Below are 57,671 nucleotides of genomic sequence, written 5' to 3'. Positions count from 1 at the left end.
CGAAGGACGAGATCCGTGCCGAGGCCGAGCGCCGCGGTCTCGCCGTGGCCAAGAAGCCCGACAGCCACGACATCTGCTTCATCGCCGACGGCGACACCCAGGGCTTCCTGGCGGACCGCCTCGGCGGCAAGGCGGAGGGCGACATCCTCGACGAGTCCGGTACGAAGCTCGGCACCCACGAGGGCGCCTTCGGCTTCACCATCGGCCAGCGCAAGGGCCTGCGCATCGGCCACCCGGCCGCCGACGGCAAGCCGCGCTACGTCCTGGACATCTCCCCGGTGAACAACACGGTGACCGTCGGCCCCGTCGAGGCCCTCGACGTGACCGCCCTCACCGCGATCAGGCCCCGCTGGTGCGGCACCCCGCCGTCCGGCCCCGGCACGTACACCGCCCAGCTGCGCGCCCACGGCGGCGAGACCGGGGTGAGCGCCGAGCTCCTCGACGACACGCTCCACGTCACGTTCACCGAGCCGGTACGGGGCGTGGCCCCCGGCCAGGCGATCGTGCTCTACGACGGGACCCGGGTGGTCGGCTCGGCGACGATCGCGACGACGGTGCGGCGGGAGACGGCGGCGGCGGCTTCCGACTGAGGGTCAATCTGAGGGTCAATACACCTAGCGCCGCGCGAGCCTGTGCCCGGCGAAGTCGGCGACATGGATGTACCCGATGCGCTGGTAGAGGGCGTTGCTGGTGGGGTTGTCCGGGTCCGTGAACAGGACGACGTCCGTCGCGCCCGCGGCCAGGGCCGCCCTGCTTGCCTCGGCCGTCACGGCTCCCGCGTAGCCGTGGCCGCGGAGGCGGGCCGGGGTGTAGACGGGGTCCACGCGGACCATGCCGCCGACGAGCGAGGTCGCGGCCGCCATCGAGACGGTAGTGCCGTCCGGGGTCTCCCAGAACGTGAAGTGCCGGTCGCCGAACCGCGAGTCGTCCCAGTTCCCGGCGTCGATCAGGTCGATGGAGGGCTGCTCCCCGACATCGACGCAGAACTCGCGGCACCAGCGCACGACCTGATCGCGCTCCCTGACGCCCACGACCCGCCCCCGGCCCTCCGGCCGCGGCAGCGGGGGAGTGAGCGTGCCGAGACGGTAGAGATGCGTGCGCCAGAAGGGCAGGGACACCGCCCCCGTGTGCCGCTGCCACGACTCGGTGAAGGCGCCGGCGGTGTCGTGGTCCGCGATGACGTGGGCGGGGGAGAGGCCGAGGCCGCCCAGGTGAGCTGCGAGGGCGTCGGTCTGCTCGGGGGACAGGGGAGTGAGACCCAGGCGGCCGTGCGGGGTGAGGTAGAGGATCGCGCGGACCCTGCCTCCTGACTCCAGTCGGCCGAACACGGCGGCTTCGGCGTCGTGACCGGCGACCTCTCGTGTCCGCAGCTTCTCGATGTCCGTCAGGGGCGTGTTGTGCAGGGCGGGGCGCGAGCGCAGGAAGTCTCCGGCCCTGGCGAGGAAGTCGTCAACGTCTTGGGTGAGGTGCCAGCCGTCCGGGAGCATGCCCCATGATCTCGGACGGCCCGCACCAGATGCACGCCTGGGCGCCCCGCGCGGCAACGCCCGACCCCTGGGGGGCGTGACCGCGCAGGGTGCTCGGCCCCCGGCAGGGCGTCCGCCGGCAGCCGGGTCGACGCCCTCGTGGTGGCCGGGGGCGCCGTGTTGTACGTCGACGGCGGCACGGACGCCGCGATGCGCCCGACGGCCCAGCCTTCCGCGCTGCGCCGCTGACCAATGGCGTTCCAACACGGCGGCGGCGGGCTGAGAGGGCCGGGGCTGGCACGCCCGGAGCCCGCGTCATAGGCTGCACGTGCGGATCGTCCGCATGCGGTGTACGTACGACGGGGTCAGCCTCCCCGTCCTGTCGGGAGGCCGAGGGTGCTACTGCGTTTCCGGGTGGCCAATCACCGCTCGATCCGCGATGAGTGCGAGCTGTCGCTCATCGGACCGGATCACGGTGACGGCAATGCCCGAGTGACCGGGCTCCGTCACGACGGGCAGGACGTGTCCGCTCTGCCGGTGCTGGGCATCTTCGGCTCCAACGCGGCGGGCAAGAGCAACATGCTCAGTGCGCTGTCCGACATGCGCCATGCGGTCCGCACGTCGTTCGCCGACTGGACGAAGTCGCCCGGCGTGCCGCGCGAGCCCTTCAAGCTCGACCCCGCATGCGCGGAGGAGACCAGTCTGTTCGAGGTCGATCTCTCCCTCGGCCGGAGCGCTACCCGCTTCACGTACGGCTTCGAGCTCTCGGACGAGCGCGTCGAGGCCGAATGGCTGCACGCCTACCCCGGGGGTAAGCGGGAGACCTGGTTCGACCGCGAAGCGGGTCGTCCCGAGGAGGAAGGCGGGGAGTTCGTCTTCGAGGGCGAGGGCTTCACCGGGAATCGCGAACTCCTGGAGTCCGTCACGCGGCCCGATTCCTTGTTCCTGTCCACCGCCGCCACCCTGAACGACCGCCAACTCTCCGCGTTGCACCGCTGGTTCCTGGACAACCTGTGGCTGGTGACACCCGGCGAGGATGTCGGACACCGCACCAAGTGGACGCTGGACCTCATCGAGCAGAACGCGAAGGACGGATACCGCGAGCGGGTCCTGCATCTGCTGGCCGCCGCCGATCTCGGCGTCACCGGCATGGAGGTCGACCCGGAGACCGGAGCGGTCAGGCTGCGGCACCGCACCGGCGACGGCACCGACACCCCGCTGGACTTTCTCACGGAGGAGTCCTTCGGCACCCACGCATGGTTCGCCTTCCTCGGGCCGATGTTCACCGTGCTCGACAAGGGCGCGGTGCTGCTCGTGGACGAGCTGGACTCCTCCCTGCACCCGACGCTGGCGGCGGAGGTCGTGCGGATCTTCCACGATCCGAAGGCCAACCCGCGTAACGCGCAGCTGATCTTCACCACGCACGACGCCACCCTCCTGGGCAGTGAGGTGCTGGACCGGCCGCTGGGCCGTGACCAGGTCTGGATCGCGGCCAAGGACCGGTCGGGGGCGACGGAGATCTATCCGCTCACCGCCGCCCACCCGAAGGACGGCGAGAACCTGGAGCGCGGCTATCTGCGTGGGCGCTATGGCGGGGTGCCCCGCGTCAGCGCGGGCGAGATCGCCCGCGAACTGTCCTGGCAGGAGGAGAAGGCAACAGCGTGAGTACGCGGGGCGGGCAGCAGGGACAGCACGGTGCCGAGGAGCAGGCGGACGAGCCGCCCCGGCGGAAGCGTAAGAGCCGCAAGGGCGAAGAGAAGCCCCTCGTGGCTCCCGCGCCACCGCCTCCGGCCGATACGCGGGCGCAACGGGTGCTGTACGTCGGCTGCGAGGGCGAGTCCACCGAGCCGGACTATCTCAACTACCTCAACGAACGCTTTGGGGACGGCAGTCTCACCGGCGGACGGCGGTTCCGCATCCAGCCGGTGTTCGCCAAGAACGGGCTGACGCCGGCCAGGGCGGTCGCCAAGGTCCAGGAGAAGGCGGAGGAGGACGAGGCATGGGCCCTCTTTGACAGGGACCAGCACCACGACATTCCCGAGGCGCTGGAACTGGCGGCTGAGACGGGCACCGAGGTCTGCTTCTCGCATCCTTCGTTCGACCTGTGGCTGCTGCTCCACTTCCAGGCGTTCGGCGGCAAGCGCAGTGGCAGCAGCAAGGACGTGGTGGACGCGTTGCGGCAGGCGGACCCGGCCTTCAAGAACTTCGACAAGCGGAATGACAAGAGCGTCAAGGACGGGCGTCGTGAGGCACTGAAAAAGAAGGAGTCCGCCGCCGTCAGCCACGCGCGGAGCCTCGTCAAGCAGTGCGAGCACGGCAGATGCAAGGCGGAGTCCACCCGGAAGGACCGCTACCGGTGGGAAAGGGCGCCCGAGCGCCCCGATCCGCTGATCCCGCACCCGGGCCACGCCACCGACTGCCCGGTCCTCGACCGCGACCCGTCCACCGATGTCTGGCGGCTGCTGGTGAGCCTCGAAATCGTGGACGCCTGATCGCTCGGGAGGCAGCCCGATCCGGCCATCGGTCCGCACCGGATCCGAGGGACGTCTACGCTTCCCTGAGCATCCCGATCCGCTCACCGTACGTACGAAGGAATGGCGCGTGGCCAGAATCACCCTGCCCGAGCTCGAACGGCACCTGTATTCGGCCGCCGACATCCTGCGGGGCCGGATGGACGCCTCCGAGTACCGGGACTACATCTTCGGGATGCTCTTCCTGAAGCGCGCCTCGGACGAGTTCCAGCCGGAGTGGGAGCGGGTGCACCGCGAGCACCTGGAGCGGACGAAGGACGAGACGAAGGCGCTGACGAGGGCCAACGACCCGGATTCGTACACCAGCGTCTTCTACGTCCCGCCCCGGGCGCGCTGGTGGAACGGCCCCCACGTCGACCCTGCGGCCCCGGACAGTCCCGCGCCCGGCATCCAGACCCTCACCGACAAGGTCGGCGAGCGGCTCGACCAGGCAATGGTCGCGCTGAGCGAGGGTAACGAGCGTCTCGCCGGTGTGACCACCCACATCAGCTTCAACGAGGTCGTCGGCACCAAGCCCCGCTTCACCGATGCCGAACTGTCCCAGCTGATCCGCCACTTCACGCTCTACCGGCTGCGCAACGAGGACTTCGAGTTCCCCGACATGCTGGGCGCTGCCTACGAGTATTTGCTGGGAGAGTTCGCCGACTCGGCCGGGCAGAAGGGCGGGGAGTTCTACACCCCGCGTGCTGTCGTACGCATGATGGTCCGACTCGTCGACCCGAAGGCCCAGGAGTCCGTCTACGACCCGTGCGCCGGCTCCGGCGGCATGTTGATCGCGGCCCGCGAGCATGTGGAGGAGCACGGCGAGGACCCGACGCACCTCTCGGTCAACGGCCAGGACAAGAACGGCCCCTCCTGGTCCATGGCCAGCATGAACATGGTGCTGCACGGCATCAGGGAGTTCGACCTCAAGCACGGTGACACCCTCACCGAACCGCTGCACTTCCAGCCGGGTACCACGCAGCTGCGCCGGTTCACGAAGGTCCTCTCCAACCCGCCGTTCTCCCTGAACTACGACGCCTCTCTGGTCAGGAAGGCTGATGAAGACCACGGGAAGCGGATGAAGCACTGGGCGCCGGAGGGCGGCAAGAAGGCCGACCTCATGTTCGTCCAGCACATGGTGGCGGTGCTGGAGGAACGGGGCGTCGCGGCGATCGTCATGCCGCACGGGGTGCTGTTCCGGGGCGGCAAGGAACGCGACATCCGCGAGCAGCTCCTCAGGGACGACTGCATCGAGGCGGTCATCGGCCTCGGCCCGAACCTGTTCTACGGGACGGGCATCCCGGCCTGCGTGCTGGTGCTCCGCCGCCCGCACCGCAAGCGCACGGGCCGGGCGGACAAGGTTCTGTTCATCAACGCCGACCGGGACTTCACGGTGGGCCGGAACCAGAACGAGCTCCGTCCGGAACACGTGGAGAAGATCGTCACCACGTACGAGCAGTGGCGCCAGATCCCCCGGTACTCGCGCGAGGTCGAGGTGGAGGACCTGCTGGCGGCGGAGGCCAATCTCAACATCCGCCGCTGGGTGGACAACTCGCCGCCCGCCGAGCCGCAGGACGTACGGGCGCACCTCTACGGCGGGGTCCCGGTGACCGAGGTCGCGGACCGGGCGGAACTGTTCAGCTCGTTCGGTGTGGACGCGACGGAGCTGTTCGCGGTACGGGACGGCGACCCGGACTACTACGACTTCCTGCCGGAGGGACCGGACGCGACGGCGGCCCGCATCCCGTGGCTGGCGGAGAAGAAGAAGTCCGAGCTGGACGAGGTGTACGCCACGTGGTGGGAGGCCCACGCGCCGCTGTTCGCGGGGCTTGCGGCGGACCGTGAGCTGATGAAGCTGCGGAGCGGGCTGCTGGACTCGTTCAAGCGGGACATCGGCGCCGTCGGCGTGATCGACGAGTTCACCACGGCCGGCATCATCGCCGACTGGTGGGCCACCAACCGCTACGACATGAAGGCGCTGGCCGCGGGCGGGTTCGAGCGGGTGCTGACGGGGTGGGTCGACTCGGTCGAGGCGATCGTCGAGCCGGTGATCTCGGACGACGACAGCACGACCCGTAGGACGACGGTCACGGCACTCGACCGCCGTCGCGCCATGGACCAGCCCGTCGTGCGCGTGTTGATCCCGGAGTTCCTGGATGCGGTGACGGCGGCGGACAAGACGGTCGCCGAGGCGGATGTGGCGTACAAGACGGCGCTGGAGGCGTTGGCCGAGGCGAAGGGGCCGGTGCCGGCGGACGGGGACGAGGACGCGGCTGCGGAGGACGCGGACGGAGTCGAGCCGGAGGAGGACGCCGCTCCGGTGGCCTCGGCGGAGAAGCTTGCTGAGCTGGCCGACGATGTCGCCGCGTGCAAGAAGGCGCTGGCGGCGGTCAGGAAGAAGCGGAAGGCCCTGGATGAGGTGTTCCTGCGCCAGCTGCGGGCCGCGCGGGACGTGGTGAGGAACGCGGAGAAGGGTGGCCCGGAGCGGGTGGTCCTGGAGGTCCTGGACACTGACCTCTCCGGGCGCCTGGACTCGGCTGCGGCGGGGCGTCGGCGCGAGTTGGTGGCGGCGTTCCGTGGGTGGGCGGACAAGTACGCGGTGTCGCTTGCCGACCTGGAGGCGGAGAGCGATGGGGCTGCGGGCGAGTTGGGAAAGTGGCTGGAGGAGCTGGGCTATGCGCGTTGAGACTGAGCGCAAGCGCGCTTCTCTGCCGGCTGGCTGGCGGCGGCTGCGACTCGCAGATGCGGGACAGTGGCGGTCGGGCGGGACTCCCAGCACGTCGAACGGTGCCTACTGGGGCGGTGATATCCCGTGGATCAGTGGCGCAAGCATGAAGGACTTCCACGTCACGGACTCCGCACGCCGCCTTACCCTGCTAGGCGCGAAGAACGGGTCGAGACTGGCTGAACCGGGTACGACACTCTTCGTAGTGCGGGGCATGAGCCTCAAGTCGGAGTTCAGAATCGGTGTTGCTGAGCGGCAGGTGGCATTCGGACAAGACGTCAAGGCCTTGATCCCCGCCGACGGTATTGATCCCCATTTCCTTGCTTACGCGATCCGGGTTCGTACGCCGGAGATCCTGAGCATGGTCGAAGAGACCAGCCATGGCACGGGCCGTTTGGACACTGCACGCCTCAAGGAACTGGAAATCGGCGTCCCGTCGATGGACGAGCAGCGCCGGATCGTCGCCGTGAACGTCGCCTTCGAGCGGCGGATCGGCGGGCTGGAACGACTGCTGGCCAAACTCAGAGACGTCAGTGACTCGTTTGCCACCCAGGCGATGGCTGCGGCTCCAGGTGTAGTGCCGTTCGGCACGTGGCTTCAGCGTATCGAAGCAGGCAAGAGCCCGATGGCTGAGGACACTCCCGCTGGCGACGAGCAGTGGGGAGTTCTCAAAGTAAGCGCAGTGCAACCTGGCCAGTTCAGGGCGACAGAGAACAAGGTTGTTCACGACTCCGGCTTGATCAATCCGCAGTATGAGGTCAGAGCAGGCGACCTACTCATGACACGAGCCAACACTGAGCAACTGGTTGGCTTGGCGTGTATCGCTAGGAACCCGCCTCCACACCTCATGTTGAGCGACAAGACCTTGAGGCTTGTCCCGGATGAGACGGTCGCTGAACCGCAGTTCATGGAGCTGACACTGCTGAGTCCTTCGGTTCGCAGACAGATTAGAGCGATGGCGACTGGCACGAGCGGCAGCATGAAGAACATTGGGCAAGATGCAGTGCGACGGCTACTAGTCCCGGACGTGCCCGCGAAGGAGCAGAAGCGGGTCGTTGCGGTTGTCGCAGCCAGTCGGCGGCGCGCCGAGGCGGTGATGAATCAGATCGCGAAGACGCGCGTTGCCCAGCGCGCAGTGTCCGAAGAATTGCTCAGAGGCGCTGTGTGAACGTCAGGGCGTAAGTGAGTCTGGCTCGTGATGTTGCCTGGACGGAGTCGCGAGTCGGCCCGCCTTGAGCTCTCGTGTGAGTGCCCCTAGCGCGGACGGACTCGCCACCAGGAAGTTGGCGGGCCTGTCGCTTTCGCGGAGCGCGACCTGCTCGCTGTCTACTGCGGCGACCTCGACACAGTTGTTCCCACCTGCATCGGAGAACGACGACTTCACCCAGTGCAGGTCGGACACGTGAGGCACCTCTTACAACTCCTTGACGACGGAGCGGATGAAGCTCCTGGACTCGGAAGGAGTCAACGCCACCTTCTCGACCAAGTCCAGTTTGGTGCGGAAGTTGGCCAGCTGTGTAGGCGAGTCGATGAACACCGCTCCGGTCGGCGAGTCCATCTGCACTGTGTCCAAGTGGTGGTTGGGAGCCTCCACGTAAAGAACGGAAGCGTCACCGAGGAGCGGGTAACCGCCCGCTGCGAACGGGATGACCTGGAGCGTTACGTTGGCGCGCTCGCCGGCGTCCAGCAGGTGCAGCAGTTGGGCGCGTGCGGCGCTCCGACCCCCGAGCTGCATCCTGATTGCAGCCTCGTGGATCACGCCGGAGTACGGGACTCCGCGGTCCTTCGTGATCACGGACTGGCGGGCCATGCGGTGTGCCACTCGTAGTTCAACTTCCAGGCGGGGGAGTGCCGGGACGAAGAGTTCGAAGATGGCGCGTGCGTGGTCTTCCGTGTGGAACAGGCCAGGCAGGTGCGCTGTCTGGACCGTGCGTAGGCGAACGGCGTAATTCTCCAGGGCCGAGACGTCCAGAAAGCCCGGCGGGATCTTGCCGCGGTACTCCTCCCACCAGCCCGTCCTGCGTCCACCGGTCAGTCCTGCCAGTGCGTCGATCAGATCAGGTTCGTCACATTCGTAGATGCTGCCCAGACGCCTCAGGCGCTCCTCGCTGATGCCGAACCTTCCAGCCTCCACGTTGGAGATGACCGTCCGATCGGTTCCCAGTAGGCCTGCAGCCTCCGGCGCTGTCATGCCGGCAGCTTCGCGAAGCCGCCTCAACTCGATGCCGAACCGGCGCTGAAGGATGGTGGGGGCGTGTCGTGGTGCCATGTGTCGTCCTCGTTCTCTGCTGGACCCGCGCACAGTGTTTCGGGCGGAAACGGCGCGGTCCACCGAAACCGGCAAGTTAACCCTTCGGAGTGACTTGGTAGCACTGTTATGAGTTCGACCTCTACTCTCTGATGAGCGCCACTTGCTCACCGTTATCGACGGAAGTGCACCGATCCACCCTGCCCGCCCGGGAAGCAGGCCAGGACCGGCATTGCCACCGCAACTCGCGGCTCACCAACCGCAACCACCCCTGGCGCAAGCCCACTTCACCCACCACTCGCACCCCAGGAGGTGCCCGTGAGGACCAATCCCACCCCCACCGCCCCGCACGCCCCGTACGACGACGCCCCGTACGCGCTCCACCCCGCCCCCATCCCCTTCGCCGACCCCTGGAGCTACGAACTTGTCTTCCCTCATGACCCGCGCGGCCCCCGCATCGCCCGCACCATCCTCCGAGCTGTCCTCGGGGCGCACGAGCTGACCGAACTCAGCTACCGTGCCGAGCTGTTGACCTCCGAGCTGACCACTAACTCCGTGCGGCACTCCCAGGGGCACGCCGGGGTGCGGCTCCAGTGGCAGCATCCGGTGCTCAGGGTCAGCGTCTGGGATCTGAGCCCGGACCTTCCCAAGCCCTACAGGCCGGCCGTCGGTGCCGAGGCCGAAGCGGGGCGGGGCATGGCCATCCTCGAACTTGTCGCCGACCGCTGGGGCGGATGTGCCATAGGGGAAGGGGAGTTGGGTTCGGGCGGCAAGACCATCTGGTTCGAGCTGGCCCTCGCGACCTGACCGCCGCCCCTCCCTGCCCGCTGGACCCATGGCGCCCTTCGCCCCTGGCTCGTCCGGTGTTGCGCCGCCGGTACCGGCATGGTTCGGTGCGGGGCCCCGGCGGCGACTGGCGTCATGCGAGCCGACAGCCCCCGCCCGAGTCCGGGCAAGCGGCATGGTTTATTCCGTCACGGGAGGGCGGAATATCGCATACATGTCAAAACCGTTGGGTTGGGTGGTCATCCTTGCCTTAGTGATCTGGAGCGTGTTCGCGTTTCAGTGGATGGATAAGGGGTGCGACGTCGTGCAGGCGTACAAGGCCGTCTTCACGTACGGGACACCGGAGGGGCTGGAGTTCCTGCCGGCGTGCAACACCTGAGCGGCCTCATGGTCTGAGGCGAACCACTCGCCAGGCATCGGCGGACCGCCACTTCCCTCCCCGCCGCCCTGCCTCGCCCCCCCGCTCTCCGCCCCTGGCTGATCCGGCCCCCGCCGGTAGAGTTCCGCGTACACCCATACGGGTGCGGGTGGGACGTACGGTGACGGGCGCGCGGGGAGACCAGGCATGGGGCAGCCGGAGTACGACAAGACCGAGAAGCCGCTGACCAGGCAGCTGACCGCCATGGGGTGGACGCACCTCGAAGGCGGCACGCCGCGCGGCACGGTCACCGAGCCGGGCTCTTCCGGGCGGACGGGCTTCGATCAGGTCGTCTACGCGCAGCGGTTCCGGGACGCCGTGGCCCGGATCAACCCGGGCCCGCACGGCAAGACCTGGCTGTCCGACGCCCAACTGGATCACCTCCTCGCCCGGGTGCTGGGCAAGGCGCCGGGATTCGGAAGCCCGGGGAGGGGTGTTGCGGGCAACCTCGATGCGACCGAGCTCCTGCGCAAGGGGATCCCCTCCCGGACCGTCCCCGGCTGGACCAAGGGCAAGCCGGAGCACATCAAGCTCGTCGACTGGGACGGCGAGTTCGAGCACGGCAACGACTTCCTCGCCGTCTCGCAGTTCCGGGTGGAGCGTAAGGACGCCGAATCCGTCATCCCAGACATCGTCCTGTTCGTCAACGGTCTGCCCTGGGTCGTCATCGAGTGCAAGGCCCCCCTGGTGTCCGCCCGGCGGGAACAGCGCGCGGCGCTGGACGCCGCCGTCGAGCAGGTCATCGGCTACGCCGGTGTGGACGCGCCCCAGCCCGTCGCGGAGTTCGTACGCTTCGCCCAGATGCTGATCGGAACGGACCGGGACCACGCCGAGCTCGGCACCGTCACCGCCGACTCGCTGCACTTCGCCCCCTGGCGCACCACTCTGCCCGCCACCGAGGAACAGGTACGCGAGGAGGCCGGCAGGAGCCGCGGCACCGCGCTCAGTGACCAGGACGTCCTGGTGGCCGGTGTGCTGAGACCGGCCCACCTGCTCTCCCTGGTTCGGGACTTCACCACGCAGGCTGGCAGCGGTCCTCGTACAGTCAAGATCATCGGGCGCTACCCGCAGTTCAAGGCCGTGCACAAACTGGCCCAGCGCCTGCTGGAACGGCGCAGGAAGATCGATGCCGGTGAGCCGGTCGACCAGCGGGGCGGAGTCGTCTGGCACACCCAGGGCTCGGGCAAGAGCCTCACCATGGCCTTCCTCGTCCGGCATCTCCGCAGCACAGCCGGGCTCAAGAACCACAAGGTCGTCGTCGTGACGGACCGGCTCGACCTGGAGAAGCAGATCCGGGGGAGTCTCGCGTCGAGCAACCAGAAGATCTACCGGGCGTCCAGCGTGGCGCAGGCGCGCAGCTACCTCGCTGTGCCCGTGCCCGACCTCGTACTCGTCACCCTGCAGAAGGCGCGCAGAGACGACACGGAGTACGACGGCCGGGAAGAGAAGCTTCCCGAGGTGGACGACGACGGCCACCTTTACAACAAGGCGGAGAACACGAGCTCCGAGATCGTCGTCCTGATCGACGAGGCCCACCGGGGGCAGGCCCAGTGGCAGCACGCGCGACTGCGTGCCATGCTGCCGAACGCCATGATGGTCGGCTTCACCGGAACCCCGATTCTCAGCGAGGACCGGAAGACCACCGAAGACATCTTCGGCCCGTTCGCCGACCTCTACACCCTGCGCGACGCCGAGCGGGACGGTGCAGTGGTTCCTGTGCGCTACGAGGCGTACAGCGTCCCGCTGGAAGTGATCGAGAAGGCGGCGCTGGACGCCGAGTTCGACGAGAAGGTGCCCGAGGACCCCAAGCAGCGCGAGCGCGTCCTGGAAAAGTTCGCGCGGCGCAAGGAGATCCTCGAAGCGCCCTCCGTGATCGAGGCGAAGGCCGACTACATGCTGCGGCACTGGGCGAGGAACGCGCTGCCCGACCGCTTCGGCGCCCAGCTCGCAGCCGTCTCACGACTCGCGGCCGTCCGCTACCGGGACGCCCTTCTTGCGGCACGCGACCGTCTGGTGGAGCGGATCGACGCCCTCGATCCAGCAGACGTCCACGATCCGATGGCGGCCTTCCAGGCCGAGGCGGAGAAGCGTGAGCTGCTGGATCTGGTCGCTCACCGGGACCTGCTCCGGTCCATCGATGCCGCCGTGGTGATCTCCGAAGCTCAGCCGAACAGCGGGCGTAAGGACCCCAGGACATGGAAGTGCTGGACCTCGAAGTCACAGCAGGACGGCTACATCGAGCGCTTCCAGAAGGGCCTCGGTGACCCGTTCGCCGCTGCCGATGACCCCGCGTGGAAAGTGTCCGCCCACGGGACCTCGGCTTCCGGTCTTGGCACGCCCGGCGGGGCGAGGGAGGAGTGGCACCCGGATGGGCAGCAGCCGGCCCCGCCGGTGAACGAGAGCGAGGAACCGGGTGAGGCTCCCATGGCTTTCCTGGTCGTGCAGTCGATGCTGCTCACCGGCTTCGACGCCCCCGTCGAGCAGGTGCTCTACCTCGACCGCGCGCTGTCCGGCGCGGGGCTGCTCCAAGCGGTCGCCCGCACCAACCGCCCGTACCGGAACAAGCGTTGGGGGCAGGTGGTCGACTTCGTCGGAATCGGCCCGGAGCTGGCCCGTTCGCTCGGGGAGTACGAAAAGGCGCACCTTCGCGAGCTGTACGGCTACGACACGTCCGTCGACCACCTCGACAAGAAGACGTTCACGGGCGGCCAGCCGGTCCGGGACCGTCTGCTGCTCCAGGCCGACGCGGCTGCCGACGCCCTGCTCGCGGATCTGCATACCCATGTCTCCGGCTTCCTGGACCGGCTGGGCATCACCTCCCTCAAGGTGGAGGAGCAGCGGGAGGATCTGCTGGCCGCGCTTGAGGACCCGTTGCTGCGCGCCGATTTCGACGAGCTCGCACGTGACTTCCTCAGCGCCCTCAACGCCGTACTGCCGCGACCCGAGGCCCTGAAGTACGAAGCGTTCGCAGGGCTCCTCGGCGAGGTCCAGTACCTGGCCCGCCGCCGCTACCTCGACGGCCGTGACGACTTCAGTCCGCGCCGCTACGGTGCCAAGATCCGGCAGCTGATGGCACGGCACCTGAAGGTGACGAACATCGAGCAGCGAGTTCCTCCCATCGAGCTCACCGCCCCCGACTTCATGGAGCGGGTCAACGCCAACAGCGATGCCCGTACCCGGGTCTCGTACATGTCCAGCTCGGTGAAGGTGCGCATCGCAGCCGAGATCGGCTCCGACCGAGCCCGTTACACCCGCTTCAGCCGACGCCTCGACGAGATCCTTGAGCAGATGCGGGACGACTTCGAGAAGGCCGCCTCAGAGCTCACGCGGCTGGTCGGCGACATGAACGAGAACGAGGCCGTGGAGGCAAGCGAGGGAAGCGGTCTCGACCCGTGGACCGAGCGGCCGGTCCACGGACTGCTCGTGCAGGAACTGGAGGAGGGTGCACTGACTCCGCCGGGTGCCGACCTGACGGCAGCTGCGCGTGCCCTCACCGTGGAGATCGCGGGGCATGTGCGCTCACCGGACATCGTGCACCTGGCGGATACGAGGGACCGTGTCCGCAAGCACCTTCGGGACAGTCTGGAGAGGCATGTCTCCCTGGACTGGGAGGACACCGGCCCGCTGGCCGGACTCCTGGTGGAACTGGCCGTCGAGCGCCGTGACGACTTCCTGCGGTACGGGGAGCGTCATGAGCGCTGAGTGAGGGGCGTCGCAGGGAATCCGTGTTGTCGGATGGTAGGAATGCTTCGTGAGTACTCCCGTCCACCAGGCGATCGCGGCACTCCCCGTGCCCGGGGAGTGGACGTGGCAGGTCGTCGTAAGGCCCCGACGGCGCACTCTGGGCATTGAGGTCGACGAGAGCGGCGACGTCCTGTTCGCCGTACCGCCGAACGCGGACCCGGCCGCCGTCGCACGGGCCGTGCGGACGAGGCTGCCACGCCTGGCGCGCGAGGTACGGGACAGGCGCACGAGACCGGACGAGCCGGCCAAGGAACTCGTCGGCGGCACGGGTTTCAGTTACCTGGGACGACGCCACCGTTTGAAGCTTTTGCCCCCGGGAGAGGGTGGCCGGGTGAGGCTGTACCGGGGATGGCTGGAGATGCCCAGGCCCCGTACGGCAGACGAAGGCGCACGTCGGCTCGCCCAGTGGTACGAGGTGTGCGGCACCCGGTGGCTTTCCGGGCGGCTGCCCTCGTACGCATCACGCGTCGGACTGCCGACTCCCCGCGTCGAGGCCCGCGACCTCGGCCCCAGGTGGGGGGCGCTGGGACAGGACGGTGCCATCACGGTGCACTGGGCGGTGCTGCAATTGCCGCCCTCGTTGGTGGACCTCGTCCTGGTCCACGAACTCTGCCACCTGCGCGCACCCGGTCATGGAGTCGCGTTCCGTCGGCAGCTGAGACTTGTGTTCCCGGACGTCGACGCCCGGGAGACACTGTTCGGTGATGCCGAACCAGCCCTGTGGCGTGGGGCGATTCGGTGACCTCGTATCGCTGAGGAGCATCGTCCGGCCCCGCGCGGCAACGCCCGACCCCTGTACGGGCGTGGCCGCGCGGGGTGCTCTCGGCCCCCCGGCCCCGCCCGTGTGTTCTCGAGGCGCCTGGCCCCCGTACCCGCCCCGGTTCAGGACGCCTGGCGTACGTGCACGTCCCGGCTGAAGAACTCCGTCAGCACCGGAGCGATCGCCTGTGGTGCCAACTCCCGTGTCTGACCCGTCAGGGTGCGGTGCCGGCCCCGCGGGAGGGCGTCCGCGAGCAGACGGGTCGACGTCCTCGCGGTGGCGGAGCTGGAGCCGCCGCAGACCACCAGGGTCCGCGCCGTCACCGAGGCCAACCGCTCGGCCGGAACCGCGCCGTTGCCCAGCACCGCGTCGTCGTAGGCCAATGTGTGCGCCACGGATTCCAGGGTCCGCCACAGCGGCGCCCTCCGCATCCTGGCGATCACGTCGGCCGCGACCCCCGTCACGGACAGGAACAGTTCCACCGCCCCGCCCCGGTCCCCGGCGGACAGCAGCCGGTGCAGCCGGGCCGTGCAGCCGGCCTTGAACAGCAGGCCCGCGGCGCCCGGGGTGTAGGGCGGCTCGTACACCGCGAGCCGGGCGGCAGGGAGGCCGGCCGCCCGGGCCTCCAGGGCCAGCGCGCCGCCGGCCCCGACACCGAACACCGAGGGCCGGCCGCCCACCGTCTCCGCGACCGCCGCCAGATCCTCGATCTCGCGCTCCACCGCGTACGGCGACCCGTCCCCGCTGGAGCCCCGGCCGCGCCGGTCGTACGTGACGACCTCGAAGTGCGGCGCGAGCAGACGGGCCAGCGGTTCCTCGGTCGCCGCGGTGCACAACGCTCCGCCCACCAGGATCAACGGCGGTCCTTCGCCCCGGCGCCGGTGGGCGATCAGAGTGCCGTCGCGGGAGAGGGTCTTGTCCATGTGGAGGTGGACTGCGCGCCCTCGGGAAACTCATCGCTTTCGGCGAGAAGTTTTTGTATTTTCCCTTCTTCGCAGTCCGCAGGGGTTGTTGACGGTGTGCCGACCGTCAGTCCGTCAGTGTCTCGGTGTCGTAGAAGCAGAAGTGGCCCTTGATCGCGGCCACTTCGTCCTTCGGCTCCGGGTACGCCCAGACGAGGTCGGCCGCCTCCGGCCGCGACCAGTAGGAGGCGTCCCCCTTGAAAGGGCAGTGCGTGCGGGTGTCCGACGCCGTCAGCAGTTCCGTACGGACATCCTCGGGCGGCAGGTAGTAGCGGACCGGACAGCCCGTCTCGCGCAGGACGAGCGGGCGCCGGCTCTCGGCGAGCAGTACGCCGTCGCGGACCACGCGCACATGCTCGGTGCCGGGCTCGACGGTGATGCGGTGTCCTCGGGTGGCAGTCATGTACTTCTCAGCCCCGGGGGCCGCCGGATTCTTCCCCGGGTTTCGGCGCCGGCGGTTCCGGGCTCTAACGTGGCAGCCATGAAGATCTGCGTTTTCCTCTCCGCCGCCGACCTCGACGACCGCTACACCGTGCCCGCCCGTGAGTTTGCCGAGCTGATCGGCCGCGGCGGCCACACCCTGGTCTGGGGCGGCTCGGAGAGCGGGCTGATGAAGGTCGTCGCGGACGGCGTGCAGGGCGCCGGGGGCAAGCTGGTCGGGGTGTCGGTGGACTTCCTGGCCGCGAAGGCGCGGACCAACGCGGACGAGATGGTGATCGCCCGGGACCTCGCCGAGCGCAAGGCGCTGCTCCTGGAGAAGTCCGACGCGATCGTGATCATGGTGGGCGGCACCGGCACGCTCGACGAGGCCACCGAGATCCTCGAGCTCAAGAAGCACGGCAAGCACACCAAGCCGGTCGTGCTGCTCAACACGGCGGGCTTCTACGACGGTCTGCGCCAGCAGTTCCAGCGTATGGAGGACGAGGGCTTCCTGCCGGTCCCGCTGACCGACCTGGTGTTCTTCGCGAAGGACGGGGTCGGCGCCCTGGCCTACCTGGAGGAGTGGGCCGGCCTGCAGTGATGTGCCGGCGGTGAGGTGACGGGTGCGACGATGGGGGGCATGTCCACTCACCTCATCACCGGTGCCGGTTCCGGCATCGGCGCAGCCGTCGCCCGCCGTCTCGCGGAGCGCGGGGACGAGCTCGTCCTCCTGGCCCGTGACGCGGGCCGCGCCAAGGAACTCGCCGCGCTCCACCCTGGCGCGCGTACGCTCGTCGGCGACCTGTCGAACCCCGACCGGCTCTCCTGGGCCTTCGGCCAGCAGCCGATGCCGGAGCGGCTGGACTCCCTGCTGCACATCGCGGGCGTCGTCGAGCTCGGCCGTATCGGCGAGCTCACCCCCAAGGCCTGGCACTTCCAGCTCAACGCCAACCTCGTCGCCCCGGCCGAGCTGACCCGCCTCCTCCTGCCGCAGCTGCGCGTCGCCGCGGGCCACGTCCTCTTCGTCAACTCCGGCGCCGGGCTCGCCGCGCACGCCGAGTGGGGTGCCTACGCGGCGAGCAAGCACGGACTGAAGGCGCTGGCGGACTCGCTGCGCCACGAGGAGCACGAGAACGGGGTACGGGTGACGTCCGTGTACCCCGGGCGCACCGCCAGCCCCATGCAGGCCAAGGTCCACCAGCAGGAGGGCAAGGAGTACGACGCCTCCCGCTGGATCGACCCGGAGTCCGTCGCCACCACGATCCTGATGGCTCTCGACCTGCCGCGCGACGCCGAGGTCAACGACCTCACGGTGCGTCCCGGCCGCTGAGGGGGCGGGGCACGGCTGTCCCCCGGCCCGGGCGGGGGAGCCGTGGCCCCACGTCGCCCCGGCCGCTGACGGCCCGGGCGCCGGACCGCCGTAGGCTTCCCGCGTGAGCGAGAAGAGCAAGTTCAGCGGGTGCCCGGCCACCGGAATCGGTTCGATGCCCGGAGGGGACGCGCGCGAGGCGGCGAAGACCGTCACCGGCTCCTTCGGGGACGGCCAGGGCGTGCCGTATCTGGCGGAGCTGCCGGCGCGCGGCCCCGGCGCGGACATGATCGGGCGGACCATCGGGCTGCTCGTCGAGATGTACGGACACGTCGAACCGAGCGGCTGGCGGATCAGCGACCGGCCGGGGCGCGACACCCGCCGTGCCCGGTCCTGGCTGGGCGAGGACCTCGACGCCCTGGAGGAGTTCACCCAGGGGTACGAGGGCCCGCTCAAGGTCCAGGCCGTCGGGCCGTGGACGCTGGCCGCCGCTCTGGAGCGCCGCAGCGGGGAGGCCGTTCTCGGCGACCCCGGAGCCTGCCGTGACCTGGCGGGCTCGCTCGCGGAGGGGCTGCGCGACCACCTTGCCGAGGTGCGGCGCCGGATGCCCGGTGCGCGCGTGATCCTCCAGCTCGACGAACCGTCGCTGACCGGCGTCCTGCTCGGCCGGATCCGGACGGCGAGCGGCTACCGGACCTACCGGGCCGTGGACCGTCAGCTCGTGGAGGACACGCTGCGCGAGGTGCTGGGCGTAGCGGGCCCGGCCGCCACGGTCGTGCACACCTGCGCCCCCGACGTGCCGTTCGCCCTGCTGCGCCGCGCGGGCACCGACGGGATCTCGTTCGATTTCTCTCTGCTCACCGAGCGTGAGGAGGAGGCGATCGGGGAAGCCGTCGAGGGCGGCACCCAGCTCTTCCTCGGGGTGGTGCCGGGCACCGACCCGGCCTCAGGCGGATTGTCGGACCCGGGCGGTAGCGTCATGGGTGTCAGGACGCTGTGGCGCAGGCTGGGACTGAATCCGGGGACTCTGACCGAGTCCGTGGCGATCACCCCCTCGTGCGGTCTCGCGGGTGCCTCACCCGCGTACGCACGTGCCGCGCTCGCCCACTGCGCCCGGGCCGCGAAATCGCTCGCAGACAACCCTGAGTAACGGGGTACTGGGTAACGGGAGGACGGGACGATGGCCGGCGAACAGCAGACGTCACTGCCAGGCGAACAGGAGACGGCGGTGCCGGCGGAGGCACGGGAGCGGCACGCGCTCCTCGCCGAGCAGGTCGAGGAGCACCGCTTCCGCTACTACGTGAGAGACCAGCCGGTCGTCAGCGACGCGGAGTTCGACCGGCTGATGCGTGAGCTGGAGGCCCTGGAGGACGAGCACCCGCCGCTGCGCACGCCCGACTCGCCGACCCAGAAGGTCGCGGGGCCCTACCGGACGGAATTCACCTCCGTCGCGCACCGCGAGCGGATGCTGTCCCTGGACAACGCCTTCGACGACGAGGAGCTGACCGCCTGGGGCGAGCGGATCGCCCGGGACGTGGGCGCCACCGGCTACCACTTCCTGTGCGAGCTCAAGATCGACGGCCTCGCGGTCAACCTCACCTACGAGCACGGCCTGCTGACCCGCGCCGCGACCCGCGGCGACGGCCGCACCGGCGAGGACATCACGCCCAACGTCCGTACGATCGCGGAGATCCCGCACCGGCTGAAGGGCGACCGGATCCCGGAGCTCGTCGAGATCCGCGGCGAGGTCTTCTTCCCCATGGAGGGATTCGAGGAGCTGAACGCCCGGCTGGTGGAAGCGGACGACAAGCCCTTCGCCAACCCGCGCAACGCGGCGGCCGGTTCCCTGCGCCAGAAGGACCCCAAGGTCACCGCCACCCGGCCGCTGCACATGGTGGTCCACGGCATCGGCGCCCGCGAGGGCTTCGACATCGACCGCCTCTCGCACGCCTACGAGCTGCTCCACGAGTGGGGTCTGCCCACCGCCAAGTACAACAAGGTGGTGGATTCCCTTTCCGGTGTGCGGGAGTTCATCGCCCACTTCGGCGAGCACCGGCACTCCGTGGAGCACGAGATCGACGGAGTCGTCGTCAAGCTCGACGAGATCCCGCTCCAGGGCCGGCTCGGCTCCACCTCCCGCGCACCGCGCTGGGCGATCGCCTGGAAGTACGCGCCGGAGGAGGTGAACACCAAGCTGGTCAACATCCGTGTCGGTGTCGGCCGCACCGGCCGCATCACTCCGTACGCCCAGGTCGAACCGGTCGAAGTGGCCGGGTCCGAGGTGGAGTTCGCGACCCTGCACAACCAGAACGTGGTCCGCGCGAAGGGTGTCCTGATCGGCGACACCGTTGTGCTCCGCAAGGCCGGAGACGTGATCCCGGAGATCCTCGGCCCGGTCGTGGACCTCCGTGACGGCACGGAGCGGGCCTTCGTCATGCCCACCCACTGCCCCGAGTGCGGGACGGAGCTGCGGCCGATGAAGGAGGCCGACATCGACGTCCGCTGCCCCAACGCCCGCTCCTGCCCGGCGCAGCTGCGGGAGCGGGTCGCCTATCTGGCCGGGCGCAAGTGCCTGGACATCGACCACTTCGGATACGTCGCAGCCGCGGCCCTGACCCGGCCGCTGGAGCCCGCCGACCCGCCGCTGCGGGACGAGGGCGACCTCTTCGGACTGACCGCCGAGCAGCTGCTGCCCATCCGCGCCTACGTCCTCGACATGGACAGCGGGCTGCCCAAGCGGGATCCGAAGACCGGCGAGGAGAAGATCGCGACGGTCTTCGCGAACCAGCAGGGCGAACCGAAGAAGAACGCCCTCGGCATGCTGGACGCCATCACCGCGGCGAAGGAGGCCCCGCTGGCCCGGATCCTCACAGGACTCTCCATCCGCCATGTCGGGCCGGTCGCCGCCCAGGAGCTGGCCCGCCAGTTCCGGTCCATGGACCGGATCGAGGAGGCCACCGAGCAGGAGCTGTCCGACGCCGACGGGGTCGGGCCGATCATCGCCGCCTCGGTCAAGCAGTGGTTCGCCGAGGAGTGGCACCGCGAGATCCTGCGCAAGTGGCGGGAGGCCGGAGTCCGCATGGAGGACGAGGGTGCCGGCGAGGAGGAAGGGCCGAGGCCCCTCGAAGGACTCACCGTCGTCGTCACCGGCACCCTGGCCGGGCACACCAGGGACGGTGCGAAGGAGGCCCTGCAGAGCCGCGGGGCCAAGGTCACCGGTTCCGTCTCGAAGAAGACCTCCTTCGTCGTCGTCGGTGACAACCCCGGGTCGAAGTACGACAAGGCGATGCAGGTGAAGGTGCCCGTGCTCGACGAGGACGGCTTCGCGGTGCTGCTCGAACAGGGACCCGACGCGGCACGCGAGGCCGCGGTCCCGCCCGAGGAGCAGTAGCGGGAGTCGGCGCAGGCCACGGGGGGACGGCAGCGGGGGAGGAGAGGTGACACGTTGTCGGATTCACCCGATCGGCGCATACCAGATGCTGACGGGTGGTCGGTTCGCATTCGGGCAAGAGCTGTAGACCGCTGCCCGTGAACCCCCTCGGCGGCCTACTGTTGGGAGATGCGCCTGCGGTACCCGGCCTTTGCGCGGGACGGGCGCGGTGGCACATACCGGAACCATCAGGTGACATCGGCACCGCCGGCTGTGAGAGGGACGGAATGAAACCGACCGAGAACGCCGCACCGGTGTCGCGGCTGCAAGGTTTCGCCGGCCTCACGCCCAAAGTGGGTGCTGTTGTCGTGGCCCTCGCCACGGTGCAGCTGGCAACCGGCTTCTACCGGACCGTGAGCAGCGGACACGCCCTCTTCCCGGACGGGAGGGCCGGCTGGTCCCTCGCCGTCCTCACGGGGATCATCGTCGGTCATCTGGTCGCGCTCGGCCGGGACCGCTGGTGGGGCGGCACGGGTTCCGGAGCCGCCCTCACCCTCGCCGTGCTGCTCCTCTACGGCTGGGTGCCCGCGGGCCTCGTCAGCCTGGTCGTGGTCGTGCTCGTCGGCGTGGCCCGCCGGCACCGCTGGTGGCAGGGGCTGCTGCACGGGGCGGTGGACATCATGGGCGTGGGTGCGGCGGCCCTGGTCCTGGCGGCGTTCGGCGAGGTGCAGTCCGTCGAGTCACCCTGGCAGCCACTCGACTGGGGTATCGACGCCGTCCCGGAGGTCCTCCTCGCGGCCTCCACGTATCTGCTCGTCACCCGGGTCCTGCTGTGGTACGCCCGGTCCCCGCAGGGCGGCGGACTGCCGACGGCCGCCCGCACGGCGCTGCTGCGGCAGGGCCTGGTCGCCGTCGCGCTCCTCGGCATCGCACCGCTGATCTGTGTCGTCGCGATGGCGATGCCCGTTCTGCTGCCCCTCTTCGCGGTCCCGCTGATCGCTCTGGACTCCACACTCTGGATCGCCCGCGCGCGGGCGGAGGAACAGCTGCGGGACCCGCTGACCGGACTGCCGAACCGGCAGTGGCTGCTGGAGCGCACCTGGACGGCCCTGGAGGAGGCCGAGAGCCTCGGCAGCCGGGTCGGGCTCGTCCTGATCGACCTCGACCGCTTCCGGGCGGTCAACGACACCCTCGGCCATCTCGCCGGGGACCGGCTGCTGCTGCAGATAGCGGACCGGCTGCGGCTCGCCCTGCCGCGCGGCGCGGAGGCGGCCAGACTCGGCGGCGACGAGTTCGCCGTTCTCCTGCCGACCGCGGACTCCACCACCAGCACCCAGCGCGTCGCCCGCCATCTGGTGGCCGAGCTGTCCTCTCCGCTGGACCTCGACGGCCTCACGCTGGTCCTGGAGGCCAGCGCCGGAGTCGCCGTCCACCCCGACCACGCGCTGGACGCGGAGGGCCTGCTCCGGCGTGCGGACGTGGCGATGTACCAGGCCAAGCGTGACCGGACGGGCGTGGAGGTGTACGAGTCGAAGCGCGACAGCAACACCCCGGACCGGCTCGGCCTGCTCGGTGATCTGCGGCGCGCGCTGGACGCCGGCGAGGTGGAGCTGCACTACCAGCCGAAGGTCCGCTTCGACGGTCAGGTGGCGGGACTGGAGGCACTGGTCCGCTGGGTGCATCCGGAGCGGGGGAGGGTCCCCCCGGACGAGTTCATCGCCATAGCCGAGTCGTCGGGGCTGATGCCGCACCTCACGGAGTACGTACTGGAGACCGCCCTCGCGCAGGTCGCCCGGTGGCGGGCGCAGGGCCTCTTCGTCCCCGTCGCGGTCAACGTGTCCCCGCGCGATGTGCACACCCCCGGGTTCGCGGGCGGCGTCGCGGCCCGGCTGGCCCGGCACGGTGTCCCGGCCGGGGCGCTGCAGCTGGAGATAACGGAACACGTGCTGCTGGAGGACCCGCAGCGGGCGGCGGACACGCTGGCGGGACTGACCGGGCACGGCGTGAAGATGTCCCTGGACGACTTCGGCACGGGGTACTCCTCCCTGGTCCACCTGCGCCGGCTGCCGGTCAGCGAGCTCAAGATCGACCGCTCGTTCGTGGCCAGGCTCGCCATCGACCACGAGGACGCGGAGATCGTCCGCTGCACGATCGACCTTGCGCATTCGCTCGGCCTGCTGGTGGTCGCCGAGGGCGTCGAGGACGACGAGACGTGGGAGCGGCTGCGGGACCTGCACTGCGACGCGGTCCAGGGCTGGCTGGTGGCGGCCGCGATGCCGCCCCAGGAGACGACCGCGTGGCTGCGGGCGCGCGGTGAGCACGGATGGCGGCGGCCGGCGGAGCTGGCGGCGGCTGCCGCGGCGGCCGCGGCCGCGGGGGCGGCCGCCACCGCGGTGACGCCCGAGCTGGAGCACCGGCCGTCCGGGCGGGCGGTCGACTCGCGGCCTGCGACGACGACGTAGGGCGGGGCGCGGGCCCGAGGTGAGGTGCCGGAGGCGCCCGGCGGCCGCTTCGTCCTCAATCGCCGGACGGGCTGGGTGGCCGCCTCGTCGGGCTCGGTCACGCCCGGCCGGTGGCGCCCGTCCTTGGCCCGGGCGGGTTCGGGCGCCCCCAGGTGGCGGCCTCGTCCTCGATCGCCGGAGGGGCCGGCATCACGCCCGGTGGCCGCGTCGCCGAGGCGGGTGTTCCACGGGTGGCCGTGGCCGGTGCGGGCGACACCATAGGATTGGGGGCCGGCGGCACATTTCCACCTGCCGCGCGACGCCTGGCACGCACGCTCGCCGCGTCGCCGAAACGCCCACGTGGCTCCGCCACGAGGGCGCTCCGGCGCCTTGCGATCGCACGCACGGGACGCCGCGTGGCCCGTCCTTCGGATGGACGGTGGAAATGTGCAGTCGGCCCGGCCAAAACCACACACCAACCCCTGAGGATCGCTGCATGCCTGGCATCACGCGCGAGGAGGTCGCCCACCTCGCCCGGCTGGCGCGTCTGGAGCTGAAGGGCGAAGAGCTCGATCACTTCGCCGGTCAGCTCGACGACATCATCGGCGCGGTCGCCCGCGTCTCCGAGGTCGCCGACCAAGACGTACCGCCGACCTCCCACCCGCTGCCGCTGACCAACGTCATGCGGGCGGACGAGGTCCGTCCGTCGCTCACCCCCGCGCAGGCGCTCTCCGGCGCCCCGGCCCAGGAGCAGCAGCGTTTCAAGGTGCCGCAGATCCTGGGGGAGGACTAAAAGTCATGACGGACATCAGCACCATCATCAAGCTCACCGCCGCCGAGATCGCCGCGAAGATCGCCTCCGGTGAGCTCACGGCCGTCGAGGTCACCGAGGCCCACCTGGCCCGGATCGAGGCCGTGGACGAGAAGGTCCACGCCTTCCTGCACATCGACCGCGAGGGCGCGCTCGCGCAGGCCCGTGCCGTCGACGCCAAGAAGGCGGCCGGCGAGAAGCTGGGCCCGCTGGCCGGCGTCCCGCTCGCGCTGAAGGACATCTTCACCACCGAGGACATGCCGACCACCGTCGGTTCGAAGATCCTCGAAGGCTGGGTCCCGCCGTACGACGCGACCGTCACCAAGCGGCTGAAGGCCGCCGACGTCGTCATCCTTGGCAAGACCAACATGGACGAGTTCGCCATGGGGTCCTCCACCGAGAACAGCGCGTACGGCCCGACCGGCAACCCGTGGGACCTCACCCGCATCCCGGGCGGCTCCGGCGGCGGTTCCTCGGCGGCCCTCGCGTCCTTCGAGGCCCCGCTCGCCATCGGCACGGACACCGGCGGCTCCATCCGCCAGCCCGCTGCCGTCACCGGCACCGTCGGCGTCAAGCCCACCTACGGCGGCGTCTCCCGCTACGGCATGGTGGCCTTCTCGTCCTCCCTCGACCAGGGCGGTCCCTGCGCCCGTACGGTCCTGGACGCGGCCCTGCTGCACGAGGCCATCGCCGGGCACGACCCGCTCGACTCGACCTCCATCGACGCCCCGGTGCCGCCGGTCGTCGAGGCCGCGCGCAACGGCTCCGTACAGGGCATGCGCGTCGGTGTCGTGAAGCAGTTCTCGGGCGAGGGCTACCAGGCCGGTGTCGTCCAGCGCTTCAACGAGTCGGTCGAACTGCTGAAGTCGCTCGGCGCCACGGTCGTCGAGCTGGACTGCCCGTCCTTCGACCTCGGCCTGTCGGCGTACTACCTCATCGCGCCGTCCGAGTGCTCCTCGAACCTCGCCCGCTTCGACGCCATGCGCTACGGCCTGCGGGTCGGCGACGACGGCACGAAGTCCGCCGAGGACGTCACCGCGCTCACCCGTGAGGCCGGCTTCGGTGACGAGGTCAAGCGCCGCATCATCCTCGGTACGTACGCGCTGAGCTCCGGTTACTACGACGCGTACTACGGCTCGGCGCAGAAGGTCCGCACCCTGATCACGCGGGACTTCGAGAAGGTGTTCGAGCAGGTGGACGTCATCGTCTCGCCGACGACGCCCACCACCGCCTTCCCGATCGGCGAGCGCGCCGACGACCCGATGGCGATGTACCTCGCGGACCTGTGCACCATTCCGACCAACCTGGCCGGCAACGCCGCCATGTCGCTGCCGTGCGGCCTGGCGCCGGAGGACGGCCTGCCGGTCGGGCTGCAGATCATCGCCCCCGCCATGAAGGACGACCGGCTGTACAAGGTCGGAGCCGCCGTCGAGGCCGCCTTCGTGGAAAGGTGGGGGCACCCGCTGCTTGAGGAGGCTCCGTCGCTATGAGCGCAATGGCTAAGAAGGCCAAGAACTTCAAGAAGTCCAAGACCGGCGCGTACGTGTCCATGGGCACCACCGCCTTCGGCGCGCTGAGCGTGTTCAAGCAGGTGAAGATGGCCCGCCAGGACAACGACACACTGCGGCTGATCGACGCCGCCGTATCCGCCGCCGCGATCGTGACCGGACTCGCGATCCTTTACCGCGAGCTCAAGCGTCTCGGCGACGACGACGTCCTGCTGGGCTGAGAGGGAAAGTTTCAGTGACTGTCATTGACCTGGAGTCGTACGAGGACGCCCTCGCGACGTACGACCCCGTCATGGGCCTCGAGGTCCATGTCGAGCTCGGCACCAAGACCAAGATGTTCTGCGGCTGCTCCACCGAGCTCAAGCAGGACGCCAACTCGCAGACCTGCCCGGTCTGCCTCGGCCTGCCCGGCGCGCTGCCGGTCGTGAACGAGATCGGCGTCGAGTCCGCCATCAAGATCGGACTCGCGCTGAACTGCGAGATCGCCGAGTGGTGCCGCTTCGCCCGGAAGAACTACTTCTATCCGGACATGCCGAAGAACTTCCAGACCTCGCAGTACGACGAGCCGATCGCCTTCGACGGCTATCTGGACGTCCAGCTGGAGGACGGGGAGATCTTCCGGGTGCAGATCGAGCGCGCCCACATGGAGGAGGACACCGGCAAGTCGACGCACGTCGGCGGTGCCACCGGCCGCATCCACGGCGCGTCCCACTCCCTGCTCGACTACAACCGCGCGGGCATCCCGCTCATCGAGATCGTCACCAAGCCGATCGAGGGAGCGGGCGCCCGCGCCCCCGAGGTCGCCAAGGCGTACGTCGCCGAGCTCCGCGAGCTCATCAAGGCGCTCGGCGTCTCGGAGGCCCGCATGGAGATGGGCCAGATGCGCTGCGACGTGAACCTGTCGCTGCGCCCGCACGGCCGCGAGGCGTTCGGGACCCGCTCCGAGACGAAGAACGTGAACTCGCTGCGTTCCGTCGAGCGGGCCGCCCGCTTCGAGATCCAGCGCCACGCCGCGGTGCTGAACTCGGGCGGCACGATCGTGCAGGAGACCCGGCACTTCCACGAGGAGGACGGCTCCACCACGGCCGGCCGCATCAAGGACAACGCCGAGGACTACCGCTACTTCCCCGAGCCCGACCTGGTGCCGGTCGCGCCGGCCCGGGAGTGGGTCGAGGAGCTCCGCAAGGGGCTCCCCGAGCTGCCGCGGCTGCGCCGCGCTCGGCTCAAGGAGGAGTGGGGCGTCTCCGAGCACGACATGCAGTCCATCCTCAACGCGGGCGCGGTCGACCTGATCGTGGCCACGACCGAGGCGGGCGCCCCGTCGGACCAGGCCCGCAAGTGGTGGATGGGCGAGCTCGCCCGTAACGCCAACGAGACCGGCCGTGGTCTCGACGAGCTGGGTGTCACGCCGGCGCAGGTCGCCAGGGTCGCCGAGCTCGTCGCCTCCGGCGATCTCAACGACAAGCTGGCCCGTCAGGTCCTTGAGGGTGTCCTCGCGGGCGAGGGCGACCCGGACACCGTCGTCGAGAAGCGCGGCCTGAAGGTCGTCTCGGACGAGGGTGCCCTGTCCACGGCCGTGGACGAGGCCATCGCGGGCAACGCGGCCATCGCGGACAAGATCCGCGGCGGCAAGGTCGCGGCCGCCGGCGCGCTCGTCGGCGCCGTCATGAAGGCCACCCGTGGCCAGGCGGACGCGGCGCGCGTGCGCGAGCTGATCCTGGAGAAGCTCGGCGTCGAGGGCTGAGCCCTTTCCGCAGGTCCCCCGAGGGGCGGTGCATCCGGTTCTCCACCGGGCGCACCGCCCCTCGGCGCGTGAGCGGCCCGCGGACTACTTCTTCGGCGTCGGCCCGGACACCGGGACCGGATCCCGTGGACCGCCCCTTCCCGCCGGGAGCGCCGTGCGTGCGCCCCCGCCGTACGGCGGTGCTCATGTCGCTCATATGTGGACCTGGCCCTTGTGAGTAAGCCCACGAAAGGGACAAACGATCACAGTTGGCTGTCAGAGTGACGGTTCTCAAGGTCATGCGTTCTCACGCGGACGGTTCTGCCGAACCTCCGCGGAGGCCACGAACCCGCAGGGAGTACGTCCCTTGGCTGCCATCGCGCGCTGGTGCGTCACGCACCGCCTCCTCGCCGTCCTCATCTGGTTGCTCGCTCTCGGCGGCACGGCGGCCGCAGCCGGATTCGCGGGTTCTGCCTACTCCAACGACTACGAGGCTCCGGGCACCGAGTCCGGGCAGGCGGCCGAGCTGCTGAAGAGCGGCTTCACGGATCTCGGCGGTGACACCGACACCATCGTCTGGCACACCGACGACTCCACCGTGCGGGCCACCGACGTCACCCAGCGGATGACGACCACCCTGCACGCCGTCGAGCGGCTGCCCGGGGTGGGAGCGGTCGACGGGCCGTACGCGGACCCCGGCTCCGGGCAGATCAGCGCCGACGGACACACCGCCTACGCCACCGTCACCTTCGACCGGCAGGCGGACGACGTTCCGGCCGGGCAGGTCCGGGCCGTGGTCGACACCGCGAAGGCCGCCGAGGGTGAGCACCTCCAGGTCGAACTGGGCGGCTCCGCCATAGCCCTCACCGAGGCACCGGCCGCGCACGTCAGCGAGGCCGTCGGGGTGGTCGTCGCCGCGGTCGTGCTCTTCCTCGCCTTCGGCTCTCTCGCCGCCAGCGCGCTGCCCATCGCCACCGCGCTCGTCTCGGTCGGCACGGCGTACGCGGGCATCGTGCTGCTCGGACACGTGATGACCGTCGCCGACTTCGCCCCCATGCTGGGCATGCTCATCGGACTCGGCGTCGGGATCGACTACGCGCTCTTCATCGTCACCCGGCACCGCAGAGGGCTGCGGCGCGGCATGCCCGTGGCCGAGGCGGCGCAGCATGCCGTCGCCACGACCGGGCGGGCCGTCGTCTTCGCCGGGGCCACCGTCTGCATCGCGCTCCTCGGCATGCTGATCCTGCGGCTGAGCTTCCTCAACGGCGTCGCCATCGCCGCCTCGCTCACCGTCGTCCTGACCGTCGCGGCCTCCGTGACCCTGCTGCCCGCCCTGCTGTCCCTCATCGGCATGCGGGCCCTGAGCCGGCGCGAGCGCAGACGGCTGGCCGAGCACGGCCCGCAGCCCGAGACCGCGACGGGCTTCGCCGCCCGCTGGTCCGCCTTCGTGGAGCGGCACCCCAAACTGCTCGGCGCTCTCGCCGCCGTCGTGATGCTGGTCCTCGCGCTCCCCACCCTCTCGCTCCACCTGGGCAGCTCCGACCAGGGCAACAACGCGCAGACCTCGACGACCCGCCAGGCGTACGACCTCCTCGCCGACGGCTTCGGCCCCGGCGTCAACGGCCCGCTCACCGTCGCCGCGCACCTGGACGGCGCCGACGACCGGCTCGCGATGGACTCCCTGCCCGCGATGCTGCGCGCGACCGCCGGGGTCGCGTGGGCCCATCCGGTGACGTACAACTCCAGCGGCGACACCGCGTACGTCACCGTCGTCCCGGACTCGGCGCCGCAGTCCCGGCAGACCAGCGAGCTCGTCGAACGGCTGCGGACGGACGTCCTGCCGAAGGCATCCGAGAACACCTCCCTCCAGGCCCATGTGGGCGGGGTGACGGCCAGCTACGACGACTTCGCGCAGATCATCATCGGCAAGCTCCCGCTCTTCATCGGCGTCGTCGTGGGACTCGGCTGTCTGCTCCTGCTGATCGCCTTCAGATCGGTGGGCATTCCGCTGAAGGCCGCGGCGATGAACGTGGCGGCGGTGGCCTCGTCGTTCGGCGTCGTCGTGGCCGTCTTCCAGTGGGGCTGGGGGAGCGAGCTGCTGGGTCTGGGCAGTGCGGGGCCCATCGAGCCCTTCCTGCCGGTGATCATGGTGTCCGTGCTCTTCGGCCTGTCCATGGACTACCAGGTGTTCCTGGTCGGCCGGATGTACGAGGAGTGGCTGGAGACCGGCGACAACCGGCGGGCGGTCAGGGTCGGCCTGGCCGAGACCAGCCGGGTGATCAACTCGGCCGCTGTGATCATGATCTCGGTCTTCCTCGCCTTCGTGCTCAGCGGCGACCGGGTCATCGCGATGTTCGGCATCGCGCTGGCCGCGGCCGTGGCCCTGGACGCCTTCGTCCTGCGCACCCTGCTGGTCCCCGCCCTGATGCACCTGCTGGGCGGGGCGAACTGGTGGCTGCCCGGCTGGCTGGACCGACGGCTGCCGCGCATCAGCATCGAACCGCCCGACCGCGGGGCCCCGCGAGCGAAGATCCCGGCGGTGTGCGCGGGCGAGGCCGGGGGCCACGAGGCCGAAGCGGTCCCCCAGCGCGTGCGCTGAGCGGCGAGCGGGACAGAGCTGATACCGGGTGGGGGAGCCGGGGGCGGACGGGACGTTAAGAGGGTTCTCATCTGCTCCCCCTAGCGTGCGGCAGATGAACCCCACCACCCCCACTACTCCCACCGCTCCCGTCGCCGAGGGCGACGGCGAGGCGAGGACCACCGAGAACACGACCGCCGGAAAGGGCGGCGCGCAAACCGCTGAGAACACCACCGACAAGGCCGTCACCGACGCCGCCGCGACCGAGAGCTCGGCAACGCGGCTCGACAAGGCGGGCCCGGAGTCCGGTGCCGACGCGGAACAGGACCTCGGCCCGGAGCAGGACCTGGACCTCGGCCCGGAGGACGACGAGGCGGACAAGGAGTCCTCCGGCCTCGCCACCGCCGCCGCGGCCGTCGTCTCCGTCGGGCTCGGCATCGTCTCCCTCAGCGGTGCCTGGAGCGGCCGGATCGCCGCCGAGCGCGAAACGCTGATCGGCCAGTTCAAGACCTCGTCCGGCGCCTCGGCCGCACAGCAGATCTCCGAGATCTACGGTGACGCGTGGCACGCCACCGCACTGGTCAACGGCCTCTTCGGCCTGCTCGCGCTGCTCGTCGGCGTCTACGTCCTGGTCCGGCCGGCGTTCGGCACGCCCTCCGTACACCCCCAGCCGGGCTGGATCCGTGCGGTCGCCAAGGGCGGAATCGCCCTTGGCGTGCTGGGTGTGCTGATCGCCGTGTGCATGTACTTCGACCTCGTCGTCGCGCTGCCCACGGCGCCGGCCACGGCGGGCTAGTGCCGCGGCAGTCAAGGTTTGCCCGGTAAGGAGCGGCGTCAGGTGCGTGCTCTCGGCGCGCCGGCCGGAAGCCCTCGTACTGGACGTACTCGGGCTTTTGGCCGGTGCGGCGAGAGTGCGTGCATGGCGTCGCGACGGGGCGAACCTTGGCTGACGCGGCACTAGAACCCGCTCCGGCCGGCCGTGGAGGGCACCGGCCCCTCCGCGTACGCCGCCCCGCGGCGCTTCCTAAGGCATCTGCGAGCACCCCGGACGGGCCCGTGCGGCGGCGTAAGCCCCTTCCTAAGGCCCCCGGCCGCCACAGATGCGGAACTCGCCCGATGCGGCACCACCCCCTGGGGGACGACAGTGGTGGCACGGCAGAAGCACTGCCGCCACCGAGGCCCAACGGGCCCATCCCCAGGGGGAATCACATGTACCAGCTGGAACTCCACAAGATCCGGGCAGCCGAACTCGTCCGCCGCGCCGACAACGCGCGACTGGTCCGGGAGGCCCGCCGCGCCCGCAAGGCGCAGGCCCGCGGTTCCGTGCGCCAGGAGAGCGAGAGGACGGTGAGTGCGGGCACTGACCGGGAGCGGTTCGCACACGCCGCGTAAGGGCGGACGAACCGTGCCTGTCCGGCTCAACGGCTCCGCGCTGTCGGACCCGTGTGCGATGCTCGGCGACGTGGAGACCAGGTCAGTCAGTCCCGTGTTCGTCGGCCGCGCAGGTGAACTCACCGCACTCACCGATGCGCTTGCCCGTGCCACCGCCGCCACCGCCCCGGCCGGCGGTGGCGGCGGGGAGCCGCAGGCGCTCCTCCTCGGAGGCGAGGCGGGCGTCGGCAAGACCCGGCTGGTCGAGGAGTTCCTCGCGGTGGCGGTCCGCCGTGCAGCCGTCGTCGCCGTCGGCGGCTGCGTCGAGATCGGAGCCGACGGCCTGCCGTACGCCCCCTTCTCCACCGCCCTGCGTGCCCTGCACCACACCCTGCCCGACGAGATGGCGGCGGCCTGCGCGGGCCAGGAGAGCGAGCTGGCCCGGCTCCTTCCGGAACTCGGCGAGGCCGGCCGGGACGCGGCCGACGAACACGGCACCGCCCGCCTCTTCGAGCTCACCGCCAGGCTGCTGGAACGCATCTCCGCGGACCGTACCGTCGTGCTCGTCCTGGAGGACCTGCACTGGGCCGACTCCTCCACCAGACACCTGCTGGCCTACCTCTTCCGTACGCTGCGCAGCGGTCGCCTCGTCGTGATCGGCACCTACCGCGCCGACGACATCCACCGCCGCCACCCGCTGCGCCCTCTGCTGGCCGAACTGGACCGGCTGCGCACCGTCCGCCGCATCGAGCTCGCCCGGTTCAACCGGGCCGAGGTCCGCCGCCAGCTCACCGGCATCCTCGCGGGAAGCCCCGAACCCGCCCTGGTGGACGAGATATTCGAGCGCTCCGACGGCAACGCCTTCTTCGTCGAGGAGCTCGCCTGCAGTCTGGAGTGCGGTGACGGGGCCGCAGGGATGTCCGGCTCCCTGCGCGACCTCCTCCTCGTCCGCGTCGAGGCACTGTCCGACGACGCCCAGAGGGTCGCCCGCATCATCGCCGAAGGCGGCTCGGCGGTCGAGTACGAACTGCTGGCCGCCGTCGCCGGCCTCGCCGAGGACGAACTCATCGAGGCCCTGCGCGGAGCGGTCGGCGCCAATCTGCTGCTCGCCACCTCGGAGGGCAACGGGTACCGCTTCCGGCACTCCCTGGTCCGCGAAGCCGTCAGCGACGACCTCCTCCCCGGCGAACGCTCCCGGCTCAACCGCCGTTACGCCCAGGCCCTGGAGGCGGACCCCACCCTCGTGCGCGACGGCGAGCGCGCCACGCGTCTGGCCAGCTACTGGTACGGGGCCCACGATCCGGCCAAGGCCCTGCCCGCCGTACTGAAAGCCTCCGTCGAGGCCCGCCACCGCAACGCCTACGCCGAACAACTGCGGCTGCTGGAACGGGCGATGGAGCTGTGGGACGACACTCCCGAGGCGATACGTGGCACGCTGCGCCCCATCGACTACGCCGAGGTCTATCCGGCTTGCGGCCGCGACGGATCCGCCCCGCTGAGCCATCTGGACCTGCTGGCCGAAGCCACCGTGGCCGCCCGCTTCGGCGGCGAGCGCGAACGGGCCCTCACCATCTGCAAGAAGGCCCTGCGGATCCTGGAGAGCGAGGACGACGCCCTGCGCGCCGCGTGGTTCTGGGTCCAGCGCTCCCGTCTGGTCCAGGACCTCACCCGCGGCGACGGCTGGGACGAACTGGCCACGGCGGAGGAGCTCGTCCGCGGTCTGCCCCCGTCGGCCGTGCACGCGGACGTCCTGACGAGCGTGGCCGGCTGGGGCGCCCTGCACCGGCCCGGCGCCGGAACCCTCGCCGCCGCCGACCGGGCCGTCGAGTACGCCCGGCTGGTCGGCGACGAGTCCATCGAACTGCACGCACGGCTCACCCGCGGCTGGCTGAACGCCGACGCCGGAGCGGTCGACGAGGGCATCGCCGAGATGTACGCGGTCCGGGACCGGGCCTATGAGCTGGGGATCGTCGGCATCATGGGCCGCGCGTCCATCAATCTGCCCTCCATCCTGGAAGGCACGGGCAGGTCGCTGGAGGCGGTGGCCGCCGCCGACCGCGGCATCGAGGCCTGCCACCGTCACGGCGTCGCGGACATGGAGTCCTGGGTCCGCACCAATCAGGCGATGTCGCTGTTCTCCCTCGGCCGCTGGGACGAGGCCCTGGCCACCACCGAGGCCGCCTCCCGCAAGGCGCTCTCCCACAAGTCCCAGGGACTGGTCGCCAGTCGCAGCATCGAAGTCGCTCTGGCGCGGGGCGACATGGCCGAAGCCGAGCACCAACTCGCGGTGGCCAGAAGGAGCTTCGGGTCCAGTGACCCGCAGCCGCAGCACTTCATCAACCTCGTCCGCCACACCGTCTCCATCGCCGTGCTGCAGGGGAACCTCCCCGAGGCGCGGGCGGCCTTCGAGGCCCAGGCGGAGCAGGGATTCCCGCCCGGCACCCAGCGGTACGCCTTCCCGCTGCTGCACGTCGTCGCGGCGGCGGAGGCCGATGCCAGGGGGCTGCCCGCCACCGAACCGGGCCGGCCGGGCATCCTCGCGCTCGTCCGCGGCCACCTCAAGCGGCTGCCGGCACTCGTCCCCGTATGGGCCGCCCACAGTGTGCTGATCGATGCCGAACTGGCCCGGGCCGAGGGACTCGACACTCCGGACCACTGGTGCCGCGCCGCCCAGGCGTTCGCCCCTCTGCACCGCCCCTACGAACTGGCGCAGGTCCGCCATCGCTGGGCCGAAGCCCTCCTCATCGCCTCCGGCGACCGGACCGCGGCCACCACTTTGCTGCGCGACGCCCACGGCACCGCCCGGCGGCTCGGGGCGCGCCCGCTGACCGAGACCATCGAGCTGCTGGCAGGCCGCGCTCGTATCACCCTCACCGGCCCCGACGCCCCTGCCGGCGACGGGATCCCGGTCGCCGTCACCGTCCCGGACCACGGCGACGAGCAGGGGGGCCAGGACCGCTCGGAGGAGCAGCTGAGGGCTGCGGCGGCCGCCGCCGTGGAGTCCTTCGGGCTGACCCCGCGCGAGCAGGAGGTGCACCGGCTCGTGGCCGCCGGCCACACCAACCGCAAAATCGCCGAGGAGCTCTACATCTCACCCAAGACCGCGAGCGTGCACGTATCCAACATTCTGGCCAAGCTCGGTGTCACGGGCCGGGGCGAGGCGGCCGCGCTCGCCCACCGGCTGCGGCTGTACCGGGTGCCGAGCAAGTCGTAGGGCCGCGGACCGGGGGCCCTGCGGGCGAGCACGGCCAAATCAGGCCCCGTCGCCTCCGTCCGCGTCGCCGCCGGATCCGCCGCCCTCGTCCGCGTCGCCGCGGTCTCCGTCCGGCTCGCCGGGGTCCCCGTCGTCGTCCTCGTCACGGCGGCGGACCACGACCTTGCCCGAGGTCAGGTCGATGGGGCCGCGCGCGGGGTCGGCGACACCGAGGTCCACCCGGGTCAGCTCCAGCCGCTTCTGCTCCTCGGCGGCGTGCCTGCGACCGGGTGCGAAGAGTTCCTCGAAGAAGTTGAACACGGGTCGCGCACCCTTCCGCCTGCTGTAGCCGCCGGGGCCTCTCGTCCGGATCAGGTCGGTCTCGATCCGGACGAGAGGCCTCATCGCACCTCGACCACCAGGATCCTGTCGTCGCCCGGCTTCGGGGTGCCCCGCGTGTCCGTCTCGCTCGTCACGAGCCAGAGCTTGTTGCCGCCCGCCGCGAGCACGGTGCGCAGACGGCCGTACTTCCCGTCCAGGAACGACTGGGGTGACGCCAGAGGTTCCTCGTTGGCGGTACCGGACAGCGGAATCCGCCAGAGTCGCTCACCACGGAGGCCGGCCATCCAGATCGAACCCTTGGCGAAGGCGATGCCGCTCGGGGACGCCTCCGACGTCTTCCACTCTGCCACGGGATCGAGGAAACCGGCCCGGCCCGCCTTGCCCTCGGCCTCCGGCCAGCCGTAGTTCCCCCCGGGCACGATGCGGTTCAGCTCGTCCCAGGTGTCCTGGCCGAATTCGGCCGCCCACAGCTGCTTGTGCCCGTCCCAGGCGAGTCCCTGCACATTGCGGTGACCGTACGAATACACCACGGAGTCGGCCTGCGGATTGCCGTGCAACGGCTCACCGTCCGGGGTCATCCGCAGGATCTTGCCGGCCAGCGACTCCTTGTCCTGGGCGAGACCGTCGTCCCCCGTCTCACCCGTGCCCGCGTACAGCATGCGGTCCGGGCCGAAGGCGATCCGGCCGCCGTTGTGGACGGCACCCTTCGGGATGCCGCGCAGAATCGTGTCGGGGGCGCCCAGCAGCTGGCCGGGGTTCGTACCGTCCTCGTCGTAGAGCATGCGGGCGATGCGGTTGTCCGAGGCGGTGGTGAAATAGGCATACACCAGATGGTCCGTGCCGTAGTCGGGGGAGACCGCGAGGCCGAGCAGCCCGCCCTCGCCCGCCGCCGCCACCCCCGGCACGGTGCCCAGCAGCGTCTTCTTCCCGCTCTTCGCGTCGATCCGGGTGATCGTCCCCTTGTCGCGCGACGAGACCAGCAGATCGCCGTCCGGCAGCTCCGCGAGGCCCCACGGAGAGTCCAGACCCTCCGTGAGGGTCGACACCACCTTCACCGAGCCCTTCGCCGGCGGCAGCCCCACCGCGGGCCGCGAGGCCGAGGGCGAAGCGGACGGCGAGGCCGCCCGGCCCGACGGGGCCGCGGGTGAGCCGGCCGGTGAAGACCCCTGGCCCGCACCGCTCTCGGCCCCTTCCTGCGAGGAACACCCCGTGAGCATCAGGGCGCCGGCCGCCAGCACGGCCACCGCGCCCCGCCGCGCACCGCGGCCGCTCCCGCGGGGCGCCGTGCGACGCCCCACCGGTTCCCGCAAAGATCCGAACCTCGCACCGAGCACAGCACCGACCCCTTCGACGACCGCCTGTCCACTGTTCTTACACCGCTGCCGCGCCCAGGGTTCCCGAAGCCAGGTGACTTTCTCGCTCGGCGATCAAACTTCACACGCCGACGCCGGTGCGGGAGCTCAGTCCCACGACTCCCGGGGGGCGGGAAGCCGGTCGATCTCGTCGAGGTCCTGGGCCGTCAGCGTCAGCCCGGCCGCCCCCGCGTTCTCGACGGCCCACCGCTCCTGCTTGGTCCCGGGCACCGGCACCACCTGAGGTCCCTGCCGCAGCACCCAGGCCAGTGCCACCTGCGCAGGCGTCGCCCCGTACCGCTCCGCGATCCGTCGCAGCCCCACCACCACCGGCTGGTTCGCGGCCATCACCTCGGCGGTGAACCGCGGATGCCTGGCCCGCAGATCCTCGGGCTCGAAGCCCTGCCCCGGGGTGAGCGTGCCCGTCAGGTAACCGCTGCCCAGCGGCATGGCGGCCAGCACCCCGACCCCGCGCGCCGCACACCACGGCACCAGCGCCTCCAATGCCTGCGGTGACCATACGGAGAGCTCCGCCTGCACCGCGCTCACCGGAAAGACCTGCTGGACCCGCTCCAGCTGCCGGATCGTTTCGTCGTGCGTCCGCGCGCCCCGTCGGCGGGCGGCCCTGGCACCGACCGCACACAGCCCGAGCGCCCGCACCTTGCCCGCGGTCACCAGATCGGCCATGGCTCCCCAGGTCTCCTCGACGGGTACCTCGGGGTCGGCCCGGTGGAGCTGGTACAGGTCGATCACATCGGTCTGCAGCCGTCGCAGCGAGGCATCGCAGGCCCGTCGCACGTAGCCGGGGCGGCCGTTGGCCACGATGTGCTGATCGCCCACCAGCAGCCCGCACTTGGTGGAGAGGAAGGCCTGCTCACGGCGCCCCTTCAAGGCCCGCCCCACCAGCAGCTCATTGGTGAACGGCCCGTACATGTCGGCGGTGTCGAGCAGGTCGACGCCCGCGTCGAGCGCCGCGTGCACCGCGCGCAACGCCTCGTCACCACGCTGCCGCGAGGCGCTGTACGCCCAGCTCATCGGCATACAGCCGAGACCGACAGCACCCACGGCGAGCGCCGCCGCACCGAGACTTCTGCGCTCCAACTCCCCGAACCCTCCCTCGCACCGCACCCCCAAACTAACCTCTGCGGCCGGCCGGGCTTCGCATAGCCTCCTGACCATGACTTCCTCCACGCATTCCGCCGATGCCCCCGACGTATGGCTGCCGTTCGAGGCCGACGACATCGAAGGGCTCCCCCGGGGCCTCAACTACCGTTTCTGGGACGGCGGGCAGGACTTCCCGGCCGACCCCGCCCGCTGCGCCTTCTATGTCGTCCCCTACATGAAGGGGCCGGCCGTCGCGGTCCGTCCGCTGGACGGCATGAGCGGTGTCCAGGTCGTGCAGACGCTCTCCGCGGGCATCGACCATGTGGAGCCGGGCCTCGGGCTGTTGCCCCCGGGCGTGCGGCTGTGCAATGCCAAGGGGGTCCACGAGGCGTCCACCGCCGAGCTCACCCTCGCGCTGATCCTCGCCTCGCTGCGCGGATTCCCCGGATTCGTCCATGGTCAGGACAAGGAGGAGTGGCGGTCCGGCTTCTACCCTGCCCTCGCCGACAAGTCCGTGCTGATCGTCGGTTACGGATCGATCGGCTCCGCCATCGAGGACCGGCTCGCACCGTTCGAGTGCGCGCGGGTGGCGCGCGTCGCGCGCTCCGCGCGGACAACCGCACGCGGGCCCGTACACACGCTCGACGACCTGCCGGCGCTCTTGACCGAGGCCGACGTCGTCATTCTGTCCACCCCCCTGAACCCGTCCACGCAGGGGCTGGTCGGCGCGGACTTCCTCGCGGCGATGCCGGACGGAGCGCTGTTGGTGAACGTGGCCCGCGGCGGCGTCGTCGACACCAAGGCCCTGCTGTCCGAACTCGAGTCCGGCCGGCTGCACGCCGCCCTCGACGTCACGGACCCGGAACCGCTCCCTTCCGGCCATCCCCTCTGGCATGCTCCGAACGTCCTCATCACTCCACACGTCGGCGGCAGCACCTCGGCGTTCCTGCCGCGCGCCAGGCGTCTGCTCGCCGGACAGCTCAGCCGTTTCGCCGCGGGCGAGCCGGTGCACAACGTCGTACGCACCACCGGCTGAACACGCTACGGGCACGTTCCGTACCACTGCGTGGCGGCAACTCCGCAGGTCGTCACGGAGAGTAGAGGAACTATGTCCCTGCGTGACGAGTCTGGTGTATCGTCCCGAAAGGGAGGCTGCGCCGTGGAAGGGACGGCGCCGGGGAGGAAGCCACACGCGAGGGGGCGACGGGCGATGTACGGCCGATGGGCGAACGATCCGACACGGCAGGGCGGCCGACGGCTGCCGACGGTGCGTCCGGTGGGCCGGCGCCGCAGCCGGCCGGCGACCTCGGGGGCACCCCGGTGAGCGCGCCGGCGAGCGCCCGCGCGGCATTCCTGGCCCGTCGGACGGCCGTGGGCCGGGCGCCCGCGATGGTCCCGCGGTTCTTCCTCGGCCTCGCCTGCGCCGGATACGCGGTGGGCGCGGCCGTGGGCTGGGGCTCGGAGCGACTCGCGCTGTTCATGGGGGACTTCGGCCTGAGCGCGGCCGCCCTGGTCGCCGCCGTCTCCTGCTTCCTGTACGCCCGCTCCGCCGACAACAGGTTCCGGCCGGCCTGGCTGCTGTTCTCGCTCTCGTCCCTGATGGCCGCGGCGGGCAACGCGGTATGGGGCTGGTACGAGTTCGTGCGTGAGGCCGAGGTGCCCAGCCCCTCCCCGGCCGACCTCTTCTTCCTCTGCTTCGCGCCACCCGCCATCGTCGGTCTGCTCGTCCTCGCCAAACGCCCCGTCACCAGAGCGGGCTGGGTCTGTCTGGTCCTCGACTCCTGGCTGATCGGCGGCTCGCTCCTCACGCTCTCCTGGAGCCTCGCCCTCGCCCACACCGCGCACATGGCGGACGTGGAGGGCGTCAGCGTGGCCCGCGCGGCCCTCTCGCTCGCCTATCCGCTGCTCGACATCGTGCTGGTCTCCATGGTGCTCGCGCTGCACTTCCGGCGCTCCAGTGTCAACCGCGCCGCGGTGAACACCGCCATCGCCGCGCTGGCCCTCACCGTCCTGTGCGACGCGCTGTTCACCTCGCCGCTGCTGCGCCAGACCTACCGGTCCGGCCAGTTGCTCGACGCCGGCTGGTTCGCCGGGTCGTTGCTCCTCGCGTACGCCCCCTGGGGCGTCGCCCGCGACGAGGTCGACACCGACCGGCAGCGGCCCGTGTCCCGTACCACCAGCCGCCCCATCTCCGGTTCCCTGGCCGCGCTGACGCCGTACCTCGCCGCGGCGGTCTGCACCCTGGGCATCCTCTACAACGTCATCGAGGGCCGCCGGGTGGACCGCGTCGTGGTCTTCACCGGATGCACGGTGGTGCTCGCACTGGTCGTGCGGCAGGGCATCATGCTCGTCGACAACATCGCCCTCACGCAGGAACTGGCCCAGAAGGAGAACCACTTCCGCTCCCTGGTGCAGGGATCGAGCGACGTCATCATGATCGCCGCCCCGACCGGAATACTCCGCTACGTCAGCCCTGCGGCCGCCGGTGTCTACGGACGCGAGGCGGACGACCTCGTCGGCGCCGAGCTCTCCTCGATCATCCATCCCGACGACCTCGGACGGGTGGTCCACGAAGTGCGGAAGTTCCTCGCCGCCCCGCCCGGCGAGGAGCCCACCACCCGCATCGAGTGCCGCTTCCGCTCCGGCGCCGGCGAATGGCTGAACGTCGAGTCCACCGTCAACCGCCACCAGGGCGGTCTGATCCTCAACAGCCGCGACGTCACCGAACGGGTCCGTCTGCAGGCACAGTTGCAGCACAACGCGGAGCACGACCCGCTCACCGACCTGCCCAACCGCGCCCTCTTCACCGACCGGGTCCGCCGCGCCCTCGGCGGCCGCCGGGTGGGCGACGCGGGCACCGCGGTGCTCTTCATCGACCTGGACGGATTCAAGGCGGCCAACGACCGGCTGGGCCACCAGGCCGGCGACGAACTCCTGATCCAGGCCGCACACCGCCTCCAGGAATCGGTCCGGGCGGGGGACACCGCCGCCCGCCTCGGCGGGGACGAGTTCGCCGCCCTCATCGTCGGAGACGGCGGGCGCGACCAGGCGGCCCGTGAGTGCCAGGTCCACGAGATCGCCGACCGGCTGCGCCTCACGCTCTCCCGGCCCTACCGCATCGGCGCCGGTGAGGTCCGGGTCACCGCGTCCATCGGGGTCGCCTTCGCCGAGCCCGGCATCACCCCCAATGACCTCATGCGCAACGCCGACCTGGCCATGTACCGAGCCAAGGCGGGCGGCAAGGACCGCGTCGAGCTGTACGCCCCGCAGATGCAGGCCGAGGTGGTGCGCCGGTCCGAGCTGGCGGCCCGGCTGCGCACCGCCCTGCGGGACGGCGAGTTCGCGCTGCTGCACCAGCCCGTGGTCCACCTGGCCAGCGGAACCGTCGCCGCCGTCGCCGCACAGGCCCGCTGGCGCTCCGCCCAGGGCATCCTCTTCACGCCCGCCGAGTTCCTCCGCGTGGCCGAGGACAGCGACCGCACCGCGGAACTGGGCCGCTGGCTCCTCGAGGAGGCCGTCGAGCAGGCCGCCGAACGCGCCAGGGCCGGCCACCAGGTCTCCGTCGCCGTCCGGATCTCCGCCCGCAGACTGCTCGACAAAGGGACGCCCTTCGGCTCCGTCGAGGCGCTGCTGACGCGGTACGGGCTGCCGTCCGGAGCTCTCATGATCGAGGTCGCCGACAGTGACCCCCGGGTCTCCTTCGACGAGCTGGAACAGCGCCTGGTCGCCCTGCGGCGCCTCGGCGTGCGGATCGCGCTGGACGGCTTCGGCAGCGGCTACGCCGCGATCAACGCCCTGCGCCGGCTCCCCATCGACGTACTGAAGCTCGACCGCGGCCTGGTGGAGGGAGTCGTCGAATCCGCCCGGCTGCACAAGATCACCAGCGGGCTGCTGCGGATCGCCTGCGACCTGGGCATGCAGTCCGTGGCCGATGGCGTCGACGTACCGGAACAGGTCCTCGCCCTGCGCGCCATGGGCTGTACGCACGGCCAGGGCATGGCCTTCTCCGGGCCGCTGGACGAGTACCGGCTGCGCCGCGCCCTGGTCCGCGGCGAGTTCCCGGTGCCCGGCAGTCCGGCCGCCCAGCCGGTCCTGGCGGGCGGCTCCGTCCCTCTCCTCACCGGTTCACATGCTGAGACGCCCGTCCCACCCACTTGACACGCCGAGTGCGTCGGAGAGAGGGTCAATGCCATGCGCACCCGAATTCTCGTACTTGGAAAGCGCGTCGGCTGAAGCAGAGTTCCTCGGTGACACTCTGCAGACCGCACCGACGCGCTCCCCTCGCTTGCCTCACGGCACGAGGGGTTTTTTGTTGCACCGGCACCAGTCAAACCATCGCAAAACACTCGCAAAAACCCTCAGCTTCGAGAAGAGAATGCCGATGACCGAGCAGGCCACCGGGGCCCACCATCCCCAGCCGCGGGCCCGTAACGGCGGATCGTCGTCCGCCACCGTTGAGCACGTCACGGGTGCGCAGTCCCTCATCCGCTCCCTCGAGGAGGTGGGGGCCGACACGGTATTCGGCATTCCCGGCGGCGCCATCCTTCCGGCGTACGACCCGATGATGGACTCGAAGCGCGTCCGCCACGTGCTCGTCCGCCACGAGCAGGGCGCCGGCCACGCGGCCACCGGCTACGCGCAGGCCACCGGCAAGGTCGGTGTCTGCATGGCCACCAGCGGCCCCGGCGCCACCAACCTCGTCACCCCGATCGCCGACGCGTACCTCGACTCGGTGCCGATCGTCGCGATCACCGGTCAGGTGGCCTCCGCCGCCATCGGCACCGATGCCTTCCAGGAAGCCGACATCTGCGGCATCACGATGCCGGTCACCAAGCACAACTTCCTGGTCACCAAGGCCGAGGACATCCCGCACACCATCGCCGAGGCCTTCCACATCGCCGCCTCCGGCCGTCCGGGACCCGTCCTGGTCGACATCGCCAAGGACGCCCTCCAGGCGAAGACCACCTTCAGCTGGCCGCCGGTGATGGACCTGCCCGGCTACCGCCCGGTCACCAAGCCGCACGCCAAGCAGATCCGCGAGGCCGCCAAGCTCATCACCCAGGCCAAGCGCCCGGTGCTGTACGTGGGCGGCGGAGTCATGAAGGCCGGGGCCACCGCCGAACTCAAGGTGCTGGCCGAGCTCACCGGAGCGCCCGTCACCACCACACTGATGGCGCTCGGCTCCTTCCCCGACAGCCATCCGCTGCACGTGGGAATGCCCGGGATGCACGGTGCGGTCACCGCCGTCAACGCACTGCAGAAGGCCGACCTGATCGTCGCTCTCGGCGCCCGCTTCGACGACCGGGTCACCGGCAAGCTGGACAGCTTCGCCCCGTACGCCAAGATCGTGCACGCCGACATCGACCCGGCGGAGATCGGCAAGAACCGGGCCGCGGACGTTCCGATCGTCGGGGACGCCCGCGAGGTCATCGCCGACCTCGTCCAGGCGGTCCAGGCCGAGCACACCGAGGGCCACACCGGCGACTACGCCGCCTGGTGGAAGGACCTCAACCGGTGGCGCGACACCTATCCGGTCGGCTACGACCTGCCGGAGGACGGCAGCCTCTCGCCGCAGCAGGTCATCCAGCGCGTCGGTGAACTCGCCCCGCCGGACACGATCTTCGCCGCGGGTGTCGGCCAGCACCAGATGTGGGCCTCGCACTTCATCCAGTACGAGCAGCCCGCCACCTGGCTGAACTCCGGCGGCGCGGGCACGATGGGCTACGCGGTCCCGGCCGCGATGGGTGCCAAGGCCGGAATGCCGGACCGCACGGTCTGGGCGATCGACGGCGACGGCTGCTTCCAGATGACCAATCAGGAGCTCACCACCTGCGCGCTGAACAACATCCCGATCAAGGTCGCCATCATCAACAACGGCGCCCTCGGCATGGTCCGCCAGTGGCAGACCCTCTTCTACAACCAGCGCTACTCGAACACCGTGCTGCACTCCGGTGCCGACACGGACGGCAACGCGGCCAAGGGCACCCGGGTGCCCGACTTCGTCAAGCTGTCCGAGGCCATGGGCTGCCACGCGATCCGCTGCGAGGACCCGGCCGACCTGGACAAGGTCATCGCCGAGGCCAACTCGATCAACGACCGCCCGGTCGTCATCGACTTCATCGTCCACGAGGACGCCATGGTGTGGCCGATGGTCGCCGCCGGCACCTCGAACGACGAGGTCATGGCAGCGCGCGGCGTCCGCCCCGACTTCGGCGACAACGAAGACGACTGAGAGACAGAGAGAGACCGACTTCCATGTCCACCAAGCACACGCTCTCCGTCCTGGTCGAGAACAAGCCCGGTGTCCTCGCCCGGATCACCGCCCTGTTCTCCCGCCGCGGCTTCAACATCGACTCGCTCGCGGTCGGTACCACCGAACACCCCGACATCTCCCGCATCACCATCGTCGTGAATGTCGAGGACCTGCCCCTGGAGCAGGTGACCAAGCAGCTCAACAAGCTGGTCAACGTCCTGAAGATCGTCGAACTCGAGCCCTCCGCTGCGATCCAGCGTGAGCTCGTCCTGGTGAAGGTCCGCGCCGACAGCGAGACCCGCTCCCAGATCGTCGAGATCGTCCAGCTGTTCCGCGCCAAGACCGTGGACGTCTCCCCGGAGGCCGTCACGATCGAGGCGACCGGTGGCGCCGACAAGCTGGAGGCGATGCTCAAGATGCTGGAGCAGTACGGCATCAAGGAGCTCGTCCAGTCCGGCACCATCGCCATAGGACGTGGCGCACGCTCGATCACCGACCGGTCGCTGCGCGCCCTCGACCGCACGGCATAAATCATTCCGGGCCCCGCCGCGCCGCTCGCATGGCGAGACCCGAAAACGTATCTGACGCACCCCGCCGTACGGTGGGACGCAACACCTGCACACCAAGGAGAAGACCCAGTGGCCGAGATGTTCTACGACGACGATGCCGACCTGTCCATCATCCAGGGCCGCAAGGTCGCGGTTCTCGGCTACGGCAGCCAGGGCCACGCCCACGCGCTGTCGCTGCGCGACTCGGGCGTCGACGTTCGGGTCGGTCTCCACGAGGGCTCCAAGTCCAAGGCCAAGGCCGAGGAGCAGGGCCTGCGCGTGGTGACCCCGTCCGAGGCCGCCGCCGAGGCCGACGTCATCATGATCCTGGTTCCGGACCCGATCCAGGCCCAGGTCTACGAGGAGTCCGTCAAGGACAACCTCAAGGACGGCGACGCGCTGTTCTTCGGCCACGGCCTGAACATCCGCTTCGGCTTCATCAAGCCGCCGGCCGGCGTGGACGTCTGCATGGTCGCCCCCAAGGGCCCGGGACACCTGGTCCGCCGCCAGTACGAGGAGGGCCGCGGCGTTCCGTGCATCGTGGCCGTCGAGCAGGATGCCTCGGGCAAGGGCCTGGAGCTCGCGCTCTCCTACGCCAAGGGCATCGGCGGCACCCGCGCCGGCGTCATCAAGACGACCTTCACCGAGGAGACCGAGACCGACCTGTTCGGTGAGCAGGCCGTCCTCTGCGGTGGCACCGCCGCCCTGGTCAAGGCCGGTTTCGAGACCCTGACCGAGGCCGGCTACCAGCCGGAGATCGCGTACTTCGAGTGCCTCCACGAGCTGAAGCTCATCGTGGACCTCATGTACGAGGGCGGCCTGGAGAAGATGCGCTGGTCGATCTCGGAGACCGCCGAGTGGGGCGACTACGTCACCGGCCCGCGGATCATCACGGCCGACACCAAGGCCGAGATGAAGAAGGTCCTCACCGAGATCCAGGACGGCACCTTCGCCAACGCCTGGATGGCCGAGTACCACAACGGTCTGCCCAAGTACAACGAGTACAAGAAGGCCGACAGCGACCACCTGCTGGAGACCACCGGCCGCGAGCTGCGCAAGCTCATGAGCTGGGTCAACGACGAGGACGCGTAACACCGACGTCCGGGGGGCGGGTCCTGCACCCGCCCCCCGGACGCCATCCCCGCTTCACCGCTGGAAGAGGCGGCGTCGTACGTGTGTACAAGTCGTCCAGCCTCTTGTGGGTGATCCTTCCAACGGGGCGCAGTATGCGTCCTCGCGCATGACTACACTTCTCCACACATACACGCGTCAGGCCCACAGTGTCGTGCGTCTTCCACGCGGCAAGCCCCTCCACCGCCTGCGGCCGTCGGGACGGCCGTCCGCACTGGATCTGTGAGGACTCACGTGAGCTCGAAACCTGTCGTACTCATCGCTGAAGAGCTGTCGCCCGCCACGGTGGACGCCCTGGGACCGGACTTCGAGATCCGGCACTGCAACGGCGCGGACCGCGCCGAGCTCCTCCCCGCGATCGCCGATGTCGACGCCATCCTGGTGCGTTCCGCCACCAAGGTCGACGCCGAGGCCATCGCCGCCGCGAAGAAGCTGCGGGTCGTCGCCCGTGCGGGCGTCGGTCTGGACAACGTCGACGTCTCCTCGGCCACCAAGGCGGGCGTGATGGTCGTGAACGCGCCGACCTCCAACATCGTCACCGCCGCCGAGCTCGCCTGCGGTCTGCTCGTCGCCACGGCGCGCAACATCCCCCAGGCCAACACCGCCCTGAAGAACGGCGAGTGGAAGCGCTCCAAGTACACCGGCGTGGAGCTGAGCGAGAAGACCCTCGGCGTCGTGGGCCTCGGCCGCATCGGCGTCCTGGTCGCCCAGCGCATGTCGGCCTTCGGCATGAAGATCGTCGCGTACGACCCCTACGTCCAGCCGGCGCGCGCCGCGCAGATGGGCGTGAAGCTCCTCTCGCTGGACGAGCTGCTGGAGGTCTCCGACTTCATCACCGTGCACCTCCCCAAGACCCCGGAGACGCTCGGCCTGATCGGCGACGAGGCGCTGCACAAGGTGAAGCCCTCGGTGCGCATCGTCAACGCCGCGCGCGGCGGCATCGTCGACGAGGAGGCGCTCGCCTCCGCCCTCAAGGAGGGCCGCGTCGCCGGCGCCGGCCTCGACGTGTACACCAAGGAGCCCTGCACGGACTCCCCGCTGTTCCAGTTCGACCAGGTCGTCTGCACCCCGCACCTCGGCGCCTCCACGGACGAGGCCCAGGAGAAGGCGGGCATCGCGGTCGCCAAGTCGGTGCGTCTCGCGCTGGCCGGCGAGCTCGTGCCGGACGCGGTCAACGTCCAGGGCGGCGTCATCGCCGAGGACGTCCGCCCCGGGCTGCCGCTCGCCGAGAAGCTCGGCCGGATCTTCACCGCGCTCGCGGGCGAGGTCGCGGCCCGTCTCGACGTCGAGGTGTACGGGGAGATCACCCAGCACGACGTGAAGGTGCTCGAACTCTCCGCGCTCAAGGGCGTCTTCGAGGACGTGGTCGACGAGACCGTGTCGTACGTGAACGCCCCGCTGTTCGCGCAGGAGCGCGGTGTCGAGGTCCGCCTCACCACCAGCTCCGAGTCGCCCGACCACCGCAACGTGGTCACCGTCCGCGGCACGCTGGCCGGCGGCGAGGAGGTCGCGGTCTCGGGCACACTGGCCGGTCCCAAGCACCTCCAGAAGATCGTCGCGATCGGTGAGCACGATGTGGACCTGGCGCTCGCCGACCACATGGTCGTGCTCCGCTACCAGGACCGTCCCGGCGTCGTCGGCGCGGTCGGCAAGATCCTCGGCGAGGCCGGCCTGAACATCGCGGGCATGCAGGTCTCCCGTGCGGACGTGGGCGGCGAGGCACTCGTCGTCCTCACCGTCGACGACGACGTCCCGGCGTCGGTGCTGGCCGAGATCTCCGCCGAGATCGGCGCGGCCTCGGCCCGTTCGGTGAACCTGACCGACTGAGTCGTTACCGCCATCTCCGTACCCGGCATCTAGACGTGTGTCTTACACGCACGTCTGCATGCCGGGTACGCTGGTGTCATGGGACATCGTGAGGATCTGCTCGAAGGCGCCAAGCGCTGCCTGTTGGAGAAGGGGTACGCCCGGACGACGGCACGCGACATCGTGGCCGCCTCCGGGACGAACCTGGCGTCCATCGGCTACCACTACGGCTCCAAGGAGGCCCTGCTCAACCTCGCCTTCATCAAGGTGACGGAGGAGTGGGGCGACCTGCTGACCGATGAACCCGAGAGGGCCGTCGACGGCGAGGACGGCTCCCGGGCCCCGCTGGACCAGTTCCGCGAGACCTGGGAGCGGGTGATCGGCAGCTACGAGCAGACCCGGTCGGTCTGGCAGCTCCAGATGGAGGTCATCTCCAGGATCGACACCGACCCCGAGCTGCAGAAGGCCCTGGCGGGCCCGCAGCGCGAGGGCCGGAACGGTCTCGCGGAGAACATGCTGGGCATCGACCCCGAGACCGACCCCGAGAGGGCGCGGGTGGCCGGACTGTTCTGCCAGGCACTGCTCGCCGGGGTCATGGTCCAGTGGATGATGGACCGCGACTCGGCGCCGTCGGCGCAGGATCTGACGGACGGTCTGAAGGTGGTCCTGGAGGGGCGGAACGCTTCTGGCCAGGGCGCCTGACGAAGGCGGCCGGCCGCCGGGGCGAGCCGGGCCGGGGGTGGAGGTGACAGCCCCGCCGGCCGCGCGTCAGGCCGGGGGCAGCGACCGGCAGAGCGCCTCCAGCGCCGCGGTGAACGCGTGGTCCGGCGGAGAGGCGTACCCCACGACCAGGCCGTCCGCGGCCGGCATCGTCGCAGCCGGATGGCGGAAGGCGTCGAGCCCGTCGAGGCCGAGCCCCTGCCAGACGGCCGCCTTGACCGTGGACTGCTCCGTGCCGGGCGGCAGTCGCAGAACGGCGTGCAGTCCGGCGGCGATGCCGGTGGGCGTGATGTGCGGGGCGTGTGCGCCGAGGGCCGCGACGAGCTGGTCGCGACGCCCGCGGTAGCGCTGGCGCATCCGGCGGACATGGCGGTCGTAGTGGCCCGACTCGATGAGCTCGGCAAGGGCCAGCTGGTCCGGCACACTCGCCCAGGCCTCACGTTCGCCCTTCGCCGCCAGCACCCTGTCCACGAGGTGGTCCGGCAGCACCATCCAGCCCAGCCGGACTGCCGGTGACAGGCTCTTGCTGACCGAACCGGCATAGAGGACGCGCTCCGGGTCCAGCCCCTGCACGGCCCCCACCGGCTCCCGGTCGTACCGGAACTCCCCGTCGTAGTCGTCCTCCAGGACCAGTCCGCCCCGGCCGCGGGCCCAGTCGATGACGGCCGAACGCCGCTGCGGATGCAACGGCCCACCGGTGGGGAACTGGTGGGCCGGGGTGAGCAGGACGCCCCGCACGCCCGGCAGTCCGGTCAGCTCGTCGACGCACGCGCCGTCCTCGTCGAGCGTCAGCGGTACGGTGCGCACCGAGGCGGCGTCCAGGACCGACCGGTGGAAGCCGAGCCCGTACGACTCCACCGCCAGCGGGCCGCGCAGGACCCCGCCACCGAACAGCAGCCGCAGGGCATGGGCGAACCCGGAGCAGACCACGATCCGTTCGGGGGTGGTACGGACCCCTCGCGAGCGCCCCAGATAGTCCGCCAGGGCCCGTCGGAGCTCGATGCGGCCCTGGGGGTCGCCGGGCCCGAAGGCATCGTTCGGCGCGGCGTTCAGGGCGCGCCGGGCGGCTGCGAGCCAGGCGGTGCGGGGGAACGAACCGGGGTCCGGCTTGCCCTGGTGCAGGTCGTGGACGGGCCCGGCCGGGCGGTGCGGCGACCTCCTCGGTACGCGGGCGGGTGCCACGGGTGCGGCGCGGCGGGCGACCCGGGTGCCGGAACCCTGCCGGGCTGTCAGCCAGCCCTCCGCGACCAGTTCGGCATAGGCGTCGGCGACGGTGTTGCGCGCCAGACCGAGGTCGGCGGCGAGCGATCGATAGGGCGGCAGCCGGGTGCCCGGGGCCAGCCTTCCCTCCCGTACGGCGTCGCGCAGTGCGCGGGTGAGGACGGCCCTGCGGCTGCCCGGCCCCGTCAGGTCGACAAGCAGGTCGCTGCCGATCCGCTCCGCCGAATTGACCCATGAATCCGCCATGAAAATGCACCCTACGCGAGGTCTTTGGGGCTCCTAACGTAGAGGACATGACGAACCACGAAGCAGCAGTTCACGCCCCTCGCATCAACTTCGCCAAGGCCGCCCCGAAGGCCTTCAAGGCCCTCATCGGCTTCGACGCCGCCGCCCGGCAGGGCCTGGATCCCGCCCTGGTGGAACTGGTGCAGATCCGCTCCTCGCAGCTCAACGGCTGTGCGTACTGCCTGCACATGCACACCACCGACGCCCGCAAGGCGGGGGAGAGCGAGGAGAGGCTGCACATGGTGGCGGTCTGGCGGGAGGCCGCGCACTTCTTCACCGCCGAGGAACAGGCCGCACTGGCGCTCACGGAGGCCGTCACCCTGGTCTCCCAAGGAGGGGTCCCGGCCGACGTCTACGCCCGGGCCGCGGCCGTGTTCGACGAAGCGCGGCTCGGCGGACTGCTGGCACTGATCTTCGCCATCAACACGTGGAACCGCATCGCCCTGTCCACCGCCAAGGTGCCCGGTACGGACGAGCGGGCGGCGTAGACGACCGGTGGCCTCAGAGCCGGGAGGCCTTGAGCGCCATGTGCAGCAGCAGCCGGTCCTCGCCGTCGTTCAGGTCGAGGCCGGTGAGCTGGTGGACGCGGGAGAGGCGGTAGTAGAGCGTCTGGCGGTGGATGCCCAACTCGGCTGCCGTCCGGGACGCCTGTCCCGCGCAGTCCAGGAACACCTCGGCGGTCCGGGCGAGTTCGCGGTGCGGCGGGGTGAGGAGCGTGCGGACAGCCGGGTCCGGCGCCGTGCCGGGGGTGAGCGCCGCCAGCAGGCGGTACGGGCCGATGCCCGACCACTCGGCGACCGGGCCGAACCGTGTCTCCGCCGTCGCCGCCCGGGCCGCGGCCGATGCCTCGTGCCAGGCGTCGGCCAACTCGGCGAGGCCGCGGCGCGGGACCGCGAGCCCGGCTGTGGCGGCCGCCCCCGCACCGGCGCGCAGCCGGTCGGCGGCGGTGAGCGCCGGGTCCAGGACGTCGCGCGACCGCAGGCGGACCAGCGCGGCCAGCGCCGGGGCCCCCGAACCTCCCGGGAAGGGGGCGCCGGTCAGCGCCGCCGCCGAGGGCACCGTGCGCACCGACGGCGGGTCGTCCGGCCACGGGGTCACGCACACCACGGTGTGCAACCCCTCCGCGTCCGGCCCGAGCGCCTCCGTCAGCGCGGCCACCGCCATGTCGCGCTGCCAGCCGCGCCCCGCCGTGAGGACGGCGCCGAACTCCCGGGACAGATCGGTGCCGGCCCGCGCCTCGTCGGAGAGCAGCGCCCCGATCCGGGCCGCCACGTCCATCGCCGCGTCGAGCTGCTGGTCGGTCGGCCCGGGGTCGGCGTCCAGCAGCCATACGTAACCGAGCACTACACCCCGATGGCGTACGGGAAGACAGATCCGGTCCCGGTAGACACCGGCCTCCGGGGCTGCCGGGATGCGGACGGGACCGGTGGCGCGGGTGATGCCGAAGTTCTCGAACCAGGCGCGGACCGCCGGGGTCGAGCGGCGGGTCAGGATCGAACGGGTGCGGACCGGGTCCATCGCCGAGTCGTCGTCGCTGTCATGGGCCCCGAAGGCGACCAGGCCGAAGTCCCGGTTCTCCAGCGTCGCGGGGACGCCGAGCAGCGCGGAGATCTCGTCGACCAGCTCCTGGTAATCGCCCTTCACCCGGCCATTCTCGCACCCCTTCAGACATATGTCTGAGATCCAGGGCACGGATGCGTGACAGCTGTCGATGGCACAGGATCGGAGGGATCCTTAGATTTCACGGTGGTTACCCGTGCTGTACCGCTTCTGTCCCCTGTCGGGCACCTGTGGCGGTTCGGCCTTCGTTCGTACTTTCCGTGGAGGTGCCCCGTGCTGGGTCCCGTGATTCTCGCCGCGTCACGCAGCGACAAGATGCGCCGTTTCATCTCGGCAGCCCCGGGCACGAAGCAGGTCGTCGACCGGTTCATCGCCGGTGAGACGGTCGAGCAGGTCGTCCCGATCATCGAGGACGCCACCGGCAAGGGCCTCGAAGTCACCCTCGACGTGGTCGGCGAGGACATCACCACCCCGGAGCAGGCCGCCGCCGCGCGCGACGCCTACCTGGAGCTCATCGGCCGCCTCAAGGAGCTCGGCCTGGGCACGAAGGCGGAGATGTCCGTCAAGCTCTCCATGTTCGGCCAGTCGCTGGAGAACGGCCACGAGCTGGCCCTCGCCAACGTCCGCCCGGTCGTCGAGGCCGCCGCCGCGATCGGCACCACGGTCACCCTGGACGCCGAGGACCACACCACCCTCGACTCGATGTTCGCCATTCACGAGGAGCTGCGGAAGGACCACCCGCAGACCGGATGCGTCATCCAGGCCTACCTCTTCCGCACCGAGGACGACGCCCGCCGGCTGGCCGACGCCGGCAGCCGCGTGCGCATCGTGAAGGGCGCCTACAAGGAGCCCGCCTCCGTCGCGTACGAGGACAAGGCCGAGATCGACAAGGCCTACGTCCGCATCCTGAGGACTCTGATGGAGGGCGAGGGCTACCCGATGATCGGGTCCCACGACCCGCGCCTCATCGCGATCGCCCAGGAGCTGGCCCGCAAGGCCGGCCGCAAGCTCGACGAGTACGAGTTCCAGATGCTGTACGGCATCCGCAGCGACGAGCACATCCGGCTCGCGGCCGAGGGACACCGCATGCGTGTCTACACCGCGTACGGCACCGACTGGTACGGCTACTTCATGCGCCGCCTCGCGGAGAAGCCGGCCAACCTGCTGTTCTTCGGCCGCTCCATCCTCACCAAGGGCTGAGCCCCCTCCACCCCTCTACTGAAGGAGCAACGGACACCATGGACGCTGTCACCCAGGTCCCCGCGCCGGTCAACGAGCCGGTCCACTCCTACGCCCCGGGCTCCCCGGAGCGCGCCCGCCTGGAGGCGAAGCTCAAGGAGCTCGGCCAGAACCCGATCGACCTGCCGATGACCATCGGCGGGGAGAAGCGGATGGGTGGCGGCGAGCGCTTCGACGTCGTCCAGCCGCACAACCACAAGGCCGTCATCGGCACGTTCGCCGGCGCGACCGAGCAGGACGCCCAGGACGCGATCGACGCCGCCCTCGCCGCCGCCCCCGCCTGGCGGGCGATGGCCTTCGACGACCGCGCCGCCATCATCCTGCGCGCCGCCGAACTGCTCTCCGGCCCCTGGCGCGAGACGCTGGCCGCCTCCACGATGCTGGGCCAGGGCAAGACCGCTCAGCAGGCCGAGATCGACACCCCCTGCGAGCTCGTCGACTTCTGGCGCTTCAACGTGCACTACGCGCGCCAGATCCTGGCCGAGCAGCCCCCGGCCAACTCCCCGGGTGTGTGGAACCGCATGGACCACCGCCCGCTGGAGGGCTTCGTCTACGCGATCACGCCGTTCAACTTCACGGCCATCGCGGGCAACCTGCCCACCGCCCCCGCCCTCATGGGCAACGTCGTCGTGTGGAAGCCGTCCCCGACGCAGACCCACGCCGCCGTGCTGCTGATGCAGCTCCTGGAGGAGGCCGGTCTGCCCAAGGGCGTCATCAACCTGGTGACGGGCGACGGCATCGCCGTCTCCGAGGTGGCCCTGAACCACCGCGACCTGGCCGGCATCCACTTCACCGGCTCGACCCCCACCTTCCAGCACCTGTGGAAGACGGTCGGCAACAACATCGCCAACTACCGCACCTACCCGCGGCTCGTGGGCGAGACCGGTGGCAAGGACTTCGTCGTCGCCCACCCGTCGGCCGACCACGCCATTCTGAAGACCGCGCTGACCCGTGGCTCCTTCGAGTTCCAGGGCCAGAAGTGCTCGGCGTCCTCGCGCGCCTACGTCCCGGCCTCCATCTGGAACTCCGGTTTCAAGGAGAAGTTCGCGGCCGAGGTCGACTCCATCACCATGGGCGACGTCACCGACCTGTCGCACTTCATGGGTGCCGTCATCGACGACCGTGCCTTCGCGAAGAACAAGGCCGCCATCGACCGCGCCGCGGCCGACCCGGCGTGCACGATCATCGCCGGCGGCACGTACGACGACTCGGTGGGCTACTTCGTCCGCCCGACCGTCATCGAGTGCGACGACCCCGAGAACGAGGTCTTCACGACCGAGTACTTCGGCCCGATCCTCGCGGTCCACGTCTACGAGGACGAGAACTACGACGCGATGCTGGAGCAGATGGAGTCGGTCTCCGACTACGCCCTGACCGGCTCCGTGATCGCGGGCGACCGTGCCGCGGCCGCCCACACGATGGAGAAGCTGCGGTACGCCGCGGGCAACTTCTACATCAACGACAAGTCGACCGGCGCCGTCGTCGGCCAGCAGCCCTTCGGCGGCGGCCGTGCGTCGGGTACGAACGACAAGGCGGGCGCCCCGCAGAACCTCCAGCGCTGGACCCTGACCCGGGCCATCAAGGAGACGCTGGTCCCGCCGACCGACTACACCTACCCGCACCAGGGCTGACCGCCCCGGGGCGTCGCCCCGCCCCGAACTCCGCCCCCCGACCGGTTCCCCTGCCGGCCGGGGGGCGGTTTCCATGGGGCTGTGCCGGCTCAGCCCCAGCCGTGCACGATCAACGAGAGTCCCGCCGCGAACCCGCCGCCCAGCAGCACCAGGTAGCGGCCGTACTGGCGGCGGTGGCGGCGCATCAGCAGGCCGAAACCGGCGAAGGCGAGGCCCACCGTCAGGGTGCGTGAGCCGCGGGCCGCCGCCGACGCGCCGAGCCAGTCCGACGCGGGGACCCCGGCGCGGCCCGCCTCGGCCCCGTACACCTTGAAAGGGATGCCGTTCCACGGCTGGTGGCGCACCGCGGGCGCACCCTCCAGGACCAGTTCGTGCCGGACCTCCGCCCGCATCCGGTCCGTCGTCAGCGGCGTCGGCAGATGTGCGCCGGCCGAGGCCAGGTGCAGCGCCAGCAGACCGCCCGCCAGGCTGCCGGCCAGCGCGCCCAGCGACATCTTCAGGGCCGCGCGCGGCACCGCCACGCACACCGCGCCCAGCAGCAGCTCCGGCATCAGCGGCCAGCTCAGGGCCTCCGCGAACGCCCAGCAGAACGCCAGCGGCACACCCCAGCGCGAGGTGACGACCGCCGCCACCCGGCGCCGGGTCGCCGAGTCCCGCAACGGCTCGGCGACCGTGCGCGCATGCAGCGCCACCACCGCGTCGCGAGCCTCGTCCGGGGACACGGCGGACGGCAGCGGCTCGCCGATCGTCACCCGGACCAGCGCCGACCTCAGCCGCCCGTGCTTGGGCAGCAGCCGGTCCGTACCGGCGATCCCCACCGGAACCACCGGCACCCCCGCCTCCTCGGCCAGAACCAGCGCGCCCCGGTGGAAGGAGCCCAGCGCGCCGTCCTGCGCACGGGTGCCCTCGGGGAACAGCACGACCGCCCGGCCCGCCCGCAGCTCACCGGCCATCGTGAGCAGGTCCTCCATCCCGCCGCCGCCCCGACGCACCGGGAAGCCGGACGCCAGTCTGCGGCAGACGCGCCGCCGCCACGGGGAGGCGAACCAGTAGTCGGCCGCCGCCCCGATCGCCGGGCTGTGCCGCGCGTCGAGCGCCGCGAGGAGCGCCGCGGTGTCCGCGTGCGAGGAGTGGTTGGCGACCACCACACAGCCGCCGCGCGGCAGCCGGCCACGCCGTTCGACCCCGCCGGTGAGGCTGAGCACGCCCCACCACAGTCCCCGCCGGAGCGCGGCGCCGACACGGGAGCGGCGCGGGAGCACGGCTCGGGCCGGAATGTTCAGGAGCGTACTCATCACGTCATCACCGTCGCCAGGAGAAGGGCCACCAGCAGGGAGTCGATCCGGTCGAGCAGGCCGCCGAAGCCGGGCAGCCAGCTGCCCGCGTCCTTGACCCCCGACTCGCGCTTGACCATGGACTCGATCAGGTCGCCGAGGACACAGCCACCGATCACCGCCGCCCACAGCGGGAGGCTGAACTCCCCGAGCACGAGCAGGAGTCCGGCCGTCGCGACGGCGGCGCCCAGCACGCCCGCCCAGGTCTTGTTGGGGGAGAGAGGCGACAGCGGCCGGGCGAGCGGGCCGCGCCGGCCCAGCGCCGTACCGCCGCACCAGGCACCGACATCGCCCAGCGCCACCGCGAGGCCCACCGCCACAGCCGTCTCGCCGAGCGTCACCAGACCGGTCAGCGCGACGGGGATCCACAGCAGCCCGAACGCCGTGCGGGCGGTCCGGGTGAAGCCCGAGCGGTCGTCCCCTGCCAGCACGGACGGCAGCGCGGCAGCGACCGGCAGCAGCGCCGCCGTCCGCAGGTCCAGGAGGTCCGGAGCCAGCCAGGCCAACGCCGGGAGGACGACCGCGGCCGCTGCCAGAACCACATGCTCGCCGCGCTTCAACCCCGCCATCCGGACGAACTCGCTCGCCGCGATCACCCCGAGCCCCGCGGCCAGCGCGTACGTACCGCCGCCGCCCAGGAAGTACGCCCCCAGGAAGACGGGCGCGACCAGTGCCCAGGTCCGCCACCGCCTGCGCAGTTCGGCCCGCATCCGCACCTTCGAAGGAAGTACCGCGACGGCGACCCCGCCCGCCCCCAGCACACCCGCGACCAGCGGCACCGCCCGTGCGGCCGCCTCCTCGGCGATCAGTACGGCGCTCATGCCAGCTCCCTCCACAGCCCGGCCAGCCGGAGCACCGCCGTGAGCAGCGAGCCGACGGCGATCACGATCAGTACCGGTACGGTCCAGCCGGTCGCCGCGGCGACCACGACCAGCAGGCAGCGCTCGGTCTTGCCGACCGGCCCGCCGTTGCGCCGCGGTGCGCCGGCCGCCGCGCCGGCCAGCGACACCCAGGACGGCAGCGTCGCCGCGAGCGCGGCGACCGCCACCAGCCACAAGGGGGCGAGCGCCAGGAAGCCCGCCAGCACGACCAGGTCGGCGACCCGGTCACCGAGCTCGTTGAGCACCGTGCCGCGCCTGGTCGTGCGGCCCGTGTCGCGGGCCAGCGCACCGTCCAGGTTGGCGAAGGCGAGCCGGGCCGCGAGCAGCACGGCGACCGGGAGCGCGGCGATTCCGGCGGGTAGCCAGGCGAGCGCGGCTGCGCCGCCGGCCGCGGCGACGACGCCGGCGGCGGTGAGGGTGTCGGGCGACACCTCACGGCGGACCAGCGAGGCGCGGAGACCGGAGAGCCGGTCCGCGTACCAGGGCTTGAGAGCGTAGAGGCCGTTCATGGGACCAACTCTTGTCCGCCGCGCCCTCTTTCGACACGGCACGGGTACTCAGCTGGCGGCTGAGTACCTGGTGGGGGAGGTGCCTGGGAGGCTGGGGAGCATGACCGATCCGACCCTGCACCTCGCGCACACCTGCCGGCTGGCCCCGCCCGCCCTCGACGAGATCCGCGCCTTCCTGGACGACGCGTTCGCAGGCGACTTCAGCGACGACGACTGGGACCACACACTCGGCGGCATCCACGCCTGCGTACGCGACGCGAGCGGGCTGCTCGCGCACGGCAGCGTCGTGCAGCGGCGGGTGGTCCACGCGGGCCGCTCCCGCCGGGTCGGCTACGTGGAGGGCGTCGCCGTCCGCGCCGGCCGACGGCGGGAGGGGCTCGGCGGGCAGGTCATGGCCGCGCTGGAGGAGGTCGTCGACGGGGCGTACGCCTTCGGGGCGCTGTCCGCGTCGGTCGCCGGGGCCGCGCTGTACGCCGGGCGTGGCTGGACGGTGTGGCCGGGACGGATCGCTGTGCAGGGCCCGCACGGGGTGGAGCGGCTGCCGGAGGAGGAGGGCAGTACGTACGTGCGGGGGGTCAAGGGTGCCGCGGTTCCCGCGGAGGCGGGGCCCGGTGCGGGGGTGCTGGTCTTCGACTGGCGGGACGGGGACGTGCTGTGAGGTTCCGCTTCCTCGCCGACGGGCGCGGAACACCGGTGCGGATCGGCATGCGCACGTCGTCGACGGCGATGCCGTCCGGGGCGGCCTCGCCAGGAGTCACCGACGGGGCCGTCGCGGTGGTCGAAGGCGATCATGCCCGGACTGTCCCTGGAAGGAGCACCGGACACGGTCGCGATCACCGCTCTCGGGCCGGCGCGGCCTACGCGGTCGGTGGGCTACGTCACCACCCTGAGCTGGGACGATCGCTCGCCGTCCGGGCGCTCATCAGGGAGCTGAGAGTGAGCGGGGGGTGAGCCCGCGTAAACCTCCGTCTCAGATAGTAGGAAGTCCGAGTAATTGTGGAGACAGACCGGCGTGGCTGCCTTAGCTTTGTAGAAGCCGAACGTCTCGCTAGATCAAGCGACTGGCGGTCGTGAGCGCGCGCCCCGAAGCAGGCAACCCCTGCGGCGCCTGCTCCCCGCCCCTTCCGGCACCTCGAAATCCCTGATCTCGACATCACGTTCACGATTTTTCGATCTCGAAATCCTCGCGATCTCAAGGAGTCGATCCACCATGGCCGAGACCACTGTCCGCCGCCGCGTCCGTCACACCCACCGCCCGACCGAGTCGGAGCGGCAGAATGCCGCCGCCGCCCTGCAGCGTGCGCTGGACCGCAGGGACAACGGCGGCTCCACCGGTCACTGAACCGGGGCCGCGCTTCAGCCGCCTGCGCTCAGCCGCGGCTGATCTCGAAGTGGTCGATGCGCTCGCC

General features: G+C 70.7%; 47 protein-coding genes and 1 pseudogene (2 of these 48 cut by a window edge). 34 read left to right on the top strand and 14 right to left on the bottom strand.

The annotated features are described in order from the left end of the window. Positions 1 to 590: the 3' portion of a tRNA 2-thiouridine(34) synthase MnmA gene (mnmA, locus tag ABZ434_RS18165; protein ID WP_359137224.1), read on the top strand. Its footprint begins 547 nt before the window's first position; 590 of the gene's 1,137 nt are visible here — the last part of the coding sequence; its start codon lies beyond the left edge, outside the window; it ends in the stop codon at positions 588 to 590. Between the two features lie 24 nt (positions 591 to 614). Here the strand turns inward: mnmA and ABZ434_RS18160 are convergent, their stop codons facing one another. Next, a complete protein-coding gene (locus ABZ434_RS18160; protein ID WP_359137221.1) occupies positions 615 to 1,487 on the bottom strand; it encodes a GNAT family N-acetyltransferase in 873 nt (290 codons plus the stop codon). Between the two features lie 375 nt (positions 1,488 to 1,862). Here ABZ434_RS18160 and ABZ434_RS18155 point away from each other — a divergent pair, with 375 nt between their 5' ends. The 4 genes from ABZ434_RS18155 (at position 1,863) to ABZ434_RS18140 (ending at position 7,872) form a co-directional block, all read left to right on the top strand. Further along, complete coding sequence (locus ABZ434_RS18155) at positions 1,863 to 3,131, top strand: AAA family ATPase (RefSeq protein ID WP_359137218.1); 1,269 nt, start codon at positions 1,863 to 1,865, stop codon at positions 3,129 to 3,131. Further along, on the top strand, positions 3,128 to 3,958 hold the full coding sequence (locus ABZ434_RS18150) for an RloB family protein (protein ID WP_359137215.1): 831 nt from the start codon (positions 3,128 to 3,130) through the stop codon (positions 3,956 to 3,958). Before ABZ434_RS18155 ends, ABZ434_RS18150 begins: the two co-directional genes overlap by 4 nt. A 109-nt stretch (positions 3,959 to 4,067) precedes the next feature. Further along, on the top strand, positions 4,068 to 6,665 hold the full coding sequence (locus ABZ434_RS18145; RefSeq protein ID WP_359137212.1) for a class I SAM-dependent DNA methyltransferase: 2,598 nt from the start codon (positions 4,068 to 4,070) through the stop codon (positions 6,663 to 6,665). Further along, a complete protein-coding gene (locus ABZ434_RS18140) occupies positions 6,655 to 7,872 on the top strand; it encodes a restriction endonuclease subunit S (protein ID WP_359137210.1) in 1,218 nt (405 codons plus the stop codon). Before ABZ434_RS18145 ends, ABZ434_RS18140 begins: the two co-directional genes overlap by 11 nt. Positions 7,873 to 7,875: 3 nt before the next feature. Here ABZ434_RS18140 and ABZ434_RS18135 read toward each other — a convergent pair whose 3' ends face one another. Further along, positions 7,876 to 8,088: a DUF397 domain-containing protein gene (locus ABZ434_RS18135; RefSeq protein ID WP_359137322.1), complete on the bottom strand. Its 213-nt coding sequence runs from the start codon at positions 8,086 to 8,088 to the stop codon at positions 7,876 to 7,878. Positions 8,089 to 8,118: 30 nt separating this feature from the next. Continuing rightward, on the bottom strand, positions 8,119 to 8,973 hold the full coding sequence (locus tag ABZ434_RS18130; RefSeq protein WP_359137207.1) for a helix-turn-helix transcriptional regulator: 855 nt from the start codon (positions 8,971 to 8,973) through the stop codon (positions 8,119 to 8,121). 297 nt (positions 8,974 to 9,270) lie between these two features. On the opposite strand from ABZ434_RS18130, the gene ABZ434_RS18125 reads away from it, so the two are divergent. From ABZ434_RS18125 to ABZ434_RS18115, 3 genes are all read left to right on the top strand, one after another. Next, complete coding sequence (locus tag ABZ434_RS18125) at positions 9,271 to 9,759, top strand: ATP-binding protein (RefSeq protein WP_359137204.1); 489 nt, start codon at positions 9,271 to 9,273, stop codon at positions 9,757 to 9,759. A 544-nt stretch (positions 9,760 to 10,303) separates the two neighbouring features. After that, positions 10,304 to 13,858 carry a type I restriction endonuclease gene (locus ABZ434_RS18120; RefSeq protein WP_359137201.1) on the top strand — a complete coding sequence of 1,185 codons (3,555 nt, stop codon included), beginning with the start codon at positions 10,304 to 10,306 and terminating at the stop codon, positions 13,856 to 13,858. A gap of 49 nt (positions 13,859 to 13,907) precedes the next feature. Continuing rightward, positions 13,908 to 14,642 carry a YgjP-like metallopeptidase domain-containing protein gene (locus ABZ434_RS18115; RefSeq protein WP_359137198.1) on the top strand — a complete coding sequence of 245 codons (735 nt, stop codon included), beginning with the start codon at positions 13,908 to 13,910 and terminating at the stop codon, positions 14,640 to 14,642. A gap of 140 nt (positions 14,643 to 14,782) precedes the next feature. On the opposite strand, the gene ABZ434_RS18110 is transcribed toward ABZ434_RS18115, so the two are convergent. Both ABZ434_RS18110 and ABZ434_RS18105 read right to left on the bottom strand, forming a co-directional pair. After that, positions 14,783 to 15,583 carry an alpha/beta hydrolase gene (locus ABZ434_RS18110; RefSeq protein ID WP_359137195.1) on the bottom strand — a complete coding sequence of 267 codons (801 nt, stop codon included), beginning with the start codon at positions 15,581 to 15,583 and terminating at the stop codon, positions 14,783 to 14,785. Between the two features lie 106 nt (positions 15,584 to 15,689). Next, on the bottom strand, positions 15,690 to 16,025 hold the full coding sequence (locus tag ABZ434_RS18105) for a DUF427 domain-containing protein (RefSeq protein ID WP_359137192.1): 336 nt from the start codon (positions 16,023 to 16,025) through the stop codon (positions 15,690 to 15,692). A 78-nt stretch (positions 16,026 to 16,103) separates the two neighbouring features. Here ABZ434_RS18105 and ABZ434_RS18100 point away from each other — a divergent pair, with 78 nt between their 5' ends. From ABZ434_RS18100 to ABZ434_RS18040, 13 genes are all read left to right on the top strand, one after another. Continuing rightward, the gene (locus ABZ434_RS18100; RefSeq protein WP_359137189.1) at positions 16,104 to 16,643 is read left to right on the top strand and encodes a TIGR00730 family Rossman fold protein; all 540 of its coding nucleotides are present in this window, start codon (positions 16,104 to 16,106) and stop codon (positions 16,641 to 16,643) included. A gap of 39 nt (positions 16,644 to 16,682) precedes the next feature. After that, entirely contained in the window at positions 16,683 to 17,372 is a 690-nt protein-coding gene (locus tag ABZ434_RS18095; protein WP_359137186.1) for an SDR family oxidoreductase, read from the top strand. Positions 17,373 to 17,475: 103 nt separating this feature from the next. Further along, positions 17,476 to 18,501 carry a methionine synthase gene (locus tag ABZ434_RS18090; protein WP_359137183.1) on the top strand — a complete coding sequence of 342 codons (1,026 nt, stop codon included), beginning with the start codon at positions 17,476 to 17,478 and terminating at the stop codon, positions 18,499 to 18,501. Between the two features lie 30 nt (positions 18,502 to 18,531). Then, positions 18,532 to 20,742, top strand: coding sequence for an NAD-dependent DNA ligase LigA (gene ligA / locus ABZ434_RS18085; protein ID WP_359137180.1), 2,211 nt, complete (start codon positions 18,532 to 18,534; stop codon positions 20,740 to 20,742). 266 nt (positions 20,743 to 21,008) lie between these two features. Further along, entirely contained in the window at positions 21,009 to 23,183 is a 2,175-nt protein-coding gene (locus ABZ434_RS18080; protein WP_359137178.1) for a bifunctional diguanylate cyclase/phosphodiesterase, read from the top strand. A gap of 475 nt (positions 23,184 to 23,658) precedes the next feature. Continuing rightward, positions 23,659 to 23,955 (top strand): Asp-tRNA(Asn)/Glu-tRNA(Gln) amidotransferase subunit GatC, encoded by a 297-nt coding sequence (gatC, locus tag ABZ434_RS18075; RefSeq protein WP_003966094.1) that lies wholly within the window; start codon positions 23,659 to 23,661, stop codon positions 23,953 to 23,955. A gap of 5 nt (positions 23,956 to 23,960) precedes the next feature. Then, positions 23,961 to 25,463 (top strand): Asp-tRNA(Asn)/Glu-tRNA(Gln) amidotransferase subunit GatA, encoded by a 1,503-nt coding sequence (gatA, locus tag ABZ434_RS18070; protein WP_359137176.1) that lies wholly within the window; start codon positions 23,961 to 23,963, stop codon positions 25,461 to 25,463. Continuing rightward, the gene (locus ABZ434_RS18065; protein ID WP_148020961.1) at positions 25,460 to 25,702 is read left to right on the top strand and encodes a hypothetical protein; all 243 of its coding nucleotides are present in this window, start codon (positions 25,460 to 25,462) and stop codon (positions 25,700 to 25,702) included. The genes gatA and ABZ434_RS18065 overlap by 4 nt, the downstream gene beginning before the upstream one ends. A 14-nt stretch (positions 25,703 to 25,716) precedes the next feature. Continuing rightward, positions 25,717 to 27,225, top strand: a complete 1,509-nt coding sequence (gatB, locus tag ABZ434_RS18060) for an Asp-tRNA(Asn)/Glu-tRNA(Gln) amidotransferase subunit GatB (protein ID WP_359137173.1) — start codon at positions 25,717 to 25,719, stop codon at positions 27,223 to 27,225. A 346-nt stretch (positions 27,226 to 27,571) separates the two neighbouring features. Next, complete coding sequence (locus tag ABZ434_RS18055) at positions 27,572 to 29,803, top strand: MMPL family transporter (protein WP_359137170.1); 2,232 nt, start codon at positions 27,572 to 27,574, stop codon at positions 29,801 to 29,803. Positions 29,804 to 29,897: 94 nt separating this feature from the next. Further along, positions 29,898 to 30,578: a hypothetical protein gene (locus ABZ434_RS18050; protein ID WP_359137168.1), complete on the top strand. Its 681-nt coding sequence runs from the start codon at positions 29,898 to 29,900 to the stop codon at positions 30,576 to 30,578. A 413-nt stretch (positions 30,579 to 30,991) separates the two neighbouring features. Beyond that, positions 30,992 to 31,174: a hypothetical protein gene (locus ABZ434_RS18045; protein ID WP_359137165.1), complete on the top strand. Its 183-nt coding sequence runs from the start codon at positions 30,992 to 30,994 to the stop codon at positions 31,172 to 31,174. Positions 31,175 to 31,232: 58 nt separating this feature from the next. Next, a complete protein-coding gene (locus tag ABZ434_RS18040; RefSeq protein ID WP_359137319.1) occupies positions 31,233 to 34,367 on the top strand; it encodes an AAA family ATPase in 3,135 nt (1,044 codons plus the stop codon). Between the two features lie 39 nt (positions 34,368 to 34,406). Here the strand turns inward: ABZ434_RS18040 and ABZ434_RS18035 are convergent, their stop codons facing one another. The 3 genes from ABZ434_RS18035 to ABZ434_RS18025 form a co-directional block, all read right to left on the bottom strand. Beyond that, positions 34,407 to 34,751: a DUF6191 domain-containing protein gene (locus ABZ434_RS18035; RefSeq protein WP_359137163.1), complete on the bottom strand. Its 345-nt coding sequence runs from the start codon at positions 34,749 to 34,751 to the stop codon at positions 34,407 to 34,409. Further along, on the bottom strand, positions 34,748 to 35,905 hold the full coding sequence (locus ABZ434_RS18030; protein WP_359137316.1) for a PQQ-dependent sugar dehydrogenase: 1,158 nt from the start codon (positions 35,903 to 35,905) through the stop codon (positions 34,748 to 34,750). The genes ABZ434_RS18035 and ABZ434_RS18030 overlap by 4 nt, the downstream gene beginning before the upstream one ends. A gap of 243 nt (positions 35,906 to 36,148) precedes the next feature. Further along, positions 36,149 to 37,105 (bottom strand): aldo/keto reductase, encoded by a 957-nt coding sequence (locus ABZ434_RS18025; protein WP_359137313.1) that lies wholly within the window; start codon positions 37,103 to 37,105, stop codon positions 36,149 to 36,151. A 112-nt stretch (positions 37,106 to 37,217) separates the two neighbouring features. On the opposite strand from ABZ434_RS18025, the gene ABZ434_RS18020 reads away from it, so the two are divergent. From ABZ434_RS18020 to ABZ434_RS17990, 7 genes are all read left to right on the top strand, one after another. After that, positions 37,218 to 38,180, top strand: a complete 963-nt coding sequence (locus ABZ434_RS18020) for a 2-hydroxyacid dehydrogenase (protein ID WP_359137160.1) — start codon at positions 37,218 to 37,220, stop codon at positions 38,178 to 38,180. 353 nt (positions 38,181 to 38,533) lie between these two features. Next, positions 38,534 to 41,302 (top strand): EAL domain-containing protein, encoded by a 2,769-nt coding sequence (locus tag ABZ434_RS18015; protein ID WP_359137310.1) that lies wholly within the window; start codon positions 38,534 to 38,536, stop codon positions 41,300 to 41,302. Between the two features lie 217 nt (positions 41,303 to 41,519). Further along, positions 41,520 to 43,376, top strand: a complete 1,857-nt coding sequence (locus ABZ434_RS18010; protein WP_359137157.1) for an acetolactate synthase large subunit — start codon at positions 41,520 to 41,522, stop codon at positions 43,374 to 43,376. Positions 43,377 to 43,399: 23 nt separating this feature from the next. Beyond that, positions 43,400 to 43,927 carry an acetolactate synthase small subunit gene (gene ilvN / locus ABZ434_RS18005; protein WP_136329340.1) on the top strand — a complete coding sequence of 176 codons (528 nt, stop codon included), beginning with the start codon at positions 43,400 to 43,402 and terminating at the stop codon, positions 43,925 to 43,927. Positions 43,928 to 44,035: 108 nt separating this feature from the next. Then, positions 44,036 to 45,037, top strand: a complete 1,002-nt coding sequence (gene ilvC, locus ABZ434_RS18000; protein WP_359137153.1) for a ketol-acid reductoisomerase — start codon at positions 44,036 to 44,038, stop codon at positions 45,035 to 45,037. Positions 45,038 to 45,310: 273 nt separating this feature from the next. Beyond that, positions 45,311 to 46,903 carry a phosphoglycerate dehydrogenase gene (gene serA / locus ABZ434_RS17995; RefSeq protein WP_359137150.1) on the top strand — a complete coding sequence of 531 codons (1,593 nt, stop codon included), beginning with the start codon at positions 45,311 to 45,313 and terminating at the stop codon, positions 46,901 to 46,903. A 78-nt stretch (positions 46,904 to 46,981) separates the two neighbouring features. Beyond that, complete coding sequence (locus tag ABZ434_RS17990) at positions 46,982 to 47,584, top strand: TetR/AcrR family transcriptional regulator (protein ID WP_359137147.1); 603 nt, start codon at positions 46,982 to 46,984, stop codon at positions 47,582 to 47,584. 66 nt (positions 47,585 to 47,650) lie between these two features. On the opposite strand, the gene ABZ434_RS17985 is transcribed toward ABZ434_RS17990, so the two are convergent. Continuing rightward, complete coding sequence (locus ABZ434_RS17985; RefSeq protein ID WP_359137144.1) at positions 47,651 to 49,069, bottom strand: PLP-dependent aminotransferase family protein; 1,419 nt, start codon at positions 49,067 to 49,069, stop codon at positions 47,651 to 47,653. 47 nt (positions 49,070 to 49,116) lie between these two features. Between ABZ434_RS17985 and ABZ434_RS17980 the strand changes: the two genes are divergently transcribed. Then, positions 49,117 to 49,596: a carboxymuconolactone decarboxylase family protein gene (locus ABZ434_RS17980; RefSeq protein ID WP_359137142.1), complete on the top strand. Its 480-nt coding sequence runs from the start codon at positions 49,117 to 49,119 to the stop codon at positions 49,594 to 49,596. 13 nt (positions 49,597 to 49,609) lie between these two features. On the opposite strand, the gene ABZ434_RS17975 is transcribed toward ABZ434_RS17980, so the two are convergent. After that, positions 49,610 to 50,752: a helix-turn-helix domain-containing protein gene (locus tag ABZ434_RS17975; RefSeq protein ID WP_359137139.1), complete on the bottom strand. Its 1,143-nt coding sequence runs from the start codon at positions 50,750 to 50,752 to the stop codon at positions 49,610 to 49,612. A gap of 189 nt (positions 50,753 to 50,941) precedes the next feature. Between ABZ434_RS17975 and ABZ434_RS17970 the strand changes: the two genes are divergently transcribed. Beyond that, positions 50,942 to 51,868, top strand: a complete 927-nt coding sequence (locus ABZ434_RS17970; RefSeq protein ID WP_359137137.1) for a proline dehydrogenase family protein — start codon at positions 50,942 to 50,944, stop codon at positions 51,866 to 51,868. A 38-nt stretch (positions 51,869 to 51,906) separates the two neighbouring features. Next, positions 51,907 to 53,538 (top strand): L-glutamate gamma-semialdehyde dehydrogenase, encoded by a 1,632-nt coding sequence (pruA, locus tag ABZ434_RS17965; RefSeq protein WP_359137134.1) that lies wholly within the window; start codon positions 51,907 to 51,909, stop codon positions 53,536 to 53,538. 89 nt (positions 53,539 to 53,627) lie between these two features. On the opposite strand, the gene ABZ434_RS17960 is transcribed toward pruA, so the two are convergent. The 3 genes from ABZ434_RS17960 to ABZ434_RS17950 are packed head-to-tail and all read right to left on the bottom strand — an operon-like array spanning position 53,628 to position 56,262. Then, the gene (locus ABZ434_RS17960) at positions 53,628 to 54,833 is read right to left on the bottom strand and encodes a lysophospholipid acyltransferase family protein (RefSeq protein ID WP_359137131.1); all 1,206 of its coding nucleotides are present in this window, start codon (positions 54,831 to 54,833) and stop codon (positions 53,628 to 53,630) included. Next, on the bottom strand, positions 54,833 to 55,693 hold the full coding sequence (locus tag ABZ434_RS17955; RefSeq protein ID WP_359137128.1) for a phosphatidate cytidylyltransferase: 861 nt from the start codon (positions 55,691 to 55,693) through the stop codon (positions 54,833 to 54,835). The genes ABZ434_RS17960 and ABZ434_RS17955 overlap by 1 nt, the downstream gene beginning before the upstream one ends. Continuing rightward, the gene (locus ABZ434_RS17950; RefSeq protein ID WP_359137125.1) at positions 55,690 to 56,262 is read right to left on the bottom strand and encodes a CDP-alcohol phosphatidyltransferase family protein; all 573 of its coding nucleotides are present in this window, start codon (positions 56,260 to 56,262) and stop codon (positions 55,690 to 55,692) included. Before ABZ434_RS17950 ends, ABZ434_RS17955 begins: the two co-directional genes overlap by 4 nt. Positions 56,263 to 56,362: 100 nt before the next feature. On the opposite strand from ABZ434_RS17950, the gene ABZ434_RS17945 reads away from it, so the two are divergent. From ABZ434_RS17945 to ABZ434_RS17935, 3 genes and pseudogenes are all read left to right on the top strand, one after another. Continuing rightward, on the top strand, positions 56,363 to 56,920 hold the full coding sequence (locus ABZ434_RS17945; RefSeq protein WP_359137122.1) for a GNAT family N-acetyltransferase: 558 nt from the start codon (positions 56,363 to 56,365) through the stop codon (positions 56,918 to 56,920). A 126-nt stretch (positions 56,921 to 57,046) separates the two neighbouring features. Then, positions 57,047 to 57,213 (top strand): annotated as a pseudogene (locus ABZ434_RS17940) (LysR family transcriptional regulator); the annotation flags it as partial. Positions 57,214 to 57,472: 259 nt separating this feature from the next. Next, positions 57,473 to 57,604: a hypothetical protein gene (locus tag ABZ434_RS17935; protein WP_261991728.1), complete on the top strand. Its 132-nt coding sequence runs from the start codon at positions 57,473 to 57,475 to the stop codon at positions 57,602 to 57,604. A gap of 28 nt (positions 57,605 to 57,632) precedes the next feature. On the opposite strand, the gene ABZ434_RS17930 is transcribed toward ABZ434_RS17935, so the two are convergent. Continuing rightward, positions 57,633 to 57,671: the final stretch of a metallophosphoesterase family protein gene (locus ABZ434_RS17930; protein WP_359137119.1), read on the bottom strand. The gene runs 1,533 nt beyond the window's last position; the window shows 39 of its 1,572 coding nt (coding positions 1,534-1,572); its start codon lies beyond the right edge, outside the window — the gene reads right to left on this strand; its stop codon occupies positions 57,633 to 57,635.

Origin of the sequence: Streptomyces sp. NPDC005761 (assembly GCF_040630635.1) — a bacterium.
In the GTDB taxonomy this organism is placed as follows: Bacteria; Actinomycetota; Actinomycetes; order Streptomycetales; family Streptomycetaceae; genus Streptomyces.
Note: the sequence above shows the minus strand (reverse complement) of the source record. Positions and strands in the feature narration are given on the sequence as shown.

Coding starts and splice junctions, on each gene's coding strand:
- ABZ434_RS18160 (WP_359137221.1), bottom strand. CDS start 1,487: ATGCTCCCGGACGGCTGGCACCTCACCCAAGACGTTGACGACTTCCTC.
- ABZ434_RS18140 (WP_359137210.1), top strand. CDS start 6,655: ATGCGCGTTGAGACTGAGCGCAAGCGCGCTTCTCTGCCGGCTGGCTGG.
- ABZ434_RS18130 (WP_359137207.1), bottom strand. CDS start 8,973: ATGGCACCACGACACGCCCCCACCATCCTTCAGCGCCGGTTCGGCATC.
- ABZ434_RS18120 (WP_359137201.1), top strand. CDS start 10,304: ATGGGGCAGCCGGAGTACGACAAGACCGAGAAGCCGCTGACCAGGCAG.
- ABZ434_RS18110 (WP_359137195.1), bottom strand. CDS start 15,583: ATGGACAAGACCCTCTCCCGCGACGGCACTCTGATCGCCCACCGGCGC.
- ABZ434_RS18105 (WP_359137192.1), bottom strand. CDS start 16,025: ATGACTGCCACCCGAGGACACCGCATCACCGTCGAGCCCGGCACCGAG.
- ABZ434_RS18100 (WP_359137189.1), top strand. CDS start 16,104: ATGAAGATCTGCGTTTTCCTCTCCGCCGCCGACCTCGACGACCGCTAC.
- ABZ434_RS18095 (WP_359137186.1), top strand. CDS start 16,683: ATGTCCACTCACCTCATCACCGGTGCCGGTTCCGGCATCGGCGCAGCC.
- ligA (WP_359137180.1), top strand. CDS start 18,532: ATGGCCGGCGAACAGCAGACGTCACTGCCAGGCGAACAGGAGACGGCG.
- ABZ434_RS18080 (WP_359137178.1), top strand. CDS start 21,009: ATGAAACCGACCGAGAACGCCGCACCGGTGTCGCGGCTGCAAGGTTTC.
- gatC (WP_003966094.1), top strand. CDS start 23,659: ATGCCTGGCATCACGCGCGAGGAGGTCGCCCACCTCGCCCGGCTGGCG.
- gatA (WP_359137176.1), top strand. CDS start 23,961: ATGACGGACATCAGCACCATCATCAAGCTCACCGCCGCCGAGATCGCC.
- ABZ434_RS18065 (WP_148020961.1), top strand. CDS start 25,460: ATGAGCGCAATGGCTAAGAAGGCCAAGAACTTCAAGAAGTCCAAGACC.
- ABZ434_RS18050 (WP_359137168.1), top strand. CDS start 29,898: ATGAACCCCACCACCCCCACTACTCCCACCGCTCCCGTCGCCGAGGGC.
- ABZ434_RS18045 (WP_359137165.1), top strand. CDS start 30,992: ATGTACCAGCTGGAACTCCACAAGATCCGGGCAGCCGAACTCGTCCGC.
- ABZ434_RS18040 (WP_359137319.1), top strand. CDS start 31,233: ATGCTCGGCGACGTGGAGACCAGGTCAGTCAGTCCCGTGTTCGTCGGC.
- ABZ434_RS18035 (WP_359137163.1), bottom strand. CDS start 34,751: ATGAGGCCTCTCGTCCGGATCGAGACCGACCTGATCCGGACGAGAGGC.
- ABZ434_RS18030 (WP_359137316.1), bottom strand. CDS start 35,905: ATGCTCACGGGGTGTTCCTCGCAGGAAGGGGCCGAGAGCGGTGCGGGC.
- ABZ434_RS18020 (WP_359137160.1), top strand. CDS start 37,218: ATGACTTCCTCCACGCATTCCGCCGATGCCCCCGACGTATGGCTGCCG.
- ABZ434_RS18015 (WP_359137310.1), top strand. CDS start 38,534: ATGGTCCCGCGGTTCTTCCTCGGCCTCGCCTGCGCCGGATACGCGGTG.
- ABZ434_RS18010 (WP_359137157.1), top strand. CDS start 41,520: ATGCCGATGACCGAGCAGGCCACCGGGGCCCACCATCCCCAGCCGCGG.
- ilvN (WP_136329340.1), top strand. CDS start 43,400: ATGTCCACCAAGCACACGCTCTCCGTCCTGGTCGAGAACAAGCCCGGT.
- ABZ434_RS17990 (WP_359137147.1), top strand. CDS start 46,982: ATGGGACATCGTGAGGATCTGCTCGAAGGCGCCAAGCGCTGCCTGTTG.
- ABZ434_RS17985 (WP_359137144.1), bottom strand. CDS start 49,069: ATGGCGGATTCATGGGTCAATTCGGCGGAGCGGATCGGCAGCGACCTG.
- ABZ434_RS17980 (WP_359137142.1), top strand. CDS start 49,117: ATGACGAACCACGAAGCAGCAGTTCACGCCCCTCGCATCAACTTCGCC.
- pruA (WP_359137134.1), top strand. CDS start 51,907: ATGGACGCTGTCACCCAGGTCCCCGCGCCGGTCAACGAGCCGGTCCAC.
- ABZ434_RS17960 (WP_359137131.1), bottom strand. CDS start 54,833: ATGAGTACGCTCCTGAACATTCCGGCCCGAGCCGTGCTCCCGCGCCGC.
- ABZ434_RS17955 (WP_359137128.1), bottom strand. CDS start 55,693: ATGAGCGCCGTACTGATCGCCGAGGAGGCGGCCGCACGGGCGGTGCCG.
- ABZ434_RS17950 (WP_359137125.1), bottom strand. CDS start 56,262: ATGAACGGCCTCTACGCTCTCAAGCCCTGGTACGCGGACCGGCTCTCC.
- ABZ434_RS17945 (WP_359137122.1), top strand. CDS start 56,363: ATGACCGATCCGACCCTGCACCTCGCGCACACCTGCCGGCTGGCCCCG.
- ABZ434_RS17935 (WP_261991728.1), top strand. CDS start 57,473: ATGGCCGAGACCACTGTCCGCCGCCGCGTCCGTCACACCCACCGCCCG.